This window comes from Amycolatopsis sp. WAC 01416 (assembly GCF_003947485.1).
Classification (GTDB): domain Bacteria; phylum Actinomycetota; class Actinomycetes; order Mycobacteriales; family Pseudonocardiaceae; genus Amycolatopsis.
Genome location: NZ_QHHX01000008.1, coordinates 57,672 through 115,142, shown reverse-complemented (window position 1 = coordinate 115,142; position 57,471 = coordinate 57,672). Strand labels below are relative to the sequence as shown.

Annotated in this window: 50 protein-coding genes (2 of these 50 running past the window's edge); 20 read left to right on the top strand and 30 right to left on the bottom strand. The window is 67.8% G+C overall.

The genetic code is table 11. The annotated features are described in order from the left end of the window. The 8 genes from DL990_RS27005 to DL990_RS26970 all read right to left on the bottom strand — a co-directional run. Nucleotides 1-1,842 carry the beginning of a non-ribosomal peptide synthetase gene (locus DL990_RS27005; RefSeq protein ID WP_158632654.1) on the bottom strand. Its footprint begins 4,386 nt before the window's first position, so the window shows 1,842 of its 6,228 coding nt (coding positions 1-1,842); its start codon is at nucleotides 1,840-1,842; its stop codon lies beyond the left edge, outside the window. Nucleotides 1,843-1,844: 2 nt separating this feature from the next. Further along, entirely contained in the window at nucleotides 1,845-3,797 is a 1,953-nt protein-coding gene (locus tag DL990_RS27000; RefSeq protein WP_125800318.1) for an ABC transporter ATP-binding protein, read from the bottom strand. A 130-nt stretch (nucleotides 3,798-3,927) separates the two neighbouring features. Then, on the bottom strand, nucleotides 3,928-4,770 hold the full coding sequence (locus DL990_RS26995) for a prephenate dehydrogenase (RefSeq protein WP_125789830.1): 843 nt from the start codon (nucleotides 4,768-4,770) through the stop codon (nucleotides 3,928-3,930). 182 nt (nucleotides 4,771-4,952) lie between these two features. Continuing rightward, nucleotides 4,953-5,849 carry a helix-turn-helix domain-containing protein gene (locus DL990_RS26990; protein ID WP_233620582.1) on the bottom strand — a complete coding sequence of 299 codons (897 nt, stop codon included), beginning with the start codon at nucleotides 5,847-5,849 and terminating at the stop codon, nucleotides 4,953-4,955. Nucleotides 5,850-6,916: 1,067 nt separating this feature from the next. After that, nucleotides 6,917-7,525: a D-Ala-D-Ala dipeptidase VanX gene (vanX, locus tag DL990_RS26985; protein WP_125800317.1), complete on the bottom strand. Its 609-nt coding sequence runs from the start codon at nucleotides 7,523-7,525 to the stop codon at nucleotides 6,917-6,919. Then, the gene (vanA-Ao2, locus tag DL990_RS26980; protein ID WP_125789827.1) at nucleotides 7,522-8,562 is read right to left on the bottom strand and encodes a D-alanine--(R)-lactate ligase VanA-Ao2; all 1,041 of its coding nucleotides are present in this window, start codon (nucleotides 8,560-8,562) and stop codon (nucleotides 7,522-7,524) included. Before vanA-Ao2 ends, vanX begins: the two co-directional genes overlap by 4 nt. Before the next feature lies 1 nt (nucleotide 8,563). Continuing rightward, nucleotides 8,564-9,592, bottom strand: coding sequence for a VanH-AOV family D-lactate dehydrogenase (gene vanH, locus DL990_RS26975; protein ID WP_125789826.1), 1,029 nt, complete (start codon nucleotides 9,590-9,592; stop codon nucleotides 8,564-8,566). A 121-nt stretch (nucleotides 9,593-9,713) separates the two neighbouring features. Then, on the bottom strand, nucleotides 9,714-10,451 hold the full coding sequence (locus tag DL990_RS26970; RefSeq protein ID WP_174151981.1) for an alpha/beta fold hydrolase: 738 nt from the start codon (nucleotides 10,449-10,451) through the stop codon (nucleotides 9,714-9,716). Between the two features lie 73 nt (nucleotides 10,452-10,524). Here DL990_RS26970 and DL990_RS26965 point away from each other — a divergent pair, with 73 nt between their 5' ends. Continuing rightward, entirely contained in the window at nucleotides 10,525-11,136 is a 612-nt protein-coding gene (locus DL990_RS26965) for a TetR/AcrR family transcriptional regulator (protein ID WP_233620581.1), read from the top strand. Nucleotides 11,137-11,521: 385 nt separating this feature from the next. On the opposite strand, the gene DL990_RS26960 is transcribed toward DL990_RS26965, so the two are convergent. Further along, nucleotides 11,522-12,874 (bottom strand): hypothetical protein, encoded by a 1,353-nt coding sequence (locus DL990_RS26960; protein ID WP_125800315.1) that lies wholly within the window; start codon nucleotides 12,872-12,874, stop codon nucleotides 11,522-11,524. A gap of 172 nt (nucleotides 12,875-13,046) precedes the next feature. On the opposite strand from DL990_RS26960, the gene DL990_RS26955 reads away from it, so the two are divergent. From DL990_RS26955 to DL990_RS26945, 3 genes are all read left to right on the top strand, one after another. After that, complete coding sequence (locus DL990_RS26955; protein WP_125789823.1) at nucleotides 13,047-13,931, top strand: AraC family transcriptional regulator; 885 nt, start codon at nucleotides 13,047-13,049, stop codon at nucleotides 13,929-13,931. Between the two features lie 157 nt (nucleotides 13,932-14,088). After that, entirely contained in the window at nucleotides 14,089-16,269 is a 2,181-nt protein-coding gene (locus DL990_RS26950) for an RICIN domain-containing protein (protein WP_125800314.1), read from the top strand. Nucleotides 16,270-16,420: 151 nt separating this feature from the next. Beyond that, a complete protein-coding gene (locus DL990_RS26945; protein ID WP_125800313.1) occupies nucleotides 16,421-17,110 on the top strand; it encodes a VCBS repeat-containing protein in 690 nt (229 codons plus the stop codon). A 75-nt stretch (nucleotides 17,111-17,185) separates the two neighbouring features. On the opposite strand, the gene DL990_RS26940 is transcribed toward DL990_RS26945, so the two are convergent. From DL990_RS26940 to DL990_RS26930, 3 genes are all read right to left on the bottom strand, one after another. Further along, a complete protein-coding gene (locus DL990_RS26940) occupies nucleotides 17,186-17,482 on the bottom strand; it encodes a DUF1540 domain-containing protein (protein WP_037310991.1) in 297 nt (98 codons plus the stop codon). Between the two features lie 98 nt (nucleotides 17,483-17,580). Further along, nucleotides 17,581-18,477, bottom strand: coding sequence for a PDR/VanB family oxidoreductase (locus DL990_RS26935; RefSeq protein ID WP_125800312.1), 897 nt, complete (start codon nucleotides 18,475-18,477; stop codon nucleotides 17,581-17,583). A 13-nt stretch (nucleotides 18,478-18,490) separates the two neighbouring features. Continuing rightward, nucleotides 18,491-19,132 (bottom strand): MSMEG_1061 family FMN-dependent PPOX-type flavoprotein, encoded by a 642-nt coding sequence (locus DL990_RS26930; protein WP_125800311.1) that lies wholly within the window; start codon nucleotides 19,130-19,132, stop codon nucleotides 18,491-18,493. Between the two features lie 67 nt (nucleotides 19,133-19,199). Between DL990_RS26930 and DL990_RS26925 the strand changes: the two genes are divergently transcribed. Together DL990_RS26925 and DL990_RS26920 are read left to right on the top strand one after the other, a co-directional pair. Next, nucleotides 19,200-19,817, top strand: coding sequence for a TetR/AcrR family transcriptional regulator (locus tag DL990_RS26925; RefSeq protein WP_125800310.1), 618 nt, complete (start codon nucleotides 19,200-19,202; stop codon nucleotides 19,815-19,817). Nucleotides 19,818-19,879: 62 nt separating this feature from the next. Next, the gene (locus tag DL990_RS26920) at nucleotides 19,880-20,101 is read left to right on the top strand and encodes a hypothetical protein (protein WP_125789817.1); all 222 of its coding nucleotides are present in this window, start codon (nucleotides 19,880-19,882) and stop codon (nucleotides 20,099-20,101) included. A gap of 1 nt (nucleotide 20,102) precedes the next feature. Here DL990_RS26920 and DL990_RS26915 read toward each other — a convergent pair whose 3' ends face one another. Beyond that, the gene (locus DL990_RS26915) at nucleotides 20,103-20,246 is read right to left on the bottom strand and encodes a hypothetical protein (protein WP_233620580.1); all 144 of its coding nucleotides are present in this window, start codon (nucleotides 20,244-20,246) and stop codon (nucleotides 20,103-20,105) included. Between the two features lie 100 nt (nucleotides 20,247-20,346). Further along, nucleotides 20,347-21,165, bottom strand: a complete 819-nt coding sequence (locus DL990_RS26910) for a peptidoglycan-binding protein (protein WP_125800309.1) — start codon at nucleotides 21,163-21,165, stop codon at nucleotides 20,347-20,349. A 256-nt stretch (nucleotides 21,166-21,421) separates the two neighbouring features. On the opposite strand from DL990_RS26910, the gene DL990_RS26905 reads away from it, so the two are divergent. The 3 genes from DL990_RS26905 to DL990_RS26895 all read left to right on the top strand — a co-directional run bounded on the left by DL990_RS26905 (nucleotide 21,422) and on the right by DL990_RS26895 (nucleotide 26,345). Further along, complete coding sequence (locus DL990_RS26905) at nucleotides 21,422-22,189, top strand: NBR1-Ig-like domain-containing protein (protein WP_233620579.1); 768 nt, start codon at nucleotides 21,422-21,424, stop codon at nucleotides 22,187-22,189. Nucleotides 22,190-22,617: 428 nt separating this feature from the next. Beyond that, nucleotides 22,618-23,187: a YbhB/YbcL family Raf kinase inhibitor-like protein gene (locus tag DL990_RS26900; RefSeq protein ID WP_233620578.1), complete on the top strand. Its 570-nt coding sequence runs from the start codon at nucleotides 22,618-22,620 to the stop codon at nucleotides 23,185-23,187. A gap of 32 nt (nucleotides 23,188-23,219) precedes the next feature. Beyond that, complete coding sequence (locus DL990_RS26895; protein ID WP_125800307.1) at nucleotides 23,220-26,345, top strand: BTAD domain-containing putative transcriptional regulator; 3,126 nt, start codon at nucleotides 23,220-23,222, stop codon at nucleotides 26,343-26,345. On the opposite strand, the gene DL990_RS26890 is transcribed toward DL990_RS26895, so the two are convergent. Together DL990_RS26890 and DL990_RS26885 are read right to left on the bottom strand one after the other, a co-directional pair. After that, complete coding sequence (locus DL990_RS26890; protein ID WP_370451381.1) at nucleotides 26,329-27,051, bottom strand: ABC transporter permease; 723 nt, start codon at nucleotides 27,049-27,051, stop codon at nucleotides 26,329-26,331. The two genes, DL990_RS26895 and DL990_RS26890, sit on opposite strands and share 17 nt — an antisense overlap. Nucleotides 27,052-27,068: 17 nt before the next feature. Next, nucleotides 27,069-28,001, bottom strand: a complete 933-nt coding sequence (locus tag DL990_RS26885; RefSeq protein WP_125800305.1) for an ATP-binding cassette domain-containing protein — start codon at nucleotides 27,999-28,001, stop codon at nucleotides 27,069-27,071. A gap of 133 nt (nucleotides 28,002-28,134) precedes the next feature. On the opposite strand from DL990_RS26885, the gene DL990_RS26880 reads away from it, so the two are divergent. Beyond that, complete coding sequence (locus DL990_RS26880; protein ID WP_125800304.1) at nucleotides 28,135-29,352, top strand: cytochrome P450; 1,218 nt, start codon at nucleotides 28,135-28,137, stop codon at nucleotides 29,350-29,352. On the opposite strand, the gene DL990_RS26875 is transcribed toward DL990_RS26880, so the two are convergent. Next, the gene (locus tag DL990_RS26875; protein WP_125789810.1) at nucleotides 29,336-30,226 is read right to left on the bottom strand and encodes an EamA family transporter; all 891 of its coding nucleotides are present in this window, start codon (nucleotides 30,224-30,226) and stop codon (nucleotides 29,336-29,338) included. The two genes, DL990_RS26880 and DL990_RS26875, sit on opposite strands and share 17 nt — an antisense overlap. A 94-nt stretch (nucleotides 30,227-30,320) precedes the next feature. Between DL990_RS26875 and DL990_RS26870 the strand changes: the two genes are divergently transcribed. Continuing rightward, nucleotides 30,321-30,827 carry a MarR family winged helix-turn-helix transcriptional regulator gene (locus DL990_RS26870; protein ID WP_125789809.1) on the top strand — a complete coding sequence of 169 codons (507 nt, stop codon included), beginning with the start codon at nucleotides 30,321-30,323 and terminating at the stop codon, nucleotides 30,825-30,827. On the opposite strand, the gene DL990_RS26865 is transcribed toward DL990_RS26870, so the two are convergent. The 4 genes from DL990_RS26865 to DL990_RS26850 all read right to left on the bottom strand — a co-directional run bounded on the left by DL990_RS26865 (nucleotide 30,816) and on the right by DL990_RS26850 (nucleotide 35,355). Then, nucleotides 30,816-31,190 carry a GntR family transcriptional regulator gene (locus DL990_RS26865; protein WP_125800303.1) on the bottom strand — a complete coding sequence of 125 codons (375 nt, stop codon included), beginning with the start codon at nucleotides 31,188-31,190 and terminating at the stop codon, nucleotides 30,816-30,818. The two genes, DL990_RS26870 and DL990_RS26865, sit on opposite strands and share 12 nt — an antisense overlap. Beyond that, a complete protein-coding gene (locus DL990_RS26860) occupies nucleotides 31,181-31,897 on the bottom strand; it encodes a hypothetical protein (RefSeq protein ID WP_125800302.1) in 717 nt (238 codons plus the stop codon). The genes DL990_RS26865 and DL990_RS26860 overlap by 10 nt, the downstream gene beginning before the upstream one ends. A 101-nt stretch (nucleotides 31,898-31,998) precedes the next feature. Next, a complete protein-coding gene (locus DL990_RS26855) occupies nucleotides 31,999-34,530 on the bottom strand; it encodes a phosphocholine-specific phospholipase C (RefSeq protein WP_125800301.1) in 2,532 nt (843 codons plus the stop codon). 411 nt (nucleotides 34,531-34,941) lie between these two features. Beyond that, nucleotides 34,942-35,355 (bottom strand): hypothetical protein, encoded by a 414-nt coding sequence (locus DL990_RS26850; RefSeq protein ID WP_125789805.1) that lies wholly within the window; start codon nucleotides 35,353-35,355, stop codon nucleotides 34,942-34,944. A 200-nt stretch (nucleotides 35,356-35,555) separates the two neighbouring features. Between DL990_RS26850 and DL990_RS26845 the strand changes: the two genes are divergently transcribed. The 3 genes from DL990_RS26845 to DL990_RS26835 are packed head-to-tail and all read left to right on the top strand — an operon-like array spanning nucleotide 35,556 to nucleotide 38,367. Next, entirely contained in the window at nucleotides 35,556-36,269 is a 714-nt protein-coding gene (locus DL990_RS26845; protein ID WP_125800300.1) for a Crp/Fnr family transcriptional regulator, read from the top strand. Between the two features lie 59 nt (nucleotides 36,270-36,328). Continuing rightward, entirely contained in the window at nucleotides 36,329-36,550 is a 222-nt protein-coding gene (locus DL990_RS26840; protein WP_125800299.1) for a hypothetical protein, read from the top strand. Nucleotides 36,551-36,588: 38 nt separating this feature from the next. Next, a complete protein-coding gene (locus DL990_RS26835; protein WP_233620577.1) occupies nucleotides 36,589-38,367 on the top strand; it encodes an HEXXH motif domain-containing protein in 1,779 nt (592 codons plus the stop codon). Nucleotide 38,368: 1 nt separating this feature from the next. Here the strand turns inward: DL990_RS26835 and fxsT are convergent, their stop codons facing one another. The 4 genes from fxsT to DL990_RS26815 all read right to left on the bottom strand — a co-directional run bounded on the left by fxsT (nucleotide 38,369) and on the right by DL990_RS26815 (nucleotide 46,504). Beyond that, nucleotides 38,369-42,760 carry an FxSxx-COOH system tetratricopeptide repeat protein gene (gene fxsT / locus DL990_RS26830; protein ID WP_125800297.1) on the bottom strand — a complete coding sequence of 1,464 codons (4,392 nt, stop codon included), beginning with the start codon at nucleotides 42,758-42,760 and terminating at the stop codon, nucleotides 38,369-38,371. Between the two features lies 1 nt (nucleotide 42,761). Then, nucleotides 42,762-43,844, bottom strand: a complete 1,083-nt coding sequence (locus DL990_RS26825) for a MoxR family ATPase (RefSeq protein ID WP_125789800.1) — start codon at nucleotides 43,842-43,844, stop codon at nucleotides 42,762-42,764. A gap of 13 nt (nucleotides 43,845-43,857) precedes the next feature. Beyond that, complete coding sequence (locus DL990_RS26820; RefSeq protein ID WP_125800296.1) at nucleotides 43,858-45,624, bottom strand: hypothetical protein; 1,767 nt, start codon at nucleotides 45,622-45,624, stop codon at nucleotides 43,858-43,860. A 163-nt stretch (nucleotides 45,625-45,787) separates the two neighbouring features. Continuing rightward, on the bottom strand, nucleotides 45,788-46,504 hold the full coding sequence (locus DL990_RS26815) for a trypsin-like serine protease (RefSeq protein WP_125789798.1): 717 nt from the start codon (nucleotides 46,502-46,504) through the stop codon (nucleotides 45,788-45,790). 229 nt (nucleotides 46,505-46,733) lie between these two features. Between DL990_RS26815 and DL990_RS26810 the strand changes: the two genes are divergently transcribed. Beyond that, nucleotides 46,734-47,921, top strand: coding sequence for a GNAT family N-acetyltransferase (locus DL990_RS26810; protein ID WP_125800295.1), 1,188 nt, complete (start codon nucleotides 46,734-46,736; stop codon nucleotides 47,919-47,921). 197 nt (nucleotides 47,922-48,118) lie between these two features. Further along, nucleotides 48,119-49,324, top strand: a complete 1,206-nt coding sequence (locus DL990_RS26805) for an acyl-CoA dehydrogenase family protein (RefSeq protein ID WP_125789796.1) — start codon at nucleotides 48,119-48,121, stop codon at nucleotides 49,322-49,324. A 16-nt stretch (nucleotides 49,325-49,340) separates the two neighbouring features. Here DL990_RS26805 and DL990_RS26800 read toward each other — a convergent pair whose 3' ends face one another. Beyond that, nucleotides 49,341-49,877, bottom strand: a complete 537-nt coding sequence (locus DL990_RS26800; RefSeq protein WP_125800294.1) for a dihydrofolate reductase family protein — start codon at nucleotides 49,875-49,877, stop codon at nucleotides 49,341-49,343. 132 nt (nucleotides 49,878-50,009) lie between these two features. Between DL990_RS26800 and DL990_RS26795 the strand changes: the two genes are divergently transcribed. Then, on the top strand, nucleotides 50,010-50,555 hold the full coding sequence (locus DL990_RS26795) for a TetR/AcrR family transcriptional regulator (RefSeq protein WP_199746613.1): 546 nt from the start codon (nucleotides 50,010-50,012) through the stop codon (nucleotides 50,553-50,555). A gap of 41 nt (nucleotides 50,556-50,596) precedes the next feature. Here DL990_RS26795 and DL990_RS26790 read toward each other — a convergent pair whose 3' ends face one another. The 4 genes from DL990_RS26790 to DL990_RS26775 all read right to left on the bottom strand — a co-directional run bounded on the left by DL990_RS26790 (nucleotide 50,597) and on the right by DL990_RS26775 (nucleotide 55,048). Next, nucleotides 50,597-51,568 (bottom strand): sporulation protein, encoded by a 972-nt coding sequence (locus DL990_RS26790; RefSeq protein ID WP_125800292.1) that lies wholly within the window; start codon nucleotides 51,566-51,568, stop codon nucleotides 50,597-50,599. A gap of 119 nt (nucleotides 51,569-51,687) precedes the next feature. Then, nucleotides 51,688-53,025, bottom strand: a complete 1,338-nt coding sequence (locus DL990_RS26785) for an erythromycin esterase family protein (RefSeq protein ID WP_125800291.1) — start codon at nucleotides 53,023-53,025, stop codon at nucleotides 51,688-51,690. 193 nt (nucleotides 53,026-53,218) lie between these two features. Then, the gene (locus DL990_RS26780) at nucleotides 53,219-54,064 is read right to left on the bottom strand and encodes a carbohydrate-binding protein (RefSeq protein WP_125800290.1); all 846 of its coding nucleotides are present in this window, start codon (nucleotides 54,062-54,064) and stop codon (nucleotides 53,219-53,221) included. Between the two features lie 78 nt (nucleotides 54,065-54,142). Then, complete coding sequence (locus tag DL990_RS26775) at nucleotides 54,143-55,048, bottom strand: AraC family transcriptional regulator (RefSeq protein WP_125789790.1); 906 nt, start codon at nucleotides 55,046-55,048, stop codon at nucleotides 54,143-54,145. A 134-nt stretch (nucleotides 55,049-55,182) separates the two neighbouring features. On the opposite strand from DL990_RS26775, the gene DL990_RS26770 reads away from it, so the two are divergent. The 3 genes from DL990_RS26770 to DL990_RS26760 form a co-directional block, all read left to right on the top strand. Beyond that, on the top strand, nucleotides 55,183-56,358 hold the full coding sequence (locus DL990_RS26770) for a glycosyltransferase 87 family protein (RefSeq protein ID WP_125800289.1): 1,176 nt from the start codon (nucleotides 55,183-55,185) through the stop codon (nucleotides 56,356-56,358). Next, nucleotides 56,346-57,095 (top strand): SDR family NAD(P)-dependent oxidoreductase, encoded by a 750-nt coding sequence (locus DL990_RS26765; protein WP_125800288.1) that lies wholly within the window; start codon nucleotides 56,346-56,348, stop codon nucleotides 57,093-57,095. The genes DL990_RS26770 and DL990_RS26765 overlap by 13 nt, the downstream gene beginning before the upstream one ends. Nucleotides 57,096-57,273: 178 nt before the next feature. Next, nucleotides 57,274-57,471, top strand: the start of a protein-coding gene (locus DL990_RS26760) for an HNH endonuclease signature motif containing protein (RefSeq protein ID WP_125800515.1). 1,059 nt of this gene lie beyond the right edge of the window; the window shows 198 of its 1,257 coding nt (coding positions 1-198); its start codon is at nucleotides 57,274-57,276; the stop codon falls past the right edge of the window.

Below are 57,471 nucleotides of genomic sequence, written 5' to 3'. Positions count from 1 at the left end.
CTGGAAGAGCAGTCCCGCCTGGAGCGGCGCCAGCGGCCAGACCTCCACCGCGTCCGGGACCGCGGCCGCCAGTTCCGCCTCGTCTTCCGGGGTCAGCTCGATCAGGGGGCCGTCCGCGGGCTTCTCGGCTTGGACGGCGCTCGCCACGGCGGCCAGCCGCGCGGGGGTCTGCTCCCCGAAGATCTGGGCCGGCGTCACCAGCAGGCCGGCTTTGGCCGCACGGGCCGCCACGCGCACCGCGAGGATCGAGTCCCCGCCCAGCTCGAAGAAGCCGTCGTCGACCCCGGCCCGCTCGGTGCCGAGCACCTCGGCGAACAGTCCACAAAGGACACGCTCCGCCTCGGTGGCGGGCTCGCGCCCGTCGGCCTTCGCGGTGAAGCCTGGTGCGGGCAACGCCGCCCGGTCCACCTTGCCGTTGCCGGTCAGCGGCAGCGCGTCGACCGTCATCACCACGGCCGGGACCAGGTATTCCGGCAGCACCGCCGCGAGCCGTTCGCGAACGAGAGCCGGTTCCACGTCCGCCACCACGTAACCGATCAGGCGGCCGTCGATCGGCACCACGACGGCCTCGTGGACGTCCGGCTGCGCGGTCATCGCCGCTTCGACCTCGCCGGGTTCGATGCGGAACCCGCGGATCTTCACCTGGTCGTCGACGCGGCCCGCGAAGAGCAGCTCACCGTCCGGTGTCCACTTCGCCAGGTCGCCGGTCCGATACATCCTCTTGCCCTGCGCGAACGGATCCGCCACGAATCGCTCCGCCGTCAGCCCCGGCCGGTCGAGGTAACCGTCGGCCAGACCGGCACCGGAAAGGTAGAGGTCGCCGACCACGTCCGGCGCCACCGGCCGCAGCGTTCCGTCGAGCACCCAGGCCTCGCGGCCGGGCAGCGGACGGCCGATCGGCAGCACCGAAACCGGCTCGTCGTGCGGTTCGAGCACGTGCCACGTGGCGCACAACGTCGTTTCCGTCGGCCCGTACAGATGCCGGATCCGGGCACCGGGCGCGGCCATCCGGACGCGCTCCACCGCGTGCGCGGGCACCAGGTCCCCGCCGGTCAGGATCTCACGCAGACCCGCGAACGACTCGGGTGCTTCCTCCGCCACCGCACGGAAACTGCCCGCGGTCAGATGCGCCCGCGTCACCCCGCCCGCGACCGCCTCCCGCAGCCGTCGCGCGTCCACGGGTCCCGGCTCGGCGATCACCACCCGGGCACCGGACACCAGCGGCACCCAGATCTCGCACAGGGACGCGTCGAAGGAATGCGGCGCGTGCATGAGCACCGCGTCGTCGGGTTCCATCCCCCAGCCGGGGTTCCCCACCAGTTCCGCGACGCTGGAATGCGGGACCGCGACACCCTTCGGAGTGCCCGTCGAACCGGACGTGTACATCACGTACGCCAGGTCTACCGGGCGCGCCGGGATGACCGGGGCGCCGACTGTGCTGTCCGCTTCATCCGTGACGACGAGCGATTCAGCCCCTTCCGGAACGCGATCGCGCGTCGCGGCCGAGCACAGCATCAGCGACGCGCCCGAATCCGCCACCATGAACGCCACGCGCGGCGCGGGATACGAAGCGTCCACCGGGACGTACGCCGCGCCCGCCTTCCAGACGGCGAGCAGCGCCACCAGCAGATCCGCCGAGCGGTCCAGCATGACCGCGACCCGTCCGCCGAGGCCGGCGCCCCGGCCGGTCAACCGCGCGGCCAGCTTGCTCGCGAGGTCGTCGAGTTCCCGGTAGGTGAGGATCCGCTCCCCGTCGGCAACGGCCACCGCGCCGGGTGCCCGGTCCACCTGCCTGGCGAAGAGAGCCGGCACGGTCAGTGCGGCCTGCGCTGCGGAACTCATCGTCATCCCCCACGAACCGCGTGCCGCACCGGCTCGGGCTCGTCGTCGAACCCGGCCCCGTCACTTTCCGGCCGGGCTCCGTTCCGGTCCGGCCTGGCGAACTGCGTGTGATACAGCTCCGCGTAAAGACCGCCCTCGGCCAGCAATTCCTCGTGTGTCCCGCGCTCCCGGACCAGCCCGCCGTCGATCACCAGGATCTGATCGGCCTCACGGATCGTGGAGAGCCGGTGGGCGATCACCAGCGAGGTACGGTCGCGCAGAGCGGTCTTCAGTGCCCGTTGGACAGCGGCCTCCGACTCGGAGTCCAGATGAGCGGTCGCTTCGTCGAGCACGACGATCGCGGGCGCCTTCAGCAGCAAGCGGGCGATGGCCAGTCGTTGCTTCTCCCCACCCGACAAGCGATAGCCGTGATCGCCGGTGATGGTGTCCAACCCGCCGGGGAGGGATTTGATCAAGTCCCAGATCTGGGCACCTTCACACGCCTCGATCAACTCGTCCTCGGTCGCGGTGGGGCGAGCGTAGAGCAGGTTCTCCCGGATGGAGTCGTGGAAGAGATAAGTGTCCTGGCTGACCACCCCGACGGTTTCACGGAGCGAATCGAAGGTGAGATCCCGCAGGTCGTGGTCACCGACGCGCACGACCCCGGAAGTCGGGTCGTACAGCCGGGACACCAAGTGGGTGAGGGTGCTCTTTCCCGCCCCGGAAGGGCCGACGAGCGCGGTGAGGGTCCCGGCCGGCACGTGGAAGCTGACGCCGCGCAGGACCTTCGCCGTCCTTTGCCCGTTTTCCCGTTCGGCCCGCACGTGCTCCAGCGACGGCAGGGAAACCTCGTCCGCGGTGGGATAGCGGAACGACACGTCGTCGAATCGGACGTCCGGTGTCCTGTTCCTGGCGAGCGCGACCGCGTCGGGGCTTTCCTTGATCAGCGGCTTCAGGTCGAGCAGCTCGAAGACCCGGGAAAAGGCCACCACCACGGTCAGCGCGGACTCCTGCATCCCGGACAGCTGGGTGATCGGCCCGAACAGCCGTCCCAGCAGGGTCGCGATGGCGACCAGCGTGCCGAGCTGGAATACCCCGGCGATCACGAGCCCACCGCCGACCCCGTAGACGAGCGCCGTGGCGAGCGAAGCCATCAGCGCCATGATGACGAAAGCCATCCGGCCGTACACCGACAGGCGGACACCGATCCCGCGGATCCGTCCGGCACGGGCTTCGTAATCGGCCTTCTCCTCCGCCGGACGGCCGAAGAGCTTGGAGAGCATCGCCCCCTGAACGTTGAACCGCTCCTGGAGAAGCCCGCCCAGAGAGGAGTTCGCCTCCATCAGCCGCCGGGTGTGCCGCTGGATCAGCCTGCCCCCGTAGACCCAGGGCACGAGGAAGACCGGGATCAGCACCAGCGAGACGAGGGCGACGAGCCACGAAAGGTAGAACATCGAGGCCAGCACCAGCACGATCGTGACCGCGCTGGTCGCCGCCATCAGCACGGAACTGAACGCCTGCTGCGCCATGACCAGTTCCGTGTGCAGCCTGCCGACCAGCACGCCGGTCTGGGTACGGGTGAAGAACGCGATCGGCAAGCGCCGGACATGGTCGATCGCCTGAACCCGGAGGTCGTAGGTGACCCCCTGCCCGATCCGCCCGGAAATGTAGCCCGACACCAGTGCCAGCAGCGCGCCCACCACGGCGAGTCCGGCGGCCAGTGCGGCCATCGAGACCACGGTCCCGAGGTCGTTCTCGAGAATGCCGCCGTCGACCAGTTCCTTCAGCAGCAAGGGGGTCGCGACGATGATCAACGACTCCAGTGCGGCGACGAGGAAGAAGAGCGCCACCTTTCCGATATGCGGCCGGAAGTACGAGAGCACCCTGCGCAGGGTCCCCGGCCGGATCCTGGTCTGCCAAGGATCGGGGTCGTCATCGCTCTTCTTCACCCCCCCGAAGCGCATCACTACGTCCATACAGGCACCCCTCTCACACGCGAAGTCGGCGATCTCAATCGTGCTGAATCGTGTCGTTGTCCACGAGTGGGCGCGGGCGAACATCCGCGGCACCGGGATCACCGCTCGTTCCCGCACCGTCCACAAGGGACTACCCCGGCGAAACCGGTGTTCCGGGAATCCTGGCGTGGCCGCACACCCCGCGCCGCAGCAGCTCCGTCAGCTCTTCGAGATCACCGGACCGCAACGCCGAAGCCGCCGTGACGAGTTCCGCCGCGATCCGTTCGAGCACGTCTGCCACCGGCACCGCGTTCCCGGCGAGGATCATCCGCCACAGCAGGGGATTCCCGGCGGCGATACGAGTCACGTCGCGCAGCCCCTGCCCCGCCAGGCCCAGCGTGACGTCGTCACCGGCGGACAGGCTCGCCGCCACCGCCGAGGCCACCACGTGCGGCGCGTGCGACACCAGCGCCACCGCCGTGTCGTGTTCGCCCGCGCCCACGGTCACCGCCTTCGCCCCGCATATCGACACCAGGTCACGGACGAGCCGCACCGCGTCCGTTTCCGTCTCGCCGCCGGGACAGAGCGCCCAAGGACGGCCCGAGAAAAGGTCGGCACGGGCCGCGGCCGGGCCGGATCGCTCCCTGCCGGCGAGTGGATGTCCCGGCACATAGGAAGTCTGGTCGCAGCCGAGCCGCACCGCGTCGGCGATCGGGCCCGCCTTGACACTGGCCACGTCGGTGTACGCCCGCGCGACCTGCTGCTTCTGGAGGTCCGCCAGCCGCTCCCCCACGAGCTGCGGCGGCACGGCGATCACCGCGAGGTCCACTTTCTCGCCGGTCCACTCCTCACCGGCTCCGAGCTCCACAGCCAGCCGGAGGGCGAGCACGTCGACGTCGGTGAGGCGAACCGCCACGCCCTTGTCACGCAGGGCCAGTGCGACCGAGGTGCCGATCAACCCGGTACCGACTACGAGCGCCTTCTCGATGGTCACCACTACTTCTTAAGCCGCACGACGAGCGCTGTCGAGCGACCGGCCTTGGCACCGCCCGAGCGGACGACTGTCCACTATGGACTTGCCGGGTCCGCCCCGCCTCGCCGAAGGTCGCGAAAGGGGGCTTTCTCCGCCTGACGCACGGAGAAAGCCCCCACCGCAAGTCGCTCACCGTCGAACGATCACCTGGCGGCCAGATCGGTCGCCCGGCTCTCCAGGTGATCCGCGAAACCCGCCCAGACCCGAGCGTGGTCCCTGGCGAACCCGGCGACCACTCCATACAGATGCGGCGGGACACCGCGCAGGATTCTTTCCCATTCCTGCCCGTCGATGGAATGCATGGCGAGCATGCGCAACAGGATCCGGCCGACTTCGCTCAGCCGCAGGGCGGGATCGGCCTTGAGCCGCTCCAGCACGACGATTCGCTCTCGATCAAGGGACTGCCCCAGATCGGATTCGGTCAGGCTCAGTGAATGCGGTTTGGTCCGCAATTTCCTGCTCCCGTCCGGGGTCGGGCTCTCACCGCGCTCCAACCGGCCCCGTACGTCGCGAACCGTCTCCGGGGAGATGCCGACCTGTTTGGCGACCTGCCTGAGCGAAAGGCCGGGGTCATTGCGAATGAGGTCGGCCGCGAGTCTTCGCCGCTCCGAACTGTCGACGGGGCGGATACGTCCGTCCCGCCCGATCCTGGCGTCGTTTCCCCCCTCGCCGCCACGTTTGCGCAGGTCCGCCACCGTGCCGGCGGAGATGCCTGTCACCGAGGCGACCCGCCGGTCGGACCATTGCGGATGAGTCCCGATGATCCGGACGGCCGCCCGTTTGCGGTCCGCGAGCGAAAGCGGCAGACCATGCCGGATATTCGCTTCCACGGCCAAGACGAAGGCGTCGGATTCGGTCCCCTCAATGAACTTTGCCAGAATTTTCGTATCACCGCGAACTCGTGCCGCCGTCAATCGGTGCAGGCCATCGACCACCTGCATCGTTGAACGGTGAACAAGAATAGGCGGAAGCTCCCACTCTGCCGACAAGAGCATCTCGACATGCTCCGGATCCTCGCCCGAAGTTCTCGGCGAGTACACGGAAGACAGTCTCGACAGCTCGATTTCGACGACCGGGAGAGCGGATAGGTCAACTCTCGTCGGATCCACCTAGCCCCCATTGAATCTCTTATTCGTCAACTTTCAGACATGACACGGAGCCTCACCGTCCAACCGCTCAGCATCGATGGTTGGACATCGCGATCCCGTCCAGCGTCAACTTCGGTGACACGGCGGGTCCCCTCGACGGTGAGGATCCCTCGAACACCACCGGCGGACCCGGATACGCGGGCCGCCACGGCCTCCCCGATGGCCGGTGGCAGTGCACTGTCCACAAGACATCCGCTCGACGACATCGATCGGCGAGGCCGCACCCGGGCAGCCCGACAAAGCCGATACCTGCCGCAGCGCGAGGTCTCGGGACGCATTTCCGATCTAGCGTTCTCGGCTCCAGCTTAGATCAGCGGTCACCGACCGGAACCCAAGACAGCCTCTTGGTCGCGAGTCAACATCGCCCCCCTCGATCCCCAGTAGTGCGAACCCTGCCAGCCCCAGTGAGTCCGCACGAGATCAGCATGGCACGGTCAATCCTTGGCGTGCAATTGACGAATAGTGTGATTTCCGCAGTGCGAGCACCGCGCAAGATCAATATTCGAAGTCCGCACTCGGTATTGACTCGGTCACCTGCCACGGCTACGGCACTCTGGCTCATACCGGCCAAGGGGCCGATAGCTGGGCTGTTCGCGGAAATTGCTACGCCATTCGCGGGACCACCGCTATTCGTAGGATGATCACAGCGCGCGTCGGCGGCGTCCCGTTCTTTGTCACTTGTTCACACGAATGGCGGAGCCTGGCTTCCCGCATGATCGCCGCCGCGCACTCGCGAGGAGACACGCTACGTGAGCGAGAATGTGCCGGACGCACACGCCGATACGGACTGGAATGAAGCCGATCCCGAGTCGCGAGGGAACTGGCGGAAAGAAGAATGCCGCGGGCGCCATAGGGCACCCGCGGCATCGCGATCGTCCGGCTCGCGCCGACGGAGGGCGGTCAGCGTGCCCCCTCCGGGGCGCTGTCCACGTCGATGACCTCGGTCGGCGCGAGTCCGGCTACTCGATGGGAAAATCGAAATACGTGTCCGGGTAAGGCTCGTCCTTCAGGCTGTAGTGCCACCACTCGCACTCGTACGCGTTGAAGCCCGAACCCTCCATGACAGCGCGGAGGTGTTCACGGTTCTTCGTCGCTTCTTCCGTGACCCCCGCTGCCCCGTGATGCGAGACGACGTCCATCAGGTCGTGGTCGCCACCCATCTCGGCGAGCTCACCGGTGTCCAGGTGGTACAGCGTCAGATCCACCGTGCTGCCCCGGCTGTGGCCGGACTTGGTGGCCACGTAACCCTGTTCGAACATCTGGGGCCGCTCGATGTTCGGGTAGTGCCTGGACTTCTTCCGGCCGTCTTCGGGCTCTTCCGCCCAGCGCATGAACCGGTCCACGGCGCGCTGCGGACGGTAGCCGTCCCAAAGGAGCAGACCGAAGCCGAGCCCCTCGGCCCTGTCCCGCGCCTTCTCCATCGCCGCGCAGAACGCCCGCGTGCCGGCGATCCGATTCACCAGGTAGCCGTCCACCGGTTTGCCGGTGAAGTTGTCCCACGTGGCGTACTTGGCGTCCCAGCGGATCCCGGAGACGACCTCGTCGACGAAGACGAAATCATCCTTCATTCGTCACGGCCCGCCAGCGTCAGGTTCACCAGCCGGTCGATCACGTCGCCGAGCGAGAGGCCGGCGGCGTTCATCATGCGCGGGTAGCGGCTGTAGGAGGTCAGGCCGGGCAGGGTGTTGACCTCGTTGAGCACCACGCTCCCGTCCTCCTTGAGGAACAGGTCGACCCGCGCGAGGCCGCGGCAGCCCAGTGCGCGGTAGATGACCTTCGCGGTCTCCTGGACAAGGTCACGCGACTCGTCCGGGATGTCCGCGGGAACGATGAAGCTGGAGTTCTCGGAGCCGGTCTCGGGGCTCTTCTCCTGGTGGATCTTGAAGAAGCCGTGGGTCAGCGCGACCCGGTCGACCTCGCCCGCGAAGAGGTCCTCGTCGTTGCCGAGGATCGAGCAGCCGATCTCGCTGCCGACGACGGCCTCTTCGATCAGGACCTTCGCGTCGTACTGGCGCGCCTCCGCCAGCGCGGCGGGCAGCTCTTCCTTCGCGGAGACCTTGCTGACGCCGAACGACGAGCCGGAGCGGGCGGGCTTCACGAAGACCGGGTAGTTCAGCTCATCCGCGTCGACGTCGTTGTCCGGCGTGACGATGTAGAAGTTCGGCGTCGCGATCCCCGCGCCGCGGACGACGGAATAGGTGAGGGCCTTGTCGATGCACATGACCGAGCTCGGGAGGTCGCAGCCGACGTAGGGGATGCCGGAGATCTCCAGCAGGCCCTGCATCGCACCGTCTTCGCCGAACTTGCCGTGCAGGACCGGCAGCACCACGTCGAGGGCGATCGTCTCGTACTTGCCCTCGTCCAGGACGAGCAGCCCGTGCATACCGCGGTCCGGCGACAGCACGGCGGGACGGACGTTCCCGCTCTCCCAATCCTCGGCGGGGCCGTCGCACAGCATCCAGGCACCGCTCTGGGTGATCCCGATGTAGAACGGCTCGTACTTCTCGAGGTCGAGGTGCTTCTGGACCTCGCGCGCAGATTTGATGGAGATAGGATGTTCTTCGGAAAGACCGCCGAACAGAATTCCGATTTTCAACCTATCCATGCTACTTCCCGCTTTCGAATTGGAGACAATTGATGATGGAGTTTTCGATGGTGTCGCTCAGCGCGTGGTCCGTGTAATAGGCGGTATGCGGGCTGATGAGCACGTTCGACAGTTTTTCCAACCGCAGCAACGTCTTGCTCTCTATGGGCTTGTTCCGGCAGTCGGCGTAGAAGATCCCTTCCTCGCCTTCGAGGACATCCAGCGCCGCGCCGCCCAGTTTGCCGCTTTCCAATGCCGAAATGAGGGCTTCGGTTTCGATGAGCGGACCACGTCCGGTGTTGATGATGTACGCGCCGTCCTTCATCCGACCGATGTTCTTCCGGTCGAGAAGATGATAGGTATCCGTGTTGAGCGGCACATGGAGCGTCACGATATCGCTCTGCTCCAGCAATTCGTCGAGCGGGACGTAATCGGCCGACGCGGTGAGGACCGTGTCGTAGGCCAGCACCCGGCAGCCGAAACCACGCAGCCGGTCGAGGACCGCAACACCGATCCGCCCGGTTCCGACCACCCCGACGGTCAGATCGCGCAGCTCTTTCCCGCGCACCTCGTCCAGCCGGTAGTCGTGGACCTCGGTGCGAAGGACGATGGACTTGGCGTTCCGCACGGCCATCAGCATCAGCATGAGCGTGAAGTCGGCGACGCTGTCGGGCGAGTAGGCGACGTTGCCGACGGTGATACCGACGCTCGCCGCGTATTCCACATCGATGTGGTTGAAGCCGATGCTCCGCGTGGAGATGTATTTCACGCCCGCTTCGCCGAGCGCGAGAAGAATGGAATTCGTGACCTTGGTCTTGTGACCGATGCTGATGCACCTGTTTCCGGAGACCAGCCCGATATTGGCCTCGGATACCGGTTCCTCGACAATGGTCGGCATTATGCCGAAACGAGGAGCCATCTCCCGGAACAAGGCGGCCTCGTCCTGTCCGCATCCATAAATGGTGATTCCCCTCGCCAACACGGCCGAGGAGGCGGACGCCAGCGATCCGGTGCGGGGGGCAGCTGATCGCGCTGGTTCGCTGTAGGTCATGCCCGACATTGTAGGCAGCGCGATGAGGCGGTCTCTTATGGGGTTTTCGATGGCCCGACAATAAGTTACCAACTGGTAGCGCCGAGTGCACGACTTGTCGTTCACCTGCGCCGCGACCGCTCTATCCCAGATCTTGCCCGCCCGGCACAGGTGCCGAAACCGTCCCGTGACGGATGCCACAGAGCCACTCCGAGACGAGGTCCGCGAGCTCCTCCGGAGCGTCCCTGGCGACGAGGTGACCCGCCGCCGGAACGCGGACGACGGTGACCCGCCGGTTGGCCGCGCGAAGACGGCGCACATCGGCTTCGCCAAGGGGCGATCCCTGCCCGCCGCGCACCACCAGGATAGGCATGTCCAGGGCCCCGGCCGTGGCGAGCAGGGCGGCCCCCGATCCGAGGACGTCCTCCACGATTCGGGTGTAGCGGTCGGCGAGCCCGTGGAAATCGAGCCACGAACGCGCCCTGGCCGGTTCGAGGTCGGGCACGACATCCACGAGCACGAGTCCGCCCGCTCGCTTCGCGACGGCGGGGTCCGCGAGGGCGGCGATGGCGGCCAGTCCACCGACCGAGGCACCCACGAGGACGATCGGCGCGGGCTGACTCCGGACCATCTCGGCCACGTCGCCGGCCAGTGCCCGGAGCGTGGTCGCCTGGCCGGAACTGTCACCGTGACCTCGCAGGTCGAAGGCCACCGACCGGAAGCCGCGCCGGGCCAGCACCGCGGCGACCGGCCCCCAGACCGCACGACGTTCGCCGCCCGCGTGGAGCAGCAGGACCGTCGGGCCGGTGCCGGTCACCGTGCCCCGCAGGGTCACTTCGCCCAGGTCAAGACGGATTTCAGTGGTCACGAACCGAGTCATGGCAGCCTCCCCAGTTACCTTGGCCTCTCAAGGTAACGCAGCTACCTTGGCATATCAAGGTACGATGCCGATCGTGACGACACCCCGAGCACGACGGTCACCCGAGGAGGCCCGGCGGTTGATCCTCGACGCCGCGGCTTCGCTGCTCAGCGAGTCCGGCGTCGCCGCCGTCCAGATGCGCGCCGTGGCCGCACGGATCGGCATGACCGACGCCGGCGTCGCCCACCACTTCGGCAACCGCGAAAAGCTGCTCGCCGAACTCCTCCGCCACGGCGGCCGCCGCCTTCGCGACGCACTTCGCGATCTCCTCGCGAGCTGGCTGGACCACGACGCCGACCTGCTCGAATTCGTCGAAGCCCTCCACGCGCTGTACCGGAACGGCTACGGCGAGCTCGCAGTGGCGCTGCATTCGGCGGGCTGGCGCGACCCGGGCAGCGGAATGCTCGACCCGGTCGTCGATGCCCTCCACCGGCTTCGGCCGCCCGGCAGCCCGCTCGACGACACCCGCCTCGCCGTCGCCGCCCTGCACCAGGCGATGGCCACGGAGGCCCTGTACGGAAGCGATTTCCGGCGCAGCGCCGGCATCGCCGGAGCCGCGGCGGACGATTCGGCCGCCCAGGTGCGCTGGTGGGCGCGCCAGCTCCACCTCGCGCTCGGGCTCGAGCCCGATGACCGGTGGGCGTGATCGCCGGTCCGTGAAGGCCTCCTTGAGGGACTCTGGGTCCCTCAAGGAGGCCTTCACGGACCGCCAGGTCGCCACATGCGCCTCAAGTTTCACACCCAAAGGGCGTGACGGACCCCTTCACGTACTACCGGCAGCCCGCCTGACCCGGAACTCGCGTGATCAGAGGCGCGACACGCGTGTCCAGGCGGACATCACACGGCAATACCCGCTCACAGCCGAGTTCCGCCCCCAATCACGCGAGTTCCGCCTCTGATCACGCGAGTTCCGCCTCCAATCACGTATGTGACGTGCGGGATCACGCGTCGCCCGAGTACATGAAGGACCCCTTCACGGCGCTAAGCGCAATGAAGGGGTCCTTCATGTACTTCACGATCCGCTAGCTAGGTCAGCGGAGCCCCTGCGAAATCAGCTCGCCAAGACCTTCGACGTCGCCGAGCGCTGCTCGCAGCTCGGCGGCGTACTCTTCGGCCCCGGCGCGCAGACCCCGTTCGAGGACGCCCACGGTGTCGAACGCCTCGAAGTCCCCACCGCTCAACGCGGCGACGGATTCCTTGACGACGGCCCCCAGCAACAGCTCCGGCGGCACCACCGGCGTTCCTTCCAGCGGCCAGACGAGATCGTCGAGCACAGCCTGCCCGCCGACCTCGCGGACCAGGCCCGCCGCGGTGATCCCCGGCACCCGGAACCCTTCCGGCAACACCGCGCGAACGCTCAGGTTGCGGGAAAGCCAGTGCAGCAGCTGCGCGTTCACCTCCACCTTGACCGGCTTCGGCGTCAACCACAGCGTGAGGTTCACGTAGAACTCGGTGAGGCGGTCGAGCACCTCACCGCCTTTCTCGAAACCCCACAGGTTGAGGTCGAAATAGTGATGCCAAGTGGCGTCGGCGACGATTCGCCCGACCCCGGCGGCCGCACCGTCGTACACACTGGACACGCCGTAGACCTGCCCGTTGCGTTTGTCGGTGCCGTGCGCGACGATCTCGGGCTTCGGCTGGCCGGCGGGCCCCGACGGCCACACGTCCGACGGGAATTGCCCGGGAATGAGCAGCTGCCCCTCGTGCATGTGGTCGGGGAAGACGGTGATCGGTCCCCGTCTGCCCTGGAACAACGGATGCGGTCTGCCGAACCGCTTCCGCAGGATCAGTTCCTGCGGGTACGGGTCGAGATCGTTCGGGATCGGGTTGTCGATGTCGCTGCCCCACGGATCCGGCTGGTGGGTGTTGTGGCTGAATTCGATACTCGCGTCCGGCCGGTCGTTCCACACCCGCAGCTCACCCGCGCGCGGGACCCGGTGCCCCAGCGCCCGCCCCAGGTTCAGGTAGTCGGGCAGTGACGGATCCGCTCCCGGCGGGCGCGGATTCGAGTGGTCACCGGAGATGAGCACGCCACCACCGGCGTCCATCCAGGCCCGCAACGCCGCGACCTCCGCGTCCACGAGTTCGTTTTCCGGTTCGCCCGGCATAGTGGACTGCAGGATGCCGAAGAACCACACCTGCTCGTATCCGCCGAGAACCTCGGCAGTGAGTTTCCTGGCGGCGTGCCCACCCTCGTGCCGATTGATCAAATCGATCTCGAATTCGGCGAAGAAAGGCTGATTCGCCAAGAGCAGATCGCGGACGATTCCCAATGAGAAGCCGCCGTTACCGGTGAATCCGACCAGGTCCGTGTAGAACAGGATTCTGATCTTCGGCTTGGCGACCGGACTGACTTGATCGGCGACAATACGTTCGTCGAACATTTATTTCCCCCTTGTGTGAAGCACCATGCCGTCTCCCCGACGGTGCTGTCCCTTCCACGTATACCGGAACTTCCGCCCACGGCGCGGGTACCGGCACGGCGGCTGAGGAATCAGGGAGAATGGCGTTCGAGGGTTACGAATTCGGCGGGCACCTTGCTGCAAGGATGCGGGGATGGGTTACCGGACCTGGATGCGGTACTTCACACCGTCCGCCGTGCACCGACGGCTGGGCTTGGTGTGCCTCGGTGTCGGGCTTCAGCACGGCGCGCTGCCCGTCGTGGGGCCACGCGTGCTCGACCATTACGTGGCCGTCGTGGTGTCCAAGGGACGCGGGTGGTTCGCCGTCGCGGGCGGGGAACGGCAGGAGGTCGTCGCGCCCGCCCTGCTGTGGCTCGTTCCCGGCGTCGGGCACCATTACGCGCCCGATCCCGCGCACGGCTGGGAAGAGTGTTTCGTCGATTTCGACGGCAGCGCCGTGGACGCCTACGTGGAACTCGGTTACGTCACGCCGGAGATCCCGGTGGTGCCGCTGGGCGACGTCGAGGCCGTCCGCGACATCGTGAGCCGGATCGTGCGCTGCGCGCGAGGCGGCAGCCCGCTGGCCCAGGTCGACGCCTCCGCGGCGGTGCACCATCTGCTGGTCGCGCTGCGCCGGGCCGCCGCCGTCGGCACCCCCAGCGGCGGTTCCCTGTTGGAGGCGCTGGCGCACGACGCGCTGCTGCCGATCAGCGTCGCGGAGATCGCGGCCCGCCGCGGCATGACGCTGCCCGAACTGCGCACGGCCGTGCGCCGCAGCACCGAAACCGGGTTGAAGGACCACCTGCTGACTCTTCGTCTCAATCGCGCGAAGGAACTCTTGACCACCACGCGGATGCCGGTGCAGGAGGTGGCCCAAGCGATCGGCTACGAGGACGCCGCCTACTTCAGCAGGGTTTTCACCCGCCGCGTCGGGATCTCCCCCGGCCGCTTCCGCGAGTCACGTGTCCGGGCCGTCCCCGGCGGCTGGAGTTCACGCGTTCCCCCTCCCGACGACCCGCCGCTGGTGCCGACGGACTGAGCTTGGACTTCCGCGCGGCGCCGCTTGGACTTTCCGCGCAATAAGTGCATGACCGACGCGTGAAGTTGAGCGAACTCGTTGACTTACGCGCAAGAACGTTCATAACATCGGCGACCGCCCCGCCAACTGTGGTGCGGGTCACCCTTGGGAGAGAGTCATGCGGACCCTGCCTCTTCTCGGCGCCGCGGCCTTGGCCGTGGCGGCGACCACGGTGGTACCGGTGTCGTCCGACGCCGCACCGCCGGACGCGACGTACACCATCACGGTCGACGCCAAGAAGTCGTTCAGCCCGACCACCGACACCCCGGCGAGTAGTTATGTCGACAAGGACGGCACGTTCTACTTCCAGCAGGCGGCCGCGCTCTACGGCGCGGACCAGCCGCGCGAATGGGACTTCTACAGCGGACGGGATTTCGACAGCTTCACCAAGAATCCCATCAGCGGCGCGGTGAACCCGGCCAATCCCGCCGACCGCAACGACGACACGACCTGGCGCTGCAACAACAGCCCGACCGGCAAGGAATCCACGGATCCGCCTGCCGGATCGGGTTATTCGCAGCGCAACTTCTGCGATCTCGTCGGCACCTGGGTCGATCCGGACACCGGCGACTGGTACGGCCTGATCCACAACGAGTTCACGCCCGAGCCGTTCGGCGCGTATTCGTTCTCCCATTACGACGCGATCGACATGGCCGTGTCGAAGGACCAGGGGAAGACCTGGGCCATCAAGGACCACGCGATCACCTCGCCCTACAGCACGAAACGCGGGGACACGGCGGCCTTCCCGCATCAGACGTTCGACTACGGCGACGGCGATCCGCGCCTTTTCGTCGACACCGCTTCCGGCTACTTCTACGTTTACTACGGCTCGCGCATCGTGCCGAAGGCGGGCGCCGGCGGCCCGATGACCGGGCTGGCGCACGTCGCCCGCGCGCCGATCTCGGGCAAGATGGCGTCCGGCACCTGGCAGAAGTGGTTCAACGGCGGCTGGACCCAGCCCGGCGTCGGCGGCCGCGAGAGCAACATGGTTCCCGTCTCCTCCTCCGGCGACACCGGCTACACACCTGTCGCGGACGACTACGACCCCGCCAACACCGGCAACGTCAGCCAGCAGATCGCCGCGGGACAGCTGCCGCGTAAATCGGATCTGTTCATCATGAACATCGCCTTCAACGCGCATCTCGGTCTCTACATCGGCGCACCGGAAGCCGTGGACAGCGTCGTCCCCCAGCGCTACTACGTGACCGATGATCTGACGACGCAGAAATGGCGGCTGATCGGCGACACCGGGAGCTACACCAACCAGTCCTGGTACCGCTGGTTCGTCGATGCCGCGAACAAGACGAACTCGACCATCATCGGCAAGCAGTTCCGGTCGTACTGCGCGGTGGCGTGTTCGAACAACGCGGGCGGTGAGTACACCACCCAGACCATCACGTCGTCCGCACCCGCACCGTCTCCTGTGGACACTTCGCGGAAGTACCGCATCGGCCTCGGCGACGGCCGGGTTCTCGCGCAGGGCACCGGAACCGCGACGACGTCGGTCGCGAGCACGACCGGATCCGACCGTGAAGCGTGGCAATTCTCCTCCGACGGCGACGGCTCGTACCTCGTCACCAACGCCGCCACCGGACAGCTCCTCGGCGTCGACGCCGTGCAAGCGGGCCGGGCGTGGGGCGCGAAACCCACGGTGACCTCGTCCTCGACGGTCGGGCAGCGGTGGTTCATCATTCCGTCCACTGTGGACAAGGGAACGTTCCGGCTGGTGAACCGCTACAGCGGGCTCGTGCTCGGCCTGTCCGGCAAGACGTCACGTCCGGCGGAGACCACCCCACCGCGCTCGTGGACCGACACCACCGGGAACGCCGTCGGTGGCGGCCGGACCGCGGCCGAACAGACGCTGAAGTTCACCGACGCCGGCGCCGGCACCCTCGGCGGGGTCCATACGCTGGCCGCGGCCGGCAAGAACCTCGACGACCCGGACTCTTCGACGACCGCGGGCACCCCGCTGGTCACGTGGACGCCGAACCAGGGTGCCAACCAGAAATGGCTGTTCACCAGGCAGTCCGACGGTTCGTACACCCTGACGAACACGCATTCGAACCTGTGCGCCGACGTCGAAGGCGGTGCCACCACCGCGGGCGCGCGCGTCGTCCAGTGGACGTGCACCGGCGGGGCCAATCAGCGCTGGACAGCGGCGAAACAGTCCGACGGAAGCTACAAGATCGCGAGTGTCCGCTCCGGCCTGCTGCTGACGACAGCGTCCACTTCGGACGGTGCCGCCGTCACGCAACGGGCCGACACGGGCTCCGCGCTCCAGTTGTGGAAGATCGGCTGACTCGAGCGGCCCGCTCCCTCGGGGGCGGGCCGCCGGGTTGTGTTCGTGTGGCACATCACACTCCCACTGCACGTCCATGATCCGCGACCGTCTCCCTTGATGAGAGCACTTTCGGTGAAGAGTTCACCGGAAGCGTCGGAGGGAGAGCATCATGAACCACAGCGGCATCATCCGCACCGCCACCATCACCGGCGTCGCCGCGGCGCTGAGCCTGGCCGCCGTCGTCCCCGCGCTGGCAGGCCCGCAGAGCAGCCCACTGGCCGCGCGATCCACCGACCCGGTCACCACGGTCGCCGATCTCGACGGCGACGGCGAGATCGAGACCGTCACCGCCCAGCTCACCGGCGAGAACGACCAGGTCGTCTCCGCCACCGTGCACGGCACCTTCACCTCGATCCACCTCGGCGCCGACAGCTCCGTCCCGCTCGAAGCCCCGCGCGTCACCGACCTCAACGGCGACGGCCGCGCCGAACTGATCGTCACCCAGTCCGTCGGCGCCAACACCACCTTCTTCACCGCACTGCACTACGACGGCCGCAACCTCCGCCAGGTCGTCGGCAACGACAGCAAGCCGCTGTCGGTCGCCGAAGGCGGCGGCGTCGCCGCCCACCTGGGTTACCAGTGCACCCCGCTCGACGGCGGCGGCCGCACCTTCGAGACCGTCGCCGCCGAAGCCGACGACGTCGGCGCCGACCCGCTCACCTACTCGGGCACCCGCACCGTTTACACCCTTCGCGACGGCGCGCTGACCACCCAGAAGACCATTCCGATCGCTGCCCGCCCGGTGACCGACCCGGTACTCGGCACCGACGCCGCGAGCTGCGCCCAGCCCGGAAGCTGATCGAGTAGATCTGCGCGTGAAGGCCCCCTTCCCTCTGCTGAGCCGAGGGAAGGGGGCCTTCACGCGCAAGTACGGCTATGGAGCGTAGGTCAGGCAATTGGCGGCATGGTCACCCTCGCCAGGCCCCACCCGGACACTCGATGCGGTGCATTCCAGCGCGGAATTGTGACGGCAGTCGGTCCGGGAGCAGGCACCCACCTGAGCGGTCACTCGATCGAGTCCGCCTTTGGTGTTGAGCGGGACGAACGTTCCGCAGTCGGCCGATCCATTGCCGCCGCCGACCGTGATGGCGAAAGCGTGACAGCCGTCGTGGTTGTACGAGCAGCCACTGACCGTGCATTCGTGGACAGCGGGCATTTCGGTGGTGGTCATAACGACTCCTGTACTTCGTGGTGGTGGTGTCGTTCGGTATGACCAGGGTTACACCGCCCCGTTCCCCCGGCAATTCGGGAAAATTCCTTCACGTCCGATCAGAGGTCGACCTCGAGCCGCGAAGACGCGCGGGAGACACAGCAGTACATGCGTCCCGGTGGCGCGCCGATGTCGTCGCGGTGCTCCGGCTCGCCGCCGACGACGGCGATCTCGCAACTGCCGCACACCCCTTCGCGACATCCGGACTGGATCGGGTACCCCGCGTGGCGCAAAGCGTCCAACATGGACTCCTCCGCCGCGACCGGCACCGTCCGTCCTGATCGGACACAGTGCACCTCGAACGGTTCGTCGGGCGCGAATTCCTTGGCCACCGGCCGGAAACGCTCGAGGTGCAGCCGCTGCGCGGGGAACTCCGCTTCGGCCGCGTCGAGCATCGAGGCGGGGCCACAGCAGTAGACCAGCGCTCGCGGACCGAGCCCGGCCGCCAGCGCGGCGAAATCGGGCCTGCCCTGCTCGGCGGTGAAGTGGAGACTCACCCGATCGCCGTACGTTGCCTTCAGTTCGGCGGCGAACGGCATGGTGGCCGCCGACCTGCCCACGTACACCAGCCTGGCCGCAGGACCCGCCGCCGCCAGCATCGGCATCATCGGCGTGACGCCGATCCCACCTGCGATGAACAGGTATTCCGGCGCTTGCAGCAACGGGAAGTTGTTGCGCGGCAACGAAACATCGAGTGTGCGGCCCTCGCGCAGGAACAGGTGGATGTACTCCGAGCCGCCCCGGCTCAGCCGGTCGTACCGGACGGCGACCCGGTAACCGCCGAGATCGGCAGGGTCGCCGCACAGCGAATACTGCCGGGTCAGCCAGTTCGGCAGCGCCAGATCGACGTGCGCGCCCGGCTCCCAGGGCGCCAGCGGTCCCTCGGCGCCGCGCAGGACGAGCGAGACGGCGCCCTCGGCGACCGGCTCCACGCGGTCGAGAACGGTCCGTTGCATCAACGAGATCACCTCAGTACAACTGCCGATAGGCGGTTTCGAGCATGTTCTCCAGTACCGCCGGATCGACGTCGAGCCCCATCTGCTCGGCGGCCATCTCGCCGGCGGACGGCAACTCGTCCGCGAGTGCCTGGCTCGCGGGATCCCAGAGCCGGGACCGGACCAGCGCGCGGCCGCAGTGGAAGAAGGTCTCCACGACCTCGACGATGATCGCCAGTTCCGCCGGTTTGCCTTCGGTGCGCATCCTGACGAGGACGTCCGGTTCGTCGGTGGGATAGGCGCGACCGTTGACCCGGAACACCTCCCGCACGCCGGGGACCACGAACATCAACCCGATCCCGTCGTTCTCGGCGAGATTGCGGAACGAGTCGGCGATCTTGTTGCCCGGCCGGTCGGGGATCGCGAGGGTGCGCTCGTCGAGCACCTTGACGAAACCCGGGTAGTCACCTCGCGGTGAGCAGTCGGGCAGGCCCGTCGCGTCGGCCGTCGCCATCGCCACGAATGGGGAATGGGCGATGAACCGACGGCCGTGCCGGTCGACGCGGTCGTGGACCTTGGCCTTGATCATGGCTTCGGGTTCGCCGAGCCGGGCGCGCACCTGCTCGGGCGAAAGCCGGCGCGGACGCGTCTCGTTGACGAGATCACTGCTGGTCATGGCACAATTATGAGCAATTACTCAGCCTGCTCGCTACTCGCTTTCACGCCGCTTCACCGGGAGTGCCATGACGTCGGAGGAACGACGGATCCAGCCACGTAAACGGCCGCGCCAGGTGCGGGCGGAGCTGACCAGGCAGCGCATCCTCACCGCCGCTGCTCACATTTTCGCCGAGTACGGGTACGCCGCGGGGACCACGAACCGGATCGCCGAACGGGCCCGGATCTCGATCGGCTCGCTGTATCAGTACTACCCGAACAAGGACGCGGTCCTTGCCGAGTTGCTGACCCGCCACCTCGACGGCGACCGGGCCACCGAGACGCTCCGCCGGTACAAGCGGTCGCCGGAACCACTCGAGACCATCGTCCGGGAGTTCGTGCGCACGGTGATCGACAACCATCTCGACGATCCGCGGCTGCTGCAGATCATGCTGGAGCAGGCGCCTCGCTCCGGCGAACTGCTGGAACGGGTCACCCGGCTCGAGTGGGAGATGATCGGTGACCTGCGGGAACTCCTCGACGGCCACCCCGAAGTCCGCGTACAGGACAAGGACACGGCGGCCAGGCTCGTGGCGTCCACCGTGGAACTGACCGTGCACCAGCTCATCGCCGCGCCCGGCTCCATCGACGTCACCCGGCTCGAGAACGAGCTCGTCGCGATGATCGCCGGCTATCTCCGGGCGTGATTTTCCGGGGTTGACCAGGCGAAGAGCGGGTATCCACCGGTGTGAGCCGAGTAAGGGGCAGTATGCGCGGCCTCGCCGCCGGTTGGAGGCGGAAAGGGGGCAGCCTCGCCCTGATCTGGACGTTGATCACCCTGGGCCTGGTCACGATGCTGTGGGTGTCGGGTTTCCGCGCGTGGCCGGTGTACCTGACGGCGGCGCCGGGCGCCGTCGTTTCGGTGCTGCTGTGGATCGGCGTCGTCCGCACCCGCCGCCGCAAGGTCGTCCAGAAGCAGCAGAGCGGTTGAGCTACTTCGTCGCCCGCATGGCCAGCTGGTCGAACTCGCGATCCGGCAGGGTCCTGTTGAGCTCGAGGAGTTTCTCGGCGAGGTGGCCGACCGCGTAGCGCGTTTCCGGCTTGCTTGCCTCGATCGCGCGGCGGATGGCGTCCACGACGACGGATCTTGCCGCCGATCGACGAGACGTTGACGATCGTGCTGGACGCGGCAGGGCGAGCGGCCGAAGCCGCCCGCCCGGTCCGGAACGCGGTGGGTCACCCGCGCTTGAATTCCTCCCAGGTCACCTTCTTCACCTTCGGACCGTCGTCCTTGGCGTGGCTCGCCAGACCGTTGAGCCCCTTGAAGTAGTCACCGGCCTGTGCCTGCGCCTGCGGCGACATGTCGGTGTCGCTGATAGCGATACCGTGGATGTGCTCGACCCAGTCGCCCTGGCTGGGAGTGCGGTGCCACGCGGCGAAGCCGACCTCGCGCAGTGCCTTCACCGCGGCGGTCTTGTTCGAGATGTTGTTCACCGAGATGTCGACGGCGCCCCCACCGTCGTGCGTGCCACCCGAGGCGCCGACGCCACCGGCGTTGTACGAGCCCTGGGTGATGGTGAACTTGACCCCGGCCTTCTTCTCCGCGGCCGCGATCATGTCGGCGGTGCGCTTGTTCACCGTCTTGCCGTCGAGGCTGGTCTTCGATCCGACGCTGATCGGCGCGGTCACGGTGTAGCGGCCCTTGCCCAGTTCGGTCAGCGAGCCCTTGCCCGGCAGCCCGCTGGCGGCGAGGCCGCTGTGCCCCAGCGACTTCTGGTACTTCTGGTACGCGGTCACCGTCGACGTGCCGAAGTGACCGTCGACCTGCTTCTTGTCGAGAAGGTTCTTCGCGGCCAGCGCCTGCTCGACCGCCTTGACGCTCTCACCGGAACCCGGCGTGATCGACTGGTCGGCCTTGTACGGATCCCACATGGCCGCCTTGACCACGGCCTCCATGTTCACCGACGGCGCGGCCACCGCGGGCTGTGCCGCCGTCATCCCCAGCGCGGCTCCGGACAGAGCGGCGAACATCGCGGCGGTTGCCACCTTGCGCATGACTGCTCCTTCACTCGTCGTGCTGCTCCCTGTGAGCGGCTTGTGATCGACACTGGCCCGAGAGCGGTGTCAGCCGGAACCGCCTGTACGGAACGTCTGACGTCAAAAAGCGCAGGTTGACAGCGTTTGACAGGGCCGCGGCCAGGCCGATACCGCTGGTCAGCGCGGCGATCCGGACACTCTTCGCGATATAGTCACCTGGCCGCGCAGAGTGACGAAAATCGTTGTCACATCAGACACGATGGCGAGGGGAAGCGTGCCGGAACCGCGAACAGACGAACGGGCACCGGAGCTGGAAGCGTTCATGGCCGAGCTGCGGAAGCTGCGCACGCGGGCCGGGGAGCCGTCGTTCCGGAAGATGGCCGCGAAGTCCGGCGCGGTGTCCCACGCGACCCTGCACCTCACCGTCACCGGCAAACGGCTTCAGCCGTGGGAGACGGTCCGGGAATTCGTCCGCGCCTGCGACGGCGACGAGGATGAGTGGCACGCCAGATGGCAGGGCGTCCAGCTCGTGCTCGCCACCGACCGTGAACCGGACCCCGCTCCGCGATGGCGGTCCAAACGTGTCCTGGTGCCGCTCGCCCTCGCCCTCGTCCTCGTCGCCGCGATCGCCGCCGTCGTCGTCATCCTGCTGCCCGGCGGGCAGGACGCGGCCGGACCGCCGCATCCCGGCGACTCGAGCAAGTTCATCGCCGACGTCACCATCCCCGACGACACCGTCGTCAAACCGGGCACCCAGTTCGTGAAGGTGTGGGAGCTCCAGAACACCGGCACGGTGGAGTGGCGGAAGCGGTACCTGCGCCGCACCGACCTCCCGGTCGCGCCCGGCACCTGCCGCACCCCGGACCGGATCCCGGTCAACGACACCGCCCCGCAGGGGCGCGTGCAGGTGACGGTCACCGTGAGCACCCCGCCGACCGCCCCCGTCGACTGCAAGATCTTCTGGAAGATGGTCGACGAACAGGACAGGGAACTCTTCCCCGCCAACAAGCCGATCTACTTCTCCGTACTCGTCCGCCCCTGACCCGGACCCCGCGAGTTCCGCCCCCAATCACGCGAGTTCCGCCCCCAATCACGCGAGTTGCGCCTTCAATCACGCGAAACCCGAGTACGTGAAGGGGGCCTTCATGTACCGGCAGCCCGCCTGACCCGGAACTCACGTGATCAGAGCCGCAACACGCGTGATCAGAGCCGCAACACGCGTGATCAGAGGCGCAACACGCGTGATCAGAGATGCGACACGCGTGATCAGACGGACATCACACGGCGGTACCCGCTCGTAGGCGAGTTGCGCCTCCAATCACGTGAGTTGCGCCTTCAATCACGCGAAACCCGAGTACAGGACCCGGCGAAAACACCTCGATCGGCCGGAAAAGTGCGCTAGCCGCCGGTTTCCCGGCTGCCTACGCTGAATCGGGCGCACGGGAACCACCAACGCCTCGGGAGTCTCCGATGAGAGCAACGAGAATCGTGTTCTGCGCCTTGTTCGCCGTCGGCGCCACCGTCCTTTCTCCGTCGGCATCGACGGCATCGACCGCGTTCACCCTGACCAGTACCGCGTTCGCCGACGGCGGTCTCATGCCCAAGGTCCACGAGTGCACCAGCGGCGGCGGGCAGGATCCGGCCAAGAAGAACGAATCGCCGCCGTTGGCCTGGCCGGGTGCTCCCGCCGCGGCCAAGAGCTACGCGATCGTCATGCGCGACCTCGACAACGCCAACCTCATCCACTGGGTCATCTACGACATCCCGGCGAGCACGGCCTCGCTCCCCCAGAACGTCCAGCACGTCTACCGCCCACCGGTTCCGGCAGGCTCCAGGCAGGTCTACTACCGCGGGAGCGCGAGCCTCTACGGCTACCAGGGACCGTGTTCGCCCTCCACCGTGAACACCTACGAGTTCGTCGTGCACGCCCTCGATCGGGCTTCGCTCACCGGTCTGAACTCCGGTTCGTCGACGCAGACCGCCGCCAGGACGATCACCGCGGCCTCGATCGGTTCGGCGAGGATCACCGGCGAGTCGTAAGTCCCCTGGTCACCCGTGGCAAAATCGGCCCAATGCGGATCGGGATGCTGGGCCCCTTCGAGGTACGCACGGACGACGGCGGCCTCGCCGACGTGCCGGGCGCCCGGCTGCGCGGGTTGCTGATCGCCCTCGCGCTCGAACCGGGGCGGGTGGTTTCGAAAGCGACGCTCGTCGACTGGATCTGGGGTGAACAGCCGCCTGCCGACGCGACGAACGCCTTGCAGCGCTTGGTTTCCCGGCTGCGGAAGGTGCTGCCGGAAGGGGTCGTCGACGGCCAGACGGACGGCTATCGACTGAAGGTGACGCCCGACGACGTCGACGCCGTGCGGTTCGAGCGTCTCGTCGAGAGCGCCCGCGGCGACGAAGAGCCGAAGCGGCTGCGCGAGGCACTCGACCTGTGGCGCGGCGCGGCCATGCAGGACGTCGGCCTGCAGGAAAGCGGTGCTTTCGACGCCGCGGTCACCCGGCTCGAAGGGCTTCGCCTGACGGCGTTGGAGGATCGGTTCGACGCGGAGCTCGACCTCGGCCACGGCGCGAAACTGGTCACCGAGCTGACGGATCTGGTGGCCGCGCATCCGCTGCGTGAGCGGCTCGTCGCCGCGCTCATGCGGGCTCTCGCGGCGACGGGCCGCGACACCGAGGCTTTGCTCGTGTACCAGCGCACCCGGGAAGCCTTGGCCGACGCGCTGGGCGTCGATCCCTCGCCGGAGCTGTCCGCGGTGCATGTCGCACTCCTGCGGGGCGAGCTGGGACGCCGGGAGGAGAACCGCAAGACCAACGTGCGTGCCGAGCTGACCAGTTTCGTCGGCAAGGACACCGATGTCGCCAAGGTCCGCGAACTCGTCGCCGAGCACCGGCTCACCACGCTGATCGGGCCCGGCGGTTCGGGAAAGACCAGGCTGGCCACGGAAACCGCGCGTACCCTGCTCGGCGACCTGCCGGACGGGGCATGGCTGGTGGAACTCGCGGTCATCGACCCGGGTGGGGATATCGCTCAAGCGACGCTCGCCGCGCTAGGCCTGCGCGACGCGCTGCTCGGCGACTCGTCGAGCGCCGAACCCGTCGAACGGATCATCGCCGCGATCCGCGAGCGCGAAGTCCTGCTGATCCTCGACAACTGCGAGCACGTGATCGAGGCGGCGGCGGCCTTCGCCCATCGAGTGCTCGGGGAATGCCGCCGTCTGCGGATACTGGCGACGAGCCGGGAGCCGCTCGGCATCACCGGTGAGACGTTGTGGCATGTCGTGCCGCTGGCCGTACCGGACCGGCACGCCGGCCCCGGCGAGATCGAATCCTCCCCCGCCATCCGGTTGCTGCGGGACAGGGCGAGCGCCGTGCGCAAGGATTTCGTGGCCGACAAAGCCACTTTGGCCACGATGGCGCGGGTTTGCCGGGTGCTGGACGGGATGCCGCTCGCGATCGAGCTGGCCGCGGCCAGGCTGCGCACCATGTCCGTCGACCAGCTCGCGAACCGGCTCGACGACCGGTTCCGCCTGCTGACCGGCGGCAGCCGGACCGCGCTGCCCCGGCACCGGACGTTGCGTGCCATGGTCGACTGGAGCTGGGAGCTGCTGAGCGATGCCGAACGGACCGTCCTGTGCCGGCTTTCGGTGTTCTCGGGCGGGGCGAGCCTGGAGGCGGCCGAACAGGTCTGCGTCAGCGAGGCCGTCGAGCAGTACGAAGTCCTGGAGTTGCTCACCGCACTGACCGAAAAGTCGTTGCTGGTCGCCGCGGGCGACGAAGCGCCGCGCTACCGGATGCTCGGCACGATCAAGGAGTACGCCGCGCAACGGCTCGCCGAGGCAGGCGAAACGATGCTGGCACGCCACGCGCATCTGGCCTGTTTCACCGAGCTCGCCGAGGCCGCCGAGCCGATGCTCCGCCGCGCCGAGCAGTTGGAATGGCTCGCCAAACTCAATGCCGAGCACGACAACATCACGTCCGCGATGCGCGGCGCGCTCACCGCGGGCGAGGCACCGGAGGCGATGCGGCTCGCGGCGGCCTGCGGCTGGTACTGGTGGCTCAGCGGGCACCGCGCGGAAGGCATGGAACTGGTCAGCGCGGCCGTCAGGACGCCCGGCGAGGTGTCCGACGACGTCGCGGCCGTGGTGTACGGGCTCGTCTCGCTGTTCGTGAGTTCCGGTTTCGCCGACGAACACACGGCGGCGAAGTGGATCCACGAGTCGTACCGGCTGGGCATGCGCAGCGAGTCGAGGCATCCGCTGCTCGGACTCGTCGTCCCGCTGGAACGCATGCTCGCGGGAGACGACACGCTGGCCGCGTGGGAACCGGTGCTGGAGGACGAAAACGCGTGGGTCCGCGCGCTGGGCAGGCTGCATCTCGGCAAGATGCGAATCACGCTCGGCCATCCCGGCCGGGAGGCGGACGAATATCTCGAGCAGGCGCTCAGCGAGTTCCGGGCCCTCGGCGAACGGTTCGGGATCTCCTTCGCCCTGACCGAATTGGCGGACCGCATCGCCACTCGCGGTGAGTTCGCCACCGCTTGCGAGTACTACGAAGAGGCGGTCAAGGTCGTGACCGAGGTCGGTTCGGTCGAGGACCTCATCCGGCTGCGGTCGCGGCAGGCGCAGCTGTACTGGCTGATGGACGACGAGAAGGCCTGCGCGGCCGCCATGGCCGAAGCGCAGCGGTACGCCGAGCAGGTCACGTGGCCGGGGGCATTGGGCATGATGGCCCTTTCAGAGGCGGAACTCGCCCACTGGCGCGGCGAATCCGAGGAAGCGGCGAAGCAACTCACCTTCGCGATGACCGTGATGGGTGACGAAGCGGGCCTGGGACACGTGCGTGCCATCAGCCACGACCTTCAGGGCTACTTCGCGGACGATCTCGAAGAATCCCGTGCTCACCGGGAAGCGGCCTGGCACGCGGCCGCCGAGGTGCGGCACGTGCCCCTGATCGCCCACATGATGGTCGGTGTCGCGGATCTGGCCCTGCGCCAGGACGATCCCGAACGGGCAGCGCGGCTGCTCGGGGCGGCCGACGAACTACGCGGACTGCCGGATCGGTCACGTCCGGACGTGACCCGGCTCGAGCGGACAGTGCTGCGCCGCCTCGGCGAAGCGAACTTCGCGGAGGCGGCGCAGGAGGGCACCAAGGCGGACTGGAAGCAACTGGTCGAGGTCACGCTCGCTTCTTGAACGTCGAGGACGCCCACAGGTATCCGGCGAGCGCGATCGCGGCGCACCAGCCGAGAGCGAGATACACGTCGCCCGCGGCCGGTGCCCCGTTGAGAAGGCCGCGCAGGGTCTCGATGATCGGCGTGAACGGCTGGTACTCCGCGAACTCCCGGAGCCCGGGGCCCATCTTCTCGGCGGGAACGATCGCGCTGCTGAAGAACGGCAGCATGACCAGCGGCACCGAGGCCATCCCCGCGGTCTCCGGGGATTTCGCCGCCAGGCCCAGCGCGACGGTGAGCCAGGCCGCCGCGAAACCGAGCAGCACGACGATTCCGACCACACCCAGCCAGTCGAGGAACCCCGCCGCCGGCGAGAAGCCCAGCAGGAAGGCCACGCCGGTGAGCGCCGCGATGGCGATCAGGTTGGTCAGCACGCTGGCGATGACATGTCCGTTCAGCACGGCGCCCCGGGACACGTCCATGACCTTGAACCGGTTGATGATGCCCTTGGTCATGTCGGAGTTCACCGCCGTCGCGGTCGCGCCGAGCCCGTAGCAAACGGCCAGCAGCATCAGTCCCGGTGTGGCGTAGTCGATGTAGTCGACGCCGACGCTGAACGCGTCACCGAACACGTACACGAACATCAGCATCATCACGACCGGCATCAGGATCGCGTTGAACACCGAGGTCGGATTCCGGACGAGGTGCTTGAAGTTACGGCGCAACATCACCGTCGAGGGGGATTTCACTGCACTGCCTCCGTGTTGTGGCCCGTCAGGGCGAGGAAAACGTCATCGAGATCAGGGGTGTGGACGGAGAACTCTTCGGCGCCGACCGCGTACTCGTCGAGCCGGTCCAGCAGCGAGCGCAGCGATTTCGTCCCGCCGTCACTGGGGACCCGCAGCGCGAGCGTCTCGTCGTCCCGGGTGGCCCCGGGGAAGATCCGCGCCGCCGCGTCGAGTTCGGCGACGGTGGTGAACCGGAGCCGGACGTGCGTGCCGGGCATCTGCCGCTTGAGTTCGTCGGGCGTGCCGTCGGCGACCAGGCGGCCCTGGTCGAGGACCGCGATCCGGTCGGCGAGCTGATCGGCTTCCTCGAGGTACTGGGTGGTGAGGAAGACGGTCACGCCGCCGGCGACCAGCTCGCGGATGATCGACCACATCGTGCGACGGCTGCGCGGGTCCAGTCCCGTGGTGGGCTCGTCGAGGAAGATGATCCGCGGATCGCCGACGAGCGTCATCGCCAGATCCAGTTTCCGGCGCATGCCGCCGGAGTAGGTCGACGCCGGTTTCCGTGCCGATTCCACCAGGTCGAAGCGTTCCAGCAGGTCGGTGACGACCCGCTGGCCGGCGGTGCCCCTGCTCAGGTCCACCATCAGCTGGAGGTTCTCCTGGCCCGTCAGCAGTTCGTCCACCGCGGCGAACTGGCCGGTGACCCCGATCGCCGCGCGCACCGCCTTGGCTTCGGTGACGATGTCGTGGCCGGCGACCTTCGCCGTCCCGCCGTCGGCCTTCATCAAGGTGGTCAGCAGGTTCACCGTCGTCGTCTTCCCCGCCCCGTTCGGCCCGAGCAGGGAGAAAATGGTGCCGGCGGGGACTTCGAGGTCCATACCTTCGAGTACGACCTTGTCGCCGAAGGTCTTCCGCAGTCCGGAGACCGCGATCGCTGTGTCGTTCATGGTCACCACTTTGGGCGGCCGCGCTGACACGCCCCCGCCACGCCGCTGACACGGGTGGTGTCAGCGCCGTGTCAGCCCGATGTCAGGCCGCGCGGTGAGAGTGGTCGTCACAACCACCACGAAAGGCGAAGCGATGACTCAGACGGTTCCCATCCCGCAGGGCCTCCCGATGGACCGCGACGCGGGCCCCTTCGACCCGCCCAGCGAGATCACCCGGCTGCGCGAGGCCCGCCCGGTGAGTCCCATGGTCTTCCCCGACGGCCACGAGGGCTGGCTTGTCACCGGCTACGACGAGGCCCGGCAGCTGATGGCCGACACCCGGTTCAGCTCGCGCCAGGACATCGGCATCCTCCACGCGCCGTACGAGACCCCGGGGATGCCCACCCCGACCGAACCCTCCCCGCCGATGCCGGGCATGTTCATCGCCATGGACCCGCCGGACCACGGCCGGCTGCGCAAGCGGCTCACCGGCGCTTTCACCGTCAAACGGATGAAGCAGCTCGAAGACCACATCGTCGAGATCACCGAACGGCAACTGGACGCGATGGCCGCGCTGGTCCCGCCGGTCGACCTGGTCAAGGAGTTCGCGCTGCCGGTGCCGTCACTGGTGATCTGCGAACTGCTCGGCGTCCCGTACGAGGACCGGGAGAACTTCCAGGACAACTCCGCCCAGCTCATGGTCAGGGACCAGACGCTGGAGGAGAAGATGGCCGCGTTCATCGGGATGAACACCTTCCTCACCGAACTCGTCACCCGCAAACGCGAGGCGCCCGGCGACGACATCCTGTCCGATCTCGGCCGCCACGAAGACCTCACCATCGAGGAGCTGGCGGGAGCCGCTTTCCTGCTGCTGCTCGCGGGCCACGAGACCACCGCGAACATGCTGTCGCTGGGTACTTTCGCGCTGCTGGAGCACCCCGACCAGCTGGCCGAACTTCGTGCCGACGCGGAGCTGCTGCCCAGCGCGGTCGAGGAGCTGCTTCGCTACCTGTCCGTCGCCGACATCTTCTTCCGCTACGCCACTGAAGACCTGGAGCTCGGCGGCGAAACGATCCGCGCGGGATCGACCGTCATCATCTCGCTGCTGGCCGCCAACCGTGATCCGCGGCGGTTCGAGAACCCCGACTCCTTGGACGTGCACCGCAACGCCCGCGGTCTGTTGTCCTTCGGGCACGGCATCCACCAGTGCCTCGGCCAGCAGCTGGCGCGGGTCGAGATGCGCGCGGGTTTCGAAGGCTTGCTGCGCCGCTTCCCGACCCTCGCGCTCGCCGTCCCCGCCGACGAAATCAAGCTCAAGACCGACATGAACATCTACGGTGTCCACGAACTGCCGGTCACCTGGGAGTCTTGAGGGTCTGGCTGAGCGTCAAAGCGGTGAGGGCGACGGCGAATCCGGTGAGCTGCCAGCCGGTGAGGGTCTGGCCGAGCACCAGGAAGCCGGCGGCCGTGGCGACGAGAGGGTTGGTCAGCGTCAACAGGGAGACCGAGGTCGGGGCGAGGCGGTCGATGCCGCGGAACCACAGCGGATAGGCCACCGCGGTGGTGACGATGCCGATGTAGCCGTAGCCGAGCAGGTTCGCGGCCGTCAGCGAATCCGGGAGGCCTTCGAACAGGAGCGTCGCCGGGGCGAGGACGACGCCGCCCAAGGTCAGCTGCCAGCCCGTCATCGCCAGCGGATGTCCGGGTCGGCCCCATTTCTTGGTCAGGAGCAAGGAAACGGCCATGAGCGCGACGGCGGCGAGCATGGCGGCCAGGCCGAGCGGGTCGAGGCGGGCTTCCGCCGAAAGGGTCAGCAGGGCGACACCACCGGCGCCGACGATCGCGGCGAGCACGATCGGCGCCGGTGTCCGGACCCGGAGCATCGGCAGCGCGAGCAACGCCACCAGCAGTGGTTGCAGGGCGCCGAGGGTCGCGGCGACGCCGCCGGGAAGGCGGTACGCGGCGAGGAAGATCAACGGCAGGAAGGCGCCGAAGTTGAGCATCCCGAGCACCGTCGTCTTCCACCACCACGGCCCGTGCGGGAGCCGCCGGGTCAGGGCAAGGAGGAGCAGCCCGGCCGGGAGCGCCCGCAGCGCGGCGGCCAGCAGTGGCCGGTCCGGTGGCAGCAGGGTCGCGGTGACGACGTAGACGGTGCCCCAGCTCGCCGGTGCCAACGCGGCCAGTCCGACGTCCGTGAGCGTCGGTTTCGTGGGTGCCGTCCTGGGCCGCTCGACGGTGATCGCCATGATGTCTCCTCACTGATAATCTCAACATTGAGATAACAACAGCGACTTCTGTCAATGTCAAGTCTCTTAATGTTGAGATGATTGGAGGCGCATCGTGGCCGACGCGGTGGACGCGGTGATCGGGCTTTGGCGACACGAGCGGCCGGACCTCGAAGACAAGCTCTGGCCCGCCGAGGTGATCGGGCGTGTCCAACGGCTTTCCCGGATCCTCGACCGGAAGCTCAAGGAGTTCAACGCCGAGCATGACCTGGAATCGTGGGAGTTCGACGTGCTCACCACGCTCCGCCGCTCCGGGGACACCGACGGCCTGACGCCGGGCGCGCTGCTCAAAGCCGCGATGGTCACCTCGGGGGCGATCACGAACCGCATCGACCGCATGGAGACCAAGGGCCTGGTCGAGCGGGTGCGCGACAGCGAAGACCGCCGTTCGGTCAAGATCCGGCTGACCGGCAAGGGACGTCAGGTCGTGGACGAGGTTTTCGAGCTCCATCTGGAGAACGAAGCCCGCCTTCTCCCCGAACTGAAACCGGCGCAGTGGGCCGAACTGATCGGTGGCCTACGGCTGCTGCTCGAGCACTTCGGCGACACGTCACTCGAGTGATTCGAGCGCGGCGGCAACGGCGTCCAGCGCGTCGCCGGGATCGACGCCGAGCTCCCTCGCGGCGCGGGCGTATTCGTCCGCCGCCGCCTTGAGGAGCTCCGCTTTACCCGGCCGGTCGGCGCTTTCGGCGACGATCGTGCCCTTGGCGCGCGCGGTGTACACCCAGCCGTTCTCTTCCAGCTCCCGGTAGGCCCGCGCCACCGTGCCCGAGGCCAGCGCCAGATCCCTGGCGAGTTGCCGGATGGGCGGCAACCGGGTACCCGGGGCCAGCGCGCCGGTGGTGATCAAATGGACGAGCTGATCCCGGACCTGCCGCCACGGCGCGATGCCGAGGTCCGTGTCGACGACGACCTTCAGCGGCACCGGACGGCTTCCGCGCGTGAGCGGTGGGCGAGGTGGTACCAGCCGGCGAGCCCGGCGACCACCAGGATCCACGAAACCAGGTTCGTCACCTCCGGGATCGCCAGCGTCACCGTGGCGGCGAGCCCGAGCGCCGCGGCCACCCGCGCACTACGGACGCGCAGCGCACCGTCCGCCGCACTGTCCCCTGTGGACGGTCGGCGCACGGCGAGCAGGATGATCAGCCACGTCACCGCGGAAACGGCCGCGGCCACCCCGAGCAACGTCCACCACTGATGGACCACGAGCCAGACCACCGCGGCCACGACGATCACCGCATAGAGGGCCAGCCCCCAGTCAGGAACGAGCCCGCGTACGGCACGCCGCTCCAACCCGGCCTCACGGCGCGCCCGCTTTTGCGGTCGCTGCGCCAGAACCTCGGCGATCAACGCGCCGATGAGCAGCGTGGCCAGGAAGAGAGACGTGCTGTCGCCCCGGATCCCGGCGAGATCGGCCAGCACCGGCAACCCGAGGAACAGCCACGGATACCAGAACCGGCGTCGGCGCAGGTAGCGCACGGCTTCGGCGACGTCGGACGGCGAAGGATCGTCGACACCCCACCGCCGCAGCACCTTCGCACCCTGCTTTTCACCCGGCCACAGCAAAACCAGGATCACCAGCCCGAACAGGCCCATGATCAGGGCCACGGCCAGCACGTTGTCGATCGGCACGGTCGACCTCCTCGTTCTTGTATCAAGCACACGATACAAGAACGCGAGACCTCACGCCGGATCGGCGTACCTGGCGGCCGTCCGACATCTTTCCTTCCGGGTCACGCCCAGCCGAGCGGGGTGACTTCCGCCGCCGACGTCCACGGCCCGCGACCGCCTGCTTCGGTGAGGGCACGGAACCGCACATAACGGGCCCGGGCAGGCCAGAACCGAAGAGACTTCCGGGCCGCGTCGTCGGGGAAAGTGCCGGTGGCGACAGGACTTCCCCACGCCGAACCGTCCGTGCTCAGGTAGACCTCGTAGCCGCCGACACGGCCGTGGTCCGAACCGTCCTGGCGCGGCAAGTACGCCAGGCCCGTGACGGTGCGGGTGGCGCCCAGATCGAGGTGCAGTTCGTGCGGCAGCGGGTCTTCCCCGCCGGACCATTTGGTGTGCCAATGGGTGGCGGGATCACCGTCGACGGCGTTCGTGGCGGCACCGGACTCGCCAACGGTCTCCTGGCTGTCGGCCGAGCGGACGGTGACGGCGAGCGGCCCCGAGCCCATGACCGGGTCGCTGATGGTTTCGGCGCCGGTCTCGACATGGCCCGCGAAACGGCGAAGGAAGCCATCCGGCCCCTGAACGGTCAGGTCGTACCAACCACTCATGCCGCCTTCGGTGCTGAACCAATCCTCGACCGTCGCGCCGGAAGCGACCGAGTACGTCCACGGCCCGCCGCCCCGGTTGCCGGTGCGCACCGTGATCTCGCACGCGGCGCCCGCGTTCGTCATCTTCAGGTACACGACGCCGGAACCCTGTCGCAGCACGACTTCCGGATTCGGTTTCCCGCCGGTGGTCGCGGTGATCCGGTTGCCCGCGAACCGCCGCACGAAACCGTTGGGGCCGTGCGTGGTGAGGTCGTACGCGCCGTCCGGGGAACCCGCCTGCCAATAGTCCGAGAGCGTCGCGTTCGCGCCGACGGTGTAACGCCACGGCCCGTCGGTCCGGTGCGCGTTGGCGTACACGTAGAAATGCGCGCCCGCCGCTCCGGTGTTGGCGAAGTCGATCCAGAACCGTTCGGCCGTCACTCGCCCCGAAGCCGTGAGCTGGTAGGGCAACGGCCTCGCCGGGCGGACGCCGGTCTCCGACACGGGGAGTTTCTGCACGGAAGGCGGTTGCGGCTGGGTGTTCCACGGCCCGCTCGTCGGCACCGGTCTGGTCAGCGCCGGATAGGTCGCGCTCGGCGCCGTGGTGTCCAGCGCCGACGCCAGATCGCCACAGACGGTGCGCCGCCACGGCGAGATGTTCGGTTCGGCGACGCCACACCACCGTTCCAGGAACCGCAGCACCGAGGTGTGGTCGAAGACCTCCGAGCACACCTTCCCACCGCGGCTCCACGGCGAGATGACGAACATCGGCACCCGCACGCCCAGCCCGATCGGCTCACCGGAGACGAATTCGTCGGTCGTGGCGACGGAACTCTTACCCTCCGCGTCGGAGGCGGGCGGCGCGGGCGGCGGCATGTGGTCGAAGAAGCCGCCGTCTTCGTCGTAGGTCAGCAGGAACAGCGTCTTGTTCCACACTTCGGGTTTGGAGGCGATCGTGTCGAGGATCGACTTGACCAGATCGGCTCCGGTGTTGGGTCCCCACGCGGGATGTTCGGTCTGCGATTCCGGCGCGACGATCCACGACACCGACGGCAGCCTGCCCGCGTCGACATCGGCTTTGAAGGCACTCGGCAACTGCTTCGGCGCGACCCGGGCCAGCCCGCGGTCGTACAGGGCCCGCTCGGCCGCGGTCAGGGTCGCCACGCCGGCGGCCAGCCCGTCGAGCAGCCGGGTCCGTTCGGCGGCCGAAGCCGAATCCAGTGCGTAGTAGAAGTACTCCAGCTTCGGGAAGGCTTTACCGGCGGAATCCTTCACCTTCGACAGCGCCTTGGTACCGACGGCCAGGAAGCTGCTGAAATAGTCGAGCGAATTGTCGCCGTAGTTGTCCCATTCCTGATACACCCGCCAGCTGCGGCCCGCGGCCTGGAGACGCTCGGCATAGGTCTTCCAGGTGTAGCCGGTGTGCCCGGGGTTCTGCCAGGCGTCGTTGCCGATGGCGCGGGTGGTGCCGTCCGGCTCGTAACCGAGTTTGCCGGTGAACAGGTACATCCGGTTCGGGTTGGTGGGCCCCATTTCCGAGCAGTGGTAGGCGTCGCAGACGGTGAAGGCGTCGGCCAGCTCGTGATAGAACCGCAGTGCCGAACGCGTGTGATAGGTCAACGAGCGAACGCCCTTGGCCGCGCGCCACGCGTCGTGCCTGCCTTTGTTCCACGCCCGATGCCCGCCGGACCAGCTGTGGTCGACGTCGGCCATGAACTGGTCGTCGATCGCGTACGGGAGCAGGCTCCCCGCGCCGTCGGGCTGCTGGAACACCGAAGCACCCGAAGGCAGCTTGATCGCGGCCGGATCATTGAAGCCCCGCACCCCGCGCAGCGTCCCCAGATAGTGGTCGAACGACCGGTTCTCCTGCATGAACACCACGACGTGCTCGATGACGTCGAGTCCGCCCGTCGGCGCTTCGGCGGCGAGCGCCTCCCGAACACTCGCCGGGAGCAACGTGAAGGCGGATGCCGCACCAGCGGCCTTCAGCAGGGTACGACGGCGCACGGAGCCCTCCAGGAATTGCGTTGAACCCGTTCGACGGTGCTCGAAACTGCACCTTTTCTGCGACTATCGAGCAGATAGAAGCATAGGTGTCGGATGGGTTCAAGGGTTCCGCCCCGGGGCTGCATGATCGGAGCAACAGGACGCGACTTTCGGATGGTGCTTCAATCCGTGAAGGCCCCCTCCCTACCCTCACGGTAGGCAAGGAGGCCTTCACGGACCCACCACCCGACTCGGCGCCTTTGCCCTATCCCTCAATAGAGCGACCGCCGGCTGACCAAACCTGGCGCGTCGCCTCGCAAGGCGCCCGCATCGGGCAGGATCGGAAACCTCCCATTCGCGAATGACCCGTGGTGGGGGCCGCCCCCCTCGAGCGGCCCCCACCCTGTTCACCCGGCCGGAACCGGCCGGACGTCATTTCTTGTCGTCGCCTGACCGCCGGGACAAGGTCACCAGCGAAAGCACCATGACGACCGGCCAGATCACGGCCACCAACGGGGCGCCCCCGAAAGTGATCGCCGTGACCGAAACCGCCGTCGCGATGAGCCCGCCGACGGGCGACACGTAACAAAACCCCAACGGCCCCAGGAAGAGAGCCCACAACAACGCCGCCTTCACCGACTTGGCCGTCGGACGGGGAACCGGATACCGCCCCGGCCCGAGAACCTCGTGATCGGCGCCCTGATACCAGCCGCCGGACATCAGCGGCGGGTGCGGCGCGAAGAACGCCGGTCTTCGGCCGAACGCCTTGGGCGTCCGCGGATTCTCCTCGGCCGGCAGGTGACGGTGATCCTTCGGCCGTCCCATGACACTTTCGGCACTGCGCATGATGCCCTCCCCCGTCGCCGGCCCGAGGCCTGGTGAAGTCACCTCTTGCCTGGCACAATTACCGGTTGCGGTTCGAAACTTCCGGGTCTTTCTGCCCACTGACCATGCTGGCGAATCGGGGGAGCGGCTGATGCGTCAAATGGAACACAGCGCGAAAGAAAACGGCGCGAGTCCGACTTCCGGGGAACCGGAGGGCCAGGATGACCGGTTCCGCCGCGGATGAGCACGGGGGGCTCGGAACCTGGCGACGGCTGACCCCGGCGGAGCAGTCCGCACTCCGGCGCGCGGGCCACCTGAAAGTGTGGCGGCCTGGCCAGATCCTCGCCCTCCAGGGCAGCCCGCCCACCAGTATGTTCGTCGTCCTGCGCGGCTGGGTGAAGATCAGCGCCACCAACTATCGCGGCGAGGACGCCCCGCTCGCCGCCCGCGGACCCGCGGAAATCGTGGGCGAACTGGCCCCGATCAGCGGACTCCCCCGGTCCGCCACGATGTCGGCGATAGACGAGGTGCACACGCTCGTCGTGCCGAGGGAGAAATTCCTCGGCGTGCTGCGCGCGCGGCCGCGCATCGCGGAGGAAATGTTCCGTAACGCGGCGGTCAGGCTGCAGCAGTCCGACAGGCTGCGTCTCGAGTCCGGCGGTCCGGACTTCCCGCAACGCCTCGCCGCGGTCCTCCTGGAACTGGCGCTGCAGCACTCGGTCGACTGGACGGACGGGAAGCAGGTCGATCTTCGCTTCAACCAAGGGGAATTGGCTGGCTTCGCGCGAGTCTCGCGCAGCACCCTGATCCGGGGTCTCGAAGAACTCCGGCGGCTGGGGGTGGTGCACACCGCGCGCCAGCGCGTCACCATCACCCGCCCTCGCGCACTACGGGAATTGGCCGCCGGACGGCCGCCACCTGTGGATGGGGCCTGAGCGAACCCGAAATCTCGGCTATCCTTGTCGAGGTTCAACTCTCGCAACCGTTTCACGGGGTGGAGGGAATCGGCACGATGAGTTCTTTCTCGGCAAGCACCGAACCGGACATCGAATCGGCGTTGATCGATCTCGACGCGGTCTCGTTCACCGCGTTACGAGAGCTGGACGGTGAAGCCTTCCGGCGATCAGCACGCCATGTCGTCGAACGCACCACTCTCGTCCGCGCACGCTACAGAAGCGATAACGGCGGCGCCGGAGGCGGCGAACGGATCGACTGATGCCGCCATCGGCCGGGTCTCGCCCCACGTTCCACCGCTTGTCATGGCGGGACTTCGACGCGCTCGCACGCCTCGACGGCGACGAGGACATGGCGCGGCGCCTGCGGCGGGCCGAGCGGAGCCGGCGCAAACTGCTGATCCACGCGCTGCTGACCGAAGCCACGAAGATACCGGATCATTCGGGACCGTTGCCGCCGCTGGATTCCGCATGGGAACTCCTCGCACGTGCCGAAGCGCGAGCACCCCGCTCCGTGAACAGGATGCTCACCAATCCGTACACCGGCAGCTGGGCAGGCTATACGACCCGGCTTCTGCGCAACGGAATCGACGGCGTCGGTCCTTTGTGGATACACCTGGGGCACGCACACGCGATCGCCGCGGCCGCGGCGATCCGGGCGGAACTCGACTTCGAAACCGTCGTTCCCGCCTGGCACGGCGACGCCATGCTCCCTTCACTCGGTATGGCCAGGTTTCCCGGCGAGGGGACGTTCACTTCGGTTGTCGTGCGCGGCGTGAACGGCCGGTACTCCGTGTCGAGCGCCGACGCGACGGTGCACTTGCCGGACATGCCCGAGGCCGATGCCGCCGGCTGGTGGGGAATCCGGCGAGTACGGAGCCAGGTCGGCGCGCACCGGTTCTCGTTACGGCTGGACGACCTCGATCCCTATCGCGGGCTCTACGAACCGATCCCGCCGGAACGGCTGCCAGGCAAGGACTTGGCCGATTGGCAACGGCTGATCGACGAAGCCTGCCGTCTGGTCGCCACGCATCTGCCCGGTTTGGCCCGCGTCATGCCGGTGGGATTGGTGTCACTGGTTCCGAAACCCCAGGTGCTCTTCCGGAATCCGAGCGCGTCGACCGGGGAAGCGTTCGGCAGTGCGGTCCTCGGACTGCCGACCGACGGCGCGTCCCTCGCCGAAACGCTGATCCACGAATTCCAGCACATCGTGCTCGGCGGCCTGTTGCACCTCGTCGAGCTGTACGAGCCCGACCCACGGGAGCGGATCTACGTGGCCTGGCGGGACGATCCGCGCCCGTTGAGCGGCGCGCTGCAAGGGGTCTACGCCTTTTTCGGGGTCGCGGCCTTCTGGCGCGCACTGGCTCATGCCGGGCGGAACCCGCAGCGCTCCGAATTCGAATTCGCGTACTGGCGTGCGCAGACATGGCGCACCCTGCAGGTGCTGCGCGCCGACGCGACGCTGACCGTCGCCGGGCGCCGCTTCCTCGACAACATCGCCGAATGCCTAGGGCCCTGGCAGGACGAGCCCGTATCGGCGGAAGCGAGTGAGCTCGCCACCGCCGTCCGCGGCGATCACCTCGCGGGCTGGCGCACCCGCCACCTACGTCCGGCCCCCACCGTGGTCGCCGAAGTGGCAGCCGCGTGGCTCAGCGGAAGACCCAGGCCTCCCGCCGCCTTCGACGTCACCGACCTTCCCCCGACGCCGGTGCCGGACGGTGGCTGGTCTCCTGCCAGAGCGGATCTGATCCGGCTCGCCGTCGGCGGCACGGCGCTGTCGCCGGACGGACGAGTACCGACGGTGCCCGGCGCCACCGCCGCGGATTTCGCGTACACCGCCGGCGATTTCCTCGTAGCCGCCCAGGCCTACCGGCGCGAACTCGTCGCGGATCCGGACCGGCCGAACTCGTTGGTCGGGCTGGGCCTCGCGCTCTCCGCCCGAGGCCCGCATCCCGCCGCCCGTGCCTTGCTCCACCGTCCTGAACTCGTCCGCGCCGTCCATCGGCGCCTGCGATCCGGCCCCCGGCCACCGACCGTGGAACAGCTCGCCGCCTGGATCGGACAACTCGTACCGGGCTGAGTCACATCAGGATCGGGTCGATGTCACAGTTGGCACGGGCACCGCGACCGGCCGCCTGCGTTCCCGGGTGGGCCTCGCCCAAAATCCGGCGATACCGCGCCAGGATCGGGTCACGCAACGGTGCGGCCTCTTCCGTCCGGCCGAGCGCGACCAGATCCAATCCGAGGTTGAAGGACGCCGCCAAGACAGTGGGGTGCTCCTCGCCGAGCACCTGTGTGCCGCGCTCGACGGCGTCTCGTCCCAGCTCGACCACCCTGTCGAGTTCGCCCAGCGCCGACAGGTCACTCGCCAGGTTGATCGTGGCGATGATGGCATAGGGATGGTCCGGGCCGATGGTGGCACGGAACTGCTCGAGGGCGCGCTCGTCGAGGACGCGGGCGGCGGCGGGGTCGCCCTGCAACCGCAGGGTCACCGCGAGGTCGGCGTTGGCCGCGAGGGTATGCGGGTGATGCTCGCCGAGACCGCGCCGGTAGCGCTCGAAGGTCTCCTCACCGAGCTTCCTCGCCGCGGCGAGATCACCCGAGTGACGAAGATCGATCGAATGGGCCAGCGCGGAGGCCATCGTCGTGCCGTGGTCGTTGCCATAAGCGAGCCGGAACCTCTTGAGGACTTCCGTGGACAGGCTGAGTGCCCCCGGGTGGTCGCCGTCCTTCCTCCGAGCCACCGCAAGCAGGAGCGAGTTGCCCGCCGAGTCCAGTTGGTCCACACCGAAGCGGGCGATGAAGTTCTCCGTGAGCCTCTCCTGCTGAATCCGGGCCTGGCCGTATTCGCCCGCCTCGCGCAGGTCCACGTTCCTCGCGCTGTTGGCGCTGAAGGTGCGGACGTGATCGCGGCCGAGGACCTCGATCCGCCGCCGGAGGGTGTCCTGATCCAGTTCCAATGCCTCACGGTAGGCGCCGCCCAGCCGGAGGCTGATCGCATGCTGATACGCGGCGTAGAGCGTCTCCGGGTCGTCTTCACCGAACATCCGCTTGGCCTTCTGATAGACCTCCTCGCTCAGTTTCGTCGCCGCCGCGAAGTTGCCCTGTGCCCGGAGGTCGATCGTGATGTTCCTCTGGAGGGCGAAGGTCTCCTCGTTCTCTTCGCCGGATATCTGAAGGCGTAGCGCGAGGGTGCGCTGGTTGAGTTCAGCGGCATCGGAGTACCGGCCGATCGCCCAGAGGTAGAGCCCCAGCCTCGACGAGACCTCGAGTGTCTGCGGGTGGGTGGGACCGAGGACCTTGGTGAACCGCTCCCGCGCTTCGAGGCCGAGCCGAGCCGCTTCCTCATGGTCGCCGTACTCGAACAGGTAGCGCATCAGGTTGATGTAGAGCTGACGCGGCCAGTCGTCGTCGCAGCCCAGGATGTTCGCCGCGTAGGCGTGCGGTAGCAGTTCCCGGTAGCGCGACCAGTGCCTGCTCGACTCGGGGTCGTTCGGGTCCAGCGCGGCGAGCAACTGATGGGCACCGTGCTGCATCTGCGCGTGCACCTGACGGGCCATGACCCGGTTGCGCAAGACCAGCTGGACCAGCCGGTGCAGCTGGAGGGTGTTGTTGCCGTGGTCGATCTTCGCGAGGCCGTACCGGTTGATGTCGCGGATGGCGCGGGCGAGCTTGATCGGATCACGCAGCGCCGCGTCGAGTTCCGGGGAGATCGACACCCGGTTGACCCCGGTGAGCAGGTCACGTGAAATGGGCTCCGGGGAGAAGAAAGCGCAGATGTGAAGGATTTGGTGAGCCGCCGGGTTGCGGGTCTTCAGTTCCTCGAACGAAACGTTCCACGCCGCGGCGACGGAGACCTCGTTGTCGGGTGCCGCGGCGGTGTCGAGGATTTCCGCGACCGACTCGTCGAACAGGCGCAAATACTCCTGCACCGGCATCCCGGTCACCGCGCGCCATGCCGCTGCCTGCTCGACGGCCAAGGGCAGGTCGCCGAGCTTCTCCGCGAGTTCGTCGGCGTCGGCAGGGTCGATCTCCGGACCGCGGCGTCCGAGCAGTTCGACGCTTTCCTCGCGTTTGAACACCGCCAGCTCCAACGGGCGCGCGATACCCGCCCAATCGGAGTTCCGCGACGTGATCAGGATTTCGCCGGGGCCGTTGCGCGGGAAGAACGGCAGCACGGTATCCGGGCTTTCCGCGGCGTCGAAGACCAGTAGCCAGCGCCGGAACGGCCGCCCCGTCCGGAGCGCCTCGATGACCGCCGGGACCGCGACACTGGCCTCGGACGCGCCTTGGAGACCGAGGATCCCCGCGAGTTCGGTGAGACCGGCTCGGATCTGGGTGGTGTGCGCGGCGTCGATCCACCAGACGAGGTCGTAATCCTGGAGATGCCGATAGATGTACTCGGCGGCCATCTGGGTCTTCCCGATACCACCGAGACCGTGCAACGCCGACGGGAGCACGGCGGTGGTGCCACTGCTCAACCGCTTCGTGAGCTGGTCCAGCAATTCGTCGCGGCCGGTGAAGTTCGGATTGCGCGGGGGAACGTTCCCGAAGACCATCGGCGGGTCATCGGCCTGACGGTCGGGAAACTGCCGGGAGGTTTCCGAGGCCGAAGGATGCACCATCCGGGTCGTCGGCTCGTTCGCTTCGGGCTCACTGAGATAAGACGAGCGTCCCTGTGACACTGACGTTGAGGCAGGTGGACGTTCGACCGTCTCAGGCATTATTGGGCTCACAGTCTTTTCAATTGGTCCAGGTAGGGGTGCGACGACGACTTGGTGTCGTACCGCGTTCTGCAGCCGGTCGGCGCGGGACAGATAGGGTCCGGAAAGGGCGCGCATCAGCGCGCTTTCGAGTTCCACATCGGCCGGGGACTCGCGGGTGAGGTCTGGGTCCGGTGTGCTGTTCGGGTCGGCGATGGCGTCCCGGAGGTGACCGAGATACCTTATCCGGTCACCGAAATGAGTGGCGGCCACTCGGACGACCTTGGCCGTTTCCGACCGCCGCGCGCCGCTGAGCAGCAATTCCCGGACTGCCTCGGGAAAAGCGAAGACCCCGTCTGTGTCCCAAGTGGACTTGCCCTCCCTGAGTGCGGGAGCGTACATCATCCCCGAAAGTAAAAGTTCGAGGAGGTGCTCCAATCCCGCTTCCGGCACGAACCGCTGTCCCACCAGCTTCGCCACGTCGAGACGGACCGGTACCGCCGCGAGCAACTGCGCCAAGCGTAGCGCCGGCGGCGACGCAACACTGCGGAATCTGTGCACTCTTTCGGCGGGTGACAAAGTTACCGGCCGGTCGGTGGAATCGGACTGGGAGGTCCGTTCCGAGGCGAACAGGACCGTTCCTTCGACGGCGTCGGCATTTTCGCCGGTCATCAGTCCGGCCCACCAGCCCAGCGACCGTGGACGCAGTTCCAGCACCGGCACCGGGACGAGGTGATCGGGCACCTCGGAGCCGGGTTCGAGCCAGGCGTCCGCGAGCTCGCACACCCAACGGCTGTTGGGTGCCAACGCGTTCGGGACTCTCAGCCGGGCCTTGCGGGGGTTCATCCCGCATCGGCCCCACAACCACTGCGGGAGCAGATGCACGATGCTCACCGGCATCGTCCGGCCCCACCGCGCCAAGATCGGGTACAGCGCGTCCTTCTTCTGCCAGGCGTCCCCGACACCGTCGGTCAGCAGCAATACCGCGCGCCGTCCCGACGAATCAAGAATCTCGTTCGGGTCTCTGGCGGGTGCGCCCGGCGTGCCACCGCGAAGAACGAAATCCTCCTCGTTGTCCTTCGCGGTTTCCAACAGCCGGACCTGAATGGTTCGGAAAGCACCCACTTGCCGGAGTACTTCGACAAAGGCGGACACCCGCGGTCGCCACAAGGCCATCGACGGACCGTTGTCGAGGACGAGGGTCAGATCCAGCCAGCGCTCTTTCCGCGACCGGGTGACAGGCCACCACCGTCCGGTCTCCGCGGCCCGGACGGCGGTCGCCACTTCGTCCAGGACCACATTGTTGTGTCGCCGCGAGACCGTCTCCCGTTTCAGGGTTCTCAGCGCGCGGAAGTACGCGAGTGATTCGAGGACCACGACTCCCCCGGGCCCCGTGCCGTCCACCGCGGGTTCGGGCAGTTCACCTGCTACGGCCTCGATCTCGACCAGGGGGGCGACTTCCTCGTCCGGCACCGGGATTTCGGTGATCCGCGACAACTCGTGCTCGGGAAGTTCCGGGATCTCCCCGCGTTCGGAGGGCGCGTTGCGGATCCGCGTGCGCTCGGACTCCGGCTCCGGTTCCTCGGGCGGAGCGGATCCGTCGTCGCTCCGCGGCGGCGTGATGGCCGCGGCCAGCCACACGATGTCCGCGAAGTCGGTCCAGTTCAGGTCCTCGAATTCGACCCGCCTGACCCCCTCGGGCAGACCGGCCTTCCGCCGCTCCGCCACCGAGGCGGAGCGCGAGTCGGACACACCGCCCGGCCCGTCCATGTCACCGCACCGTCAGTCGTTGCCAAAGGGCGTCCACCAGCCGCGGCCATGCCTCCTGATCCGGCTGGTACGCACCCGACGTCGCCAGATAGACGGCGTCGAGCAGCCTGTCGGTCGGGAGACCACCTTCCGCCTTGCTCCGTTCGGCGAATTCGCGGATGAGCCTGTCCCGGTGTTCGCCGTTCTCGCCGACCAGATGACTCGCCACGATCGCCGCCAACTGGTCGTGGTCCGGGTTCTCGATCCGCAACTGCAGGCAGCGACGCAGGAACGCGGGCGGGAACTCCCGTTCCCCGTTGCTGGTCATGATGACGATCGGGAAGGCATGGCAGGCGATCCGGCCGTCACGGACCACGGCGGTGCGCTGCGGATCCGCGGTGTGCACGGTGACCTCGGGATGCCGGTTGCGCACGCGGGCCAATTCCTCGATGGAGAATTCGCCGTCCTCGAAGATCGACAGGAGATCGTTGGGCAGATCCGCCTCGGATTTGTCCAGCTCGTCGATCAGCAGCACCCGCGGCAGTTTGCCGGGAAGGAAGGCGGTGCCCAGCGCACCGAGCCGCACGAAATCGCCGATCGGCGGCTCTTCGGCCTCACCGCCGCGCTGTGCCTGACTGGTCGCCGCGGCCTGGACCCGGCCGATCGCGTCATAGCCGTACAGCCCGGAACTCAGCGCGGTATGGCTGGTGATCGCCCAGCGCAGCACCCTGCCGAGCCCCAATTCCCTGGCGATCCGATAGGCGAGGCTCGACTTCCCCGTTCCCGGATTCCCCGTGACCAGCAAGGGACGCCGCAGATAGAGGGCGGCGTTCACCATGTTCAGTTCACTCGCGTCGACATCTTGCTCCGAAAGCGTGAACGCGGCGCCGAGCCGGCGTTCCGCCTCACCGTCGTCCGGCGGTGGCACGTCGTGCTCCGGTGGCGGATCCCCGCGATACGACCGCCACGGCGGCGGCGCGGGCAGCAATTGCGCGAGATCGATGTCGTGAATGGGCCTTCCGGTGCCCCGATAGATCCACCAATCGGGTGCATCGAGCCGCGGCGTCCGGCCGTCCGCGGCCACGTCCTGATCGTTCCCGCTCATCCGCGGCATCCCCTTACAGTCGAGTCGGGGTCAACGGCTGGTCCAGAACGATCACACGTTTCGGGTCGTCCCACATTACCACCAGATCGTGAGCCAGAGAATTCTTGAACGGTACGGCCGCCCCGGAATTCGCCAGTTTGCGGCGATCCGGAAGCTCGTTGAAACCGCTCTCCGCGGCCAATACCCAGTCGAGCAACTCGCGCAGGTTCTCCGGTTCCGCGTCCGGATGCCAGAGCACCACCGGCAGGCCACTGCGGAGAGCGGTCGTCAGTTCGTCCGGCACCGCACCCAGTTCCGCTTGGGGCGACGGAGGTTTCGCCAATACCAGGCCGACCCAGTGGTCGTCGCTCAGTATGGCGTCGATCGGATGATCCTCCGCGCAGCCGGAATAGTGCAAGCGGTCGGCCGCGGGGTGCTCCACCATCGAATCCCAGCGAAAGTTCCATGCGCGATGCCAATGCTTCGCCCGCATCCTCTCCAACGACCGTATTCCGAGCCGGTACCCGTAGCGCAACGGCTGCGGATGGCCGGTGCCATGTTCCTTCGCCCACCGCTGCACCGGCAAATTGATCAACGTCCTCGGCAGAAGGAATTCCACCGACGCGGACATGCTCTGCCCCGACCAGACACTCTCAGTCTCCAGGATGACGTCATCGACCCTGAACTCGACCTCGTCTATTCCGATTTCCCGCACTCCACCGAGCGCCGGCGGCCAGATCTCCGGATCGTCCTGTCTCCAGAACGCGAGAGTGCACCGCTCCGGATCGGCGGTGACCGGATCGAGCATGATCATCAAATGCAAAGGGGGTCGTTCCGGAATGGGCTTGCTCGCCCGCTGATGTCCGAGCGCGGGAACGAGCCGCAGCGATCGTGCCAGGTCGGTGACCCAGCCCGCGATCTCGGCGCTCGGTCCGCCCGCCACGTTTTCCGCGAGCAGGCGCAGGAACGCGAGGGCGGGCGGGACGCCGTCCGGGCCGGCGTTGTAGTCGGTGAGCAGGTGAAAGGCGGCCCAGGCGTCGGTGATGCCCTCCAGCCGGGGCAACGGGACCGCGGGGCCGAGTGCCCTGCTCATCATGACCGGCAGATGCGGTACCTCCATCCGGGTCAAATGCCGGCGCAGGCCCGCCAAATCCTTGCGGGGGATCAAGTCCAGAACCGCGTTGTCCAGGTCGGCCTTGTCTTCGGCGGCGACCGCCGCGACTTCACCGTGCAGCCGTAGATAAGCCGTTCCGGTGAAAGTCTTCACCGAGACGGGTATCGATCGGTACAACTCGGGCAACAGGCCCGGGTCCTTTTCGATGACGTCGGTGAAGAACCGCTCCGACGAGATGAACGCGATCATCCGATCGGATTTCGCGAACGCTTCCTTCGCCAGTGGCGCGTCCAGAATGCGGAACGCGGTGTCGACCGCGTCGCCGACCCACCCGTTCCCGTCGTACAGCACCTCACCGGCGTTGAGGCTCACCCGCAGCCGCATCTGCGCCTGCGGTGTCCGTGTGTGGTTGTACCGGCGGAGGGCGACCGCGAGGCGATCCGGCAGCAGGTCGGGGACCAGGCCTTTGGTCGTTGTCGGCGGAAGCAGGACCAGCACACCGTCGCCGCGATCCTCGTGCGCGCAGGAATCGAAATCGACATTGCTTTCGGCGAAGGCGGTCTTCAGCACTTCGTACATGCCTTGGTGCACGGCGAGTTTGTCGAGGCGGTTCCGGTCCGGGGCGGTGAATCCCACGACGTCCACCACGACGATCGTGTGGTCGAGAGCCTGCGTCGGTCGCGCCATCGGCCCCCTCCCAAGGTCCGCGGCGCCAGCCCACCGGCGCCGACCGCCACATTATCGCGTCGAGCGGCTCCGAGTTGAGTGTCAATTGACAAATTGCAGGTAGCGGGCGTGTGAGTGGTGGGGACGGTCGGCTTCGACCGTCCCCACCACTCACGAGAGTCGATCAGACGCCGGCGACCTGCTGGATCCAGCTGCGGTACCGGGTGATGTTGGTGTAGGCGGTGTTGTTCGACCGGTCGCTGGTCGAGGCGACGCCGACCTGGCGGCCGCCGGAGAACATCGGGCCGCCCGAGTCTCCGCCGGCGGTGATGCCGTCGACGCGGTTCGCGCAGACCGCGACACCGCCGTTGTAGTCACTGCAGTTGACCGAGTTCACCCGGACGGTGGCGACCTTCAGGTAACGGGACTGGCAGTTGATCTCCGAACCGCACTGGCTGGTCGCGCCCCAGCCGTAGACCTGGACGTTCTGGCCGACCGCGACGTTGCTCGTGGTGCCGAGCGGCGCGTAGGTGGCGTTGACCGAACTGGTCAGCCGGACGATGGCGAGGTCCGCGCCGGAGTGGCGGGTGATGCTCGCCGCGGTGGCCATGGTGCCGCCGCTCTGCTGGTCGAGGCTGCCGATCCGGAAGGTGTAGCTGCCGCTGCTCGCGACACAGTGCTTGGCGGTGAGGATGTACTGCGGCGCGATGATCGTCGCGCTGCAGTTCTGCTGGCCGTTCACGAACAGCCGGGCCGCCCAGGGTCCGCTCTGCGCGTACTGGCCGCCGATGATCATCGGCTGCACGCCCGAGGGCTCGGCGGCGGTCGCGGCGGGGGCGGTCGAGCCGAGCAGCGCCATGAAGGCGGTGCCTGCCAGCAGGACAAGGGAGCGCAGTCGCATGTTCCGACTCATTTCTGCGGCCGGATCCCGGCCGCGTCAGTGGGGACGAACGCGCTGATTCTGTGTCGTGCCAAGGGAAGCCAGGAACCGACGAAAGTTCGCGCGGACTACCTATTTATTTCCATGACGGCCGGGGACGATCTTTGAGTATGCGCCGAAGATCATTAGGTAGCCGGCGCGTCACCACAAATCGCTTGACGCCGCCAGGGAACCCCAATGCACTGTTCTCATGAAGATCCGCTCCACGACCGAAGAGGACCGCACCGTCTTCGTCGACACCATGTTCACCGCGTTCGCCCGGTTCCCGGAGACCTCCGCGGAGACCTGGTCCGCTCTCGAGATGGACCGCGGCCTGCTCGCCGAGACGGCGGACGGGCGGCCCGTCGGCACGGCCGCCGCGTATTCCTTCGAACTCACCCTGCCCGGTGAAGTCGTCGTCCCGGCCGCCGGGGTGACCGCCGTCGGCGTCCTGCCATCCCACCGGCGGCGAGGCGTGCTCAGCGCGATGATGCGGCATCAGCTCGCCGAGTTCCGGGAACGGGGCGAGTTCCTCTCCGTACTGCTGGCGTCGGAGGCTCTGATCTACCGCCGGTTCGGCTACGGACCGGCGACCTACACTCGGCGTCTGACGGTGCGACGCCATCAGGCCGCCTTCGCCGTCCCCCATGCGGACGGCGGCTCGATCGAGGTGCTGCGCCGCACCGAATGCGGCGAGACGCTGGAAGAGATCTACGACCGGTACCGCCGCGCCCTGCCCGGCGCGCTGTCCCGTCCACCCCGCTGGTGGTCCGCTGGGGCCGGGCAGTCACCGATCTCCCGGGCATCGCGGTACATCGCCGTGCACCGCGATGCCGACGGCGTCCCGGACGGCTACGCCTCCTATTCCCTCGCCGAACCCAGCACCTTGACCGTCGACGAGACCATCGCCGTCGACGACGACGTGTCCACGGCCCTGGCGCGGTTCGTGCTCGGGCACGACCTGATCACCGAGGTCGTGTTCAAACACTGCCCGCCCGACCATCCACTGCGGTGGCAGCTCGAGGACTTCCGCGCCGGCGAAGTCGGCGGCGACACGGACTGGCTCTGGGTCCGGCTGCTGGACATCCCTCGCGCGCTCACCGCCCGCGGCTGGTCCACCGACGGTGAACTCGTCCTCGACGTCGACGACCCCGCGCTCGGCGAGCACAGCCGCTACCTGCTCGCCATCCGAGGAGGAGAGGCGGACTGCGTCCCGACGGAAGCCGAACCCGACCTGTCCCTGGACGTGAGCGACCTGGGCTCGATCTACCTCGGCGGCACGGTCCCGAGCACGCTCGTGCGGGCCGGGCGCATCAAGGCCCATCGCGCGGACGCGGCGGCGCTCGCCGACGCCCTCTTCCGCACCGAACGGTCCCCGCACTGCCTGCACTGGTTCTGATCGCGAGGGGCCCGGTCTCAGAGCGCGGACATTCGTTGACACCCCGTAGCACCACTGCTCTACTCGGACGTATGGACGACATCCGCTGTACGGCCTGAATCAGTTTCCGCGCTCTCTTTCCGAGAAACACCCGGGAATTCCGGGCGCTCCGCCCTGCCCGGAATTCCCGTTCGCCATCGCACAGAACGGAATCCAGTATTACCACGACCGAGAACCGGATCCGATCGGCCAATGAATGGCTGACGGCCGCGAAAGACGTCGCCGCCGAACTCGCGGTGAACGCGGCCGAGCGCGACCGGAAGAACGAGACACCGTACGCGGAAGTCCAGCTGCTGAAGGATTCCGGCCTGGTGACACTGCTCGGCCCTGTCGAGCACGGCGGTGGCGGCCAGAGCTGGGAGACCGCCTATCGCGTGACCCGCGAGGTCGCGCGCGGCGACGGCTCCATCGGCCAATTGCTCGGCTATCACTACCTTTGGGCGTGGGCCGCCCGGCTGGTGGCGACCGACGACCAGATCGACGCGGTGGAAGAGCTCTACACGCGAAACAACTTCTTCTTCGGCGGCGCTGTCAATCCTCGCGATTCCGATCTGAAGATCAGCGAGGTCGGCGACGAGATCGTCTACAACGGACACAAGTCGTTCTCCACCGGCAGCAAGGTCTCCGATCTGACGGTGCTCGAAGGTGTTCTCGAGGGCACCGAAGACCACGTCTTCGCCATCGTTCCGTCCGAACAGGACGGTATCGTCTTCCATGACGACTGGGACAACATCGGCCAGCGGCTCACCGAATCGGGCAGCATCACCATCACCGGGGTGCGTGTCCCGTGGGCCGGCGCGGCGGGTTACGTCGACAAGGAGTTCCGGCCCCTGACCTACAACACGCTCAACGTCCCCGCGATCCAGCTGGTGTTCGCGAACTTCTACCTCGGTATCGCGCAGGGAGCGTTGGAAACCGCGCTGGCGTACACACGCGAGCACACCCGCGCGTGGCCGTACGGCGGCGACAACAAGGTTTCCGCCGGTGAAGAGTGGTACATCCTCGAAGGCTACGGCGATCTCCAGTCGAAGCTGTGGGCGGCCGAAGCGTTGGTGGACAAGGCCGGAGCGGCGATCTCGGCCGTCCTGCACGCGCCGCGCGAGGAGCTGACACCCGAGGCACGCGGCGAAGTCGCGGTCCTCATCGCCGCCGCCAAACAGCGGGCGATCGACACCGGACTGGAAATCGGCACCAAGGTCTTCGAGCTGACCGGCGCCCGCGCGAGCGCCACGAAATTCGGCCTGGACCGGTTCTGGCGGAATCTGCGCACGCATTCGCTCCACGACCCGGTGGCCTACAAACGCCGCGAAGTCGGTGCTTACGCGCTACTGAACGAACTTCCGGAACCCACTTGGTACACCTGAATCCCGCCGTGGTCAGCTAGCGCGCGACGGCATAGGTGAGCAACAGGGCACCCGAAGCGAACCGGCGCTCATCGACGAGCGTGAGCGCCGTCTTCGCGTACTCACCGTCGAACAGCCGCGTCCCGCCGCCGAGGAGTACCGGGTTCACCACGAGCCGCACTTCGTCGAGCAGCCCGAGCCGGGCGGCGGACGTCGCGGCCCCTCCCCCGGCGAAGAGCGCGATGTCACCTTCGAGGCCGGCGAGCGCCGAAGCGTCTTCGATCAGGTGGGAGTTATGCCAGGTCGTGGTCTGGAGCGTGCGCGACAGGACGTACTTCGGCAGTTCGTGCATTCGGCGCCGCTGCGTGGCCGAGACCTCGTCCCCGGCGGTCGGCCAATAGCCGGCGAGTTCCTCGTAAGCCTTCCGACCGAAGGCCATGCCGTCGAGCGACTCCAGCAGCTCGTCGATGTGTACCTGGAACTCGTCGTCGGCGAACCGCCAGTCGATATCGCCCGCGGCGTCGGCGATGTAGCCGTCGAGCGAAACGTTGACGTGCAGGAAGAGGCGACCCATGTGAACTCCTCGTACGACTTTTTGAACACCCGAACAAGAAGTCAAGGTACACTTCTTGAACGCACTGTCAAGAAGTCGTAGGATGCAGCCATGTCACGCACAGGAAGGCCGCGATCCTTCGACGATGAACAGGTGATCGGAGGAGCTCTCGACGTCTTCTGGCGGCAGGGTTACTCGGCCACGTCGATGCGGGATCTGAAGGAGGAACTCGGCATCCTGCCGGGAAGTCTGTACGCCGCGTATGGCGACAAGCACGCGCTCTTCCTGCGAGCACTGGAACGCTACACGGTCGGCGCCGCGAACCAGGCGGATGCTCTCGCCGAAGGCCCGGTTCTCGCACATCTACGCGAGCTGCTGCTCAGCGTCCTCGAAGCCGCGCGGGAAACCCCGGGACGCGGATGCCTGCTCGGCAACACCGCCGCCGAACTGCTACCGGCCGACGAAGCCGCCGGAAAGATCGTCCACAGTGGATTCGAGGCGCTGGAAGCCGGTATCACGCAAGGACTCGAAGCCGCACAGCGCTCCGGCGAGATCCGCGCGGACGTCGACTGCGGGACGCAGGCACGGCTCCTGCTCGTCGTCATGCAGGGCCTGCACGTGGTGGCCAGGGCGGAGGCGGAGCCACGCCGCCTCACCGACGCGGTCGACGCCGCTCTGGCGCCCTTGACCGCGAAGTGACCCCTGGGCAACACCGCTGCCGGTGTTGCCCAGCGGCCGGATCACTCCTCGAAGCCCTCGCCGCCGTCGAAGGCGTCCTCCATCACCTCGCCGAGGATCATGCCGCCGACCACTCCGGCCGCGGCACCGGCGACCATGCCGCCCATCCCGGGACCACGCCTGCCGTGGTGACCGTGATGTCCGTGGTGGTCATGGTCGTGGCCGTAGTGCTCCTGGTGCCCGCCGAACATGGAGTGCCCGCCGCCGGACTCGGCGACCTTGGCCAGCCAGCCGTCGATGGCCGCGGCCCAGTCGGTGCGCAGGGCCTCCTCGTGCGAGACGTGGAAGCGTCCGAAGGAGTCACCGCCGGAGCGGAACATGCCACCACGCCGGTCGGCTTCCAGCACCACGACGAGGTCGTCAGGGCCGGCGACGAAGGTCAGCTCCACCTGGCTGACGCGGCCGGCGTAGCGCGACGGCGGGAAGAACTCGATCTCCTGGAAGAACCCGAGCTCCTGCCGGACGCCGTGCAGCTGCCCGGCTTCGACGTCGGCGCTGCGGAAGGAGAAGCCCAGCTCCCCGAACGCCTCCAGTACCCGGTCCTGCGATTCCAGCGGTCCGACCAGCACCGGGTCGAGGTCGCCCTTGTCCGGCGCGCCGGCGATGACGAGCTCGGTCCGCACGCCGACGACCATGCCCGGCAGCTCCCGTCCGCCGACGGCGCTGATCGGCGTCTCCCACGGCAAGGCGAGCTGGAACGGGATGGTGGTCAGTTGCCCTGCCGTCACCTTCACCTTGCGGCCCGCGCTGACCCGCAGGAACTCCGCGGTCCCGGCACGCTCGTGGTCGCCGCGCTCCACCTCGACCCTGGTGACCAGCGAAAGCAGGATCTCCTCGATCTGGGCGTCGCTCGAACCGCCCTGGATGCGGACCTGGCCGGTGATCACCTCGCCGGGAACGGCGTGCGGTGAGTCGAGCACGGTGTCGACGGACGGGCCGCCGACCCCGAAGGCGCTGAGCATCCGTTTGAACATCAGGGATTTCCTCCGCTGGGTACTGGAAAAGGAGTGCCGGAACACTTCGACTACTACCGAGATCCGCCGTCGCCCGCCAGGAAAACCGGGTTAAAAACCCCTAAACGGGCGCGACGTCACTACCTTCTCAGATCGGCCTGACGGACGTCGTGCAGGTGGATGACGACGTCGTAGGAGCGCCCGAGCGAGATGGCGGCCGGGTCGACGGGGAACAGGGTGCCGATGGTGCGGGTGGGCCGGGCGACGTCCAGCCAGGCACGCGCGGGCGGCTGAGCGGTGCGCACGTCGAGGTAGAAGTCCTCGAACCGGACCTGGTCGAGGGTGTGCTCGTTCGAACCGGATGGCGCGGCGGGGACGGAGAAGCGCCTCCAATCACCCCCGAGTGCCTTGTCCTTGGACAGGAACGAACCCCGGTCGAAGCTGAACCCGATCGGCAGGTACGCCCGGCCCAGCGTTTCGCGTAGGAAGGCGCCTTGGGTCTTCGGGTACAGCTTCGGGTTGTCGGTGACGTACGAGACGTGGCCGTTGTGCGCGGAGAGCAGGATCTCGTGCCCGGTCTTCCGGTGCCACCAGGCGACGTTCTCCGCCATCGCCCGGTCGCGCAGGATCTGCGCGGTGGGCAGGGATTCCGGGTCCGCGACGTCGACGGCGAGGAACCGCGCGGTCTGCGCGACGAAGCGGGCGTGCTGTTCGGCCCAGTCGTGCTCGGGCGCGCCGGCCAGGCCTTTGACCAGCTCGTAGGCCTGCTCCGCTTGGGTGGCGAGCCGCTGCCGTTCGGCGAGGGGTTTGCGGAGGTAGGCGAAAGCGTCGTCGATCGGGCGCAGACCGGTGTAGAGCCGGTCCAGCTCAGAGGAGTGCGCGGGATGGTGCTGCCGCACGTGGCCGGTGATCCTGGCGAAGAACGCGTCGTTCACCGAAGGCGCACCGAGGTCGTCCCCGACGAAGTGCACTGTGCGGCCGGGGTGTGCGCGGTTGTGGTCGCGCATCCACCGGATCAGGTCGACGAACTCCTCGCGATCCCAGGGAGAACCGGCCAGCGTCCGCTTCGCGAGCTCCCGGACGTCACCCTTGCCGGTCTGGACGTATTCGTCGATCTCCAGGCCGGCGGACCAGCTCAGCTCCAACGCGAAGGCCCGGAAGCCTTTCTCCTCGACGAGATAGCGGAACACCCGCTCCTTCATGGTGAAGAACTCGTGGGAGCCGTGCGTGGCCTCGCCGAGGCCGACCACCTTCGCGCCACCGATCATCCCGCCCAGGGCCCGCAGATCGGCCGTGTTCCGGCCCGGCTCGGTCGAGCGCAGCGGATACGCCGCCTGTTGCAGCGACCGCACCGGGTCTCGCCAAGCCGTCTCGGCCGCGAAAGCCGGACTCGCCACGGGAGCGAGCACCGCACCCGTCACCACCACCACGGCGGCCAGCAACGCCCGTCTCCCCCGTCGCTTCCGGTGCTCTTTCATAACGTTCGCCCCTTCTTCCGATGTCGAGGACGATCATCGTCCTCGGACCGGGGTGGGCGCGCTGTAGTAAAAGCTCCTATTTGGGGTGAGGAAAACCCCACCCCCGCGAAAAGCGGGTGGACCCCGCCGCCGGGGTGTGGGTCCCGGCGGCGGGAGTCCACCCGCGTTTATCTCCCTCCGCAGCGGCTGCCCGTCACTCCGCGCGCCACAACGCGGGTGTGGACGGCGGCTCCCAGCCGGGCTGGGCCGTGTGCGCCTGCAAGCACACATAACCGCGACCGCTGTAGGTGACCCGGGTACCCGCGGAATAGCCGGTTCCTGCGGCCCAGGTCGTCCCGCCGGGCGGGTTGGAGGTCGAAGGCGACGTCGTGGGCGTCGTCTGCGTCGTACTGGTCGGCCGCGTGGTCGACGTCTGCGGCACGTTCAGCACGAAGTCGAACGCGGCCTGCCTGCCGGGAGGCGCGTCCCGCACGGTCATCAGCAGCCGCGGGTCGAAGATCGAGTCGGTGTTGTTGCGCGGCTCGTTGGGGAAGTAGAGCTGCGTGGTCAGCACCGGCCTGCCGGGGGCCTGGACCTTGACGTGGATGTGCCGCGTACGACCGGGGTACAGGCCGGGCACGATCGTGCTCAGCGAGAACGCGCCCTGGTCGTTGGTGAACTGGTGACCGCGGAAGGTGTACCCCACGTTGTCGTAGGCGCCGTTGACGTCGGCCTGCCAGAAGTCCAGCAGCACCCGCGCGATCGGCAGGCACCCGAGACCGAAGACGTAGCCGGAGACGGTGAGCCTCGTCCCTTGCGTGTTCGGCGTGACGAGCGACGTCCGCTGCGGGGAATTCGGCTTGAAGTAAGGACCTTCGGTCTGCGGCGGGGTCGGGTCGTCTCCGTCGTCGCAGGCCGGGGTCAGCTCGGGTGCCTGGCCGCTCGCGACGGTGGTGCGCGCGAGCGCGGGGCCGCCGATCAACGCGACCGGGGCGGCGACTCCGACGGCCAGTGCCGCCTTCAGCACAGTCTTTCGGCTGAGCTTGTTCTCTTCGTCCATACCTGCTCCTCGTGGGGGCTTCGGGAATCACCCTCGACGGTATGGAGAAGATCAGCTGCGGACGATGGACTGACTTGGTCAGTCGTGGTGAATCTCCGGGGCCGCGTCACCGGTCCGGCGATAATCGCCGGGGCTCAGTCCCGTTTCACGCCGGAAGAACCGGCAGAAATACGCGGGATCCGCGAATCCGACCCGGCTCGCGACCTGCCGGACGGTGAGATCCGTGCCGAGCAGGAACCGTTTCGCCTCCCGTGTCCTCGCCTCGCGCATCAGTTGTGCCGCCGTCCGGCCGGTCGACGTTTTCACCGCGTCGGTCAGATATCCCGGCGTGACGCCGATGCGTTCCGCGAGCGCGCCGACCGACCAGAGCCCGAGGTCGGGCCGCCCGAGCAGCCGGGCGAATTCCGTGCCCACCGCCTGAGCCCTGGCCGGCGGACGTGGATCCGCCAGCCCCGGAAGCCGTCCCGCCCGCACGATCAGCACGTGCATCAGGGCCCGCAGAACCGAATCGGTCCCCTGCCCGCCACAACGGAATTCCTCGTCCAATTCCGCGACCATCCGCGCCGTCTCCTCGGCCGCGCGTTCGTCGAGCCGCCACGGCTGCTGGCTCAGCCGTCGCAGGGTTTCGCGATCCGCCGGATGTTCGAGCAGAAAATCGTCCGTGAACAACACGACGAATCCGCTGAGATCGCGGGCATCCCAATGATGCACCTGCCCCGGTGTTATGACCGCGAGTTGTGGCGGCCCCAATTCCCAGCGCGTGAAATCGATGACGTGGTCGCCGGTGCCGCCGGTGACGTGGACGATTTCGTAGAATGTGTGCCGATGCGGGAACGCCGCCCGCGACATCGGCCCGATCGTGTCGAAGGTGCCGACCGTGAACGGCAGGGCGTCCGGCGCGCGGACCTCCAGCCGATGCAGCGGCAATTCCCCCGCCTTCGGTTTCAGGCAGGGCGTCCTGGGCAACACCGTCGTTCCGCGCATGGTCCGGTCCCTTTCACCACACTGGAAGGAAAAGTCTAGACCAATGCGTGGTGCGCTGACTGCCGACGGAAGTCGCTTCTCGCCCGACCGGTACAGTCGAGATCATCGACGCACGTCCGAAGGGTCACCACGCGATGTCTCCCACCAAGTCGCGCGGTCGGGCCCGGTGGTCGCTCGGCGCGTTCGCCGCACTGGCACTGGCGTGTGCCGTGGCCTTGACGACGGCGGGCGATTCCCACAGCGACCTCGAGATCTACCGGTTCGGCGTCGACACCTTGTGGAACGGCGGCGACCTCTACGGCGCCTTGCCGCTTTCCGAGGCCGGTATCCCGCTGCTGTTCATCTATCCGCCGTTCGCCGCGCTGGTGCTCACGCCGCTCGCGCTGGTGCCGTGGACCGGCGCGGTGCTCCTGCTGTTCGCGCTCAGCCTGGGGGCGCTGGGGATCACCTTCTACGCGATCACCCGCACGCTGTGGCCGTCCGGCGGCCGGCGGAAGGCGATGCTCGTCGCGTCGCTGGCGATCACTCCGGCGCTCTTCCTCGAACCGGTCCGCCAGACGCTCGGCTTCGGCCAGATCAACCTGCTGCTGATGGGCCTCGTCGCGGCCGACTGCCTGCTGGCGCGGGGCCGCTACCGCGGCATCGGCGTCGGTCTCGCCGCCGCCATCAAGCTGACGCCGATGGCGTTCCTGTTGTTCTTCCTGATACGCAAGGACTTCCGCGGCGCACTGACCGCGATGGGCACGTTCGTGGCCGCCTCGGCCGTCGCCTTCGCGGTCGCGCCGGAGGCCTCCGCGCGCTACTGGTTCGGCGGGCTCGCCGGGGCGTCCGGGATCAGCGGCACCTCGTTCCACACCAACCAGACCCTGCAGGCCGTGCTGGCCCGGTTCGGTGCCGACTCCGCCAAGCCGCTGTGGATCGTGCTCACCTGTGTGCTGCTGGCGCTGGTGACACTGACCATGTACCGCTCGGCGATCGTGCCGGCGCTGCTGCTGAACGCGACGTTCGCCCTGCTGATCTCGCCGACGTCGTGGTCGCATCACTGGGTGTGGATCGCTCCGGCACTGTTCACCACCGCCGCCTATGTGGTGCTCAGACGCCGTCCGGTGAGCTGGCTCGTCGTCACCGGGGTCGTCGCCGCGATCTTCGTCGCGGCGCCGTTCCGGTACTTCCCCGCGTTCGACCGGCCGGGCCAGACGTGGACGACCGCCCAGCAATGGCTCGGAAACTGTTACGTCCTCGCGGGCTTGGTCTTCGTCGTCGTCTCGGCCGCGCTCGCGCTGCGGAAAGGACCTCGATGCTCGACCTGAGCGGCACCACCACCCTCGTCACCGGGGCCAGCGGCGGTATCGGCCGCGGCATCGCCCTGCGTTTCGCGGAAGCCGGCAGCGCCGTCGCCGTGCACTACCACCGTGACGAGGCATCCGCGCTCGCCGTCGTCGAGCGGATCCAGAAGGCCGGCGGCACCGCCGAGACCTTCGCCGCCGACCTCACCGACGACGGCGAATGCCACCGTCTCGTGGCCGCCGCCGCGGCCTGGACCGGACAACTGGACACCCTGGTCAACAATGCCGGCGTGCAGCCTGTCGAACCCCTGCCCGGAATGTCGGCGGAAAGCTGGCGCGCGGTTCTGGACGCGAACCTCACCAGCGCGTTCTCGTGCACGCAAGCCGCGGCCGAAGTGATGAACGGCGGCAGTATCGTCCACATCGCCTCGATCGAAGCGGCCCAGCCCGCGCCGGGACACGCGCACTACAGCAGCGCGAAGGCCGCCTTGGTCATGCACGCCCGCGCCGCCGCACTCGAATACGGCTCGCGAGGCATCCGCGTCAACGCCGTCTCCCCCGGCCTGATCGACCGCCCCGGACTCGGCGACGCCTGGCCGGACGGCGTCCGGCGCTGGCACCAGGCCGCGCCGCTGGGCAGACTCGGCACGCCCGACGACGTCGCGAACGCCTGCCTGTTCCTCGCCTCGCCGCTCGCGGCGTGGGTCACGGGGCACAACCTGACTGTCGACGGAGGCGTGTCGGCTCGGCCGACGTGGTGATTCGGGGGCCGAGTACGGCTCGCCGCTATTCCCGCTTCCCACTTCTCCGAAGCGCGCTTAAGCGCCTTCGCATTCTTAAGCCGCTTCGCTGCTTTGTCTGCACGTGCATTTCGGATTCTTTTCCACGCTAGGCCGCTCGTGCTCGCACGCCTGTTCGATTAGGTGTAGTGTTGGGGTTGTGGCCAGCAACGACGCACCCCCGACGACGCCCACCGAGTGGTGGCGCGTCGACACCGCGACGCTGCACGCCCGCAAACAAGAACTCGAAATCATCAAGCGACAGGCGGATGCGGAACAGAACGCGATCCTCGCGGAAATCAATTCCCGTGGAGTGCGCGGGTGTTCGGGTCATTCGACGTTGGCGGCGCTGATCTTC

Coding starts and splice junctions, on each gene's coding strand:
- DL990_RS27000 (WP_125800318.1), bottom strand. CDS start 3,797: ATGGACGTAGTGATGCGCTTCGGGGGGGTGAAGAAGAGCGATGACGAC.
- vanX (WP_125800317.1), bottom strand. CDS start 7,525: ATGAAGGATGATTTCGTCTTCGTCGACGAGGTCGTCTCCGGGATCCGC.
- vanA-Ao2 (WP_125789827.1), bottom strand. CDS start 8,562: ATGGATAGGTTGAAAATCGGAATTCTGTTCGGCGGTCTTTCCGAAGAA.
- vanH (WP_125789826.1), bottom strand. CDS start 9,592: ATGACCTACAGCGAACCAGCGCGATCAGCTGCCCCCCGCACCGGATCG.
- DL990_RS26970 (WP_174151981.1), bottom strand. CDS start 10,451: ATGACTCGGTTCGTGACCACTGAAATCCGTCTTGACCTGGGCGAAGTG.
- DL990_RS26960 (WP_125800315.1), bottom strand. CDS start 12,874: ATGTTCGACGAACGTATTGTCGCCGATCAAGTCAGTCCGGTCGCCAAG.
- DL990_RS26955 (WP_125789823.1), top strand. CDS start 13,047: ATGGGTTACCGGACCTGGATGCGGTACTTCACACCGTCCGCCGTGCAC.
- DL990_RS26950 (WP_125800314.1), top strand. CDS start 14,089: ATGCGGACCCTGCCTCTTCTCGGCGCCGCGGCCTTGGCCGTGGCGGCG.
- DL990_RS26945 (WP_125800313.1), top strand. CDS start 16,421: ATGAACCACAGCGGCATCATCCGCACCGCCACCATCACCGGCGTCGCC.
- DL990_RS26940 (WP_037310991.1), bottom strand. CDS start 17,482: ATGACCACCACCGAAATGCCCGCTGTCCACGAATGCACGGTCAGTGGC.
- DL990_RS26935 (WP_125800312.1), bottom strand. CDS start 18,477: ATGCAACGGACCGTTCTCGACCGCGTGGAGCCGGTCGCCGAGGGCGCC.
- DL990_RS26930 (WP_125800311.1), bottom strand. CDS start 19,132: ATGACCAGCAGTGATCTCGTCAACGAGACGCGTCCGCGCCGGCTTTCG.
- DL990_RS26925 (WP_125800310.1), top strand. CDS start 19,200: ATGACGTCGGAGGAACGACGGATCCAGCCACGTAAACGGCCGCGCCAG.
- DL990_RS26920 (WP_125789817.1), top strand. CDS start 19,880: ATGCGCGGCCTCGCCGCCGGTTGGAGGCGGAAAGGGGGCAGCCTCGCC.
- DL990_RS26910 (WP_125800309.1), bottom strand. CDS start 21,165: ATGCGCAAGGTGGCAACCGCCGCGATGTTCGCCGCTCTGTCCGGAGCC.
- DL990_RS26900 (WP_233620578.1), top strand. CDS start 22,618: ATGAGAGCAACGAGAATCGTGTTCTGCGCCTTGTTCGCCGTCGGCGCC.
- DL990_RS26895 (WP_125800307.1), top strand. CDS start 23,220: ATGCGGATCGGGATGCTGGGCCCCTTCGAGGTACGCACGGACGACGGC.
- DL990_RS26890 (WP_370451381.1), bottom strand. CDS start 27,051: ATGTTGCGCCGTAACTTCAAGCACCTCGTCCGGAATCCGACCTCGGTG.
- DL990_RS26885 (WP_125800305.1), bottom strand. CDS start 28,001: ATGAACGACACAGCGATCGCGGTCTCCGGACTGCGGAAGACCTTCGGC.
- DL990_RS26880 (WP_125800304.1), top strand. CDS start 28,135: ATGACTCAGACGGTTCCCATCCCGCAGGGCCTCCCGATGGACCGCGAC.
- DL990_RS26875 (WP_125789810.1), bottom strand. CDS start 30,226: ATGGCGATCACCGTCGAGCGGCCCAGGACGGCACCCACGAAACCGACG.
- DL990_RS26850 (WP_125789805.1), bottom strand. CDS start 35,355: ATGCGCAGTGCCGAAAGTGTCATGGGACGGCCGAAGGATCACCGTCAC.
- DL990_RS26845 (WP_125800300.1), top strand. CDS start 35,556: ATGACCGGTTCCGCCGCGGATGAGCACGGGGGGCTCGGAACCTGGCGA.
- fxsT (WP_125800297.1), bottom strand. CDS start 42,760: ATGGACGGGCCGGGCGGTGTGTCCGACTCGCGCTCCGCCTCGGTGGCG.
- DL990_RS26825 (WP_125789800.1), bottom strand. CDS start 43,844: ATGAGCGGGAACGATCAGGACGTGGCCGCGGACGGCCGGACGCCGCGG.
- DL990_RS26820 (WP_125800296.1), bottom strand. CDS start 45,624: ATGGCGCGACCGACGCAGGCTCTCGACCACACGATCGTCGTGGTGGAC.
- DL990_RS26815 (WP_125789798.1), bottom strand. CDS start 46,504: ATGCGACTGCGCTCCCTTGTCCTGCTGGCAGGCACCGCCTTCATGGCG.
- DL990_RS26810 (WP_125800295.1), top strand. CDS start 46,734: ATGAAGATCCGCTCCACGACCGAAGAGGACCGCACCGTCTTCGTCGAC.
- DL990_RS26800 (WP_125800294.1), bottom strand. CDS start 49,877: ATGGGTCGCCTCTTCCTGCACGTCAACGTTTCGCTCGACGGCTACATC.
- DL990_RS26790 (WP_125800292.1), bottom strand. CDS start 51,568: ATGTTCAAACGGATGCTCAGCGCCTTCGGGGTCGGCGGCCCGTCCGTC.
- DL990_RS26785 (WP_125800291.1), bottom strand. CDS start 53,025: ATGAAAGAGCACCGGAAGCGACGGGGGAGACGGGCGTTGCTGGCCGCC.
- DL990_RS26780 (WP_125800290.1), bottom strand. CDS start 54,064: ATGGACGAAGAGAACAAGCTCAGCCGAAAGACTGTGCTGAAGGCGGCA.
- DL990_RS26775 (WP_125789790.1), bottom strand. CDS start 55,048: ATGCGCGGAACGACGGTGTTGCCCAGGACGCCCTGCCTGAAACCGAAG.
- DL990_RS26770 (WP_125800289.1), top strand. CDS start 55,183: ATGTCTCCCACCAAGTCGCGCGGTCGGGCCCGGTGGTCGCTCGGCGCG.
- DL990_RS26765 (WP_125800288.1), top strand. CDS start 56,346: ATGCTCGACCTGAGCGGCACCACCACCCTCGTCACCGGGGCCAGCGGC.